This is a genomic window from Hydrogenophaga sp., from assembly GCF_011772445.1.
Taxonomy (GTDB): domain Bacteria; phylum Pseudomonadota; class Gammaproteobacteria; order Burkholderiales; family Burkholderiaceae_C; genus Hydrogenophaga.
In genome coordinates this window covers 256543-297824 of sequence record NZ_WVZN01000017.1, presented here as the reverse complement: position 1 = coordinate 297824, position 41282 = coordinate 256543, and the positions used below count along the sequence as shown (strand labels likewise).

Annotated in this window: 14 protein-coding genes (1 of these 14 running past the window's edge); all 14 read right to left on the bottom strand. The window is 72.9% G+C overall.

Annotated elements, in window-relative coordinates; all coding sequences use genetic code 11:
* Window positions 1-380: hypothetical protein (locus GTO19_RS08075; RefSeq protein WP_291020122.1), on the bottom strand; the 380-nt coding region annotated here is incomplete at its 3' end.
* 174 nt (window positions 381-554) lie between these two features.
* On the bottom strand, window positions 555-1460 hold the full coding sequence (locus tag GTO19_RS08070; protein WP_291020120.1) for an alpha/beta fold hydrolase: 906 nt from the start codon (window positions 1458-1460) through the stop codon (window positions 555-557).
* Window positions 1457-2224, bottom strand: coding sequence for an alpha/beta hydrolase (locus GTO19_RS08065; RefSeq protein ID WP_291020118.1), 768 nt, complete (start codon window positions 2222-2224; stop codon window positions 1457-1459). Before GTO19_RS08065 ends, GTO19_RS08070 begins: the two co-directional genes overlap by 4 nt.
* Entirely contained in the window at window positions 2221-5577 is a 3357-nt protein-coding gene (locus GTO19_RS08060; protein ID WP_291020116.1) for an amino acid adenylation domain-containing protein, read from the bottom strand. Before GTO19_RS08060 ends, GTO19_RS08065 begins: the two co-directional genes overlap by 4 nt.
* Entirely contained in the window at window positions 5574-10142 is a 4569-nt protein-coding gene (locus GTO19_RS08055) for a type I polyketide synthase (RefSeq protein ID WP_291020114.1), read from the bottom strand. The genes GTO19_RS08060 and GTO19_RS08055 overlap by 4 nt, the downstream gene beginning before the upstream one ends.
* 3 nt (window positions 10143-10145) lie before the next feature.
* A complete protein-coding gene (locus GTO19_RS08050; RefSeq protein WP_291020112.1) occupies window positions 10146-13559 on the bottom strand; it encodes an amino acid adenylation domain-containing protein in 3414 nt (1137 codons plus the stop codon).
* The gene (locus GTO19_RS08045; RefSeq protein ID WP_291020109.1) at window positions 13556-20071 is read right to left on the bottom strand and encodes a type I polyketide synthase; all 6516 of its coding nucleotides are present in this window, start codon (window positions 20069-20071) and stop codon (window positions 13556-13558) included. The genes GTO19_RS08050 and GTO19_RS08045 overlap by 4 nt, the downstream gene beginning before the upstream one ends.
* A 19-nt stretch (window positions 20072-20090) precedes the next feature.
* On the bottom strand, window positions 20091-20987 hold the full coding sequence (locus GTO19_RS08040; RefSeq protein ID WP_291020107.1) for a DMT family transporter: 897 nt from the start codon (window positions 20985-20987) through the stop codon (window positions 20091-20093).
* Between the two features lie 8 nt (window positions 20988-20995).
* Complete coding sequence (locus GTO19_RS08035; protein WP_291020105.1) at window positions 20996-21898, bottom strand: DMT family transporter; 903 nt, start codon at window positions 21896-21898, stop codon at window positions 20996-20998.
* Window positions 21895-28569 carry a type I polyketide synthase gene (locus GTO19_RS08030; protein WP_291020102.1) on the bottom strand — a complete coding sequence of 2225 codons (6675 nt, stop codon included), beginning with the start codon at window positions 28567-28569 and terminating at the stop codon, window positions 21895-21897. The genes GTO19_RS08035 and GTO19_RS08030 overlap by 4 nt, the downstream gene beginning before the upstream one ends.
* A complete protein-coding gene (locus tag GTO19_RS08025; protein ID WP_291020099.1) occupies window positions 28566-36281 on the bottom strand; it encodes a type I polyketide synthase in 7716 nt (2571 codons plus the stop codon). The genes GTO19_RS08030 and GTO19_RS08025 overlap by 4 nt, the downstream gene beginning before the upstream one ends.
* Window positions 36278-40690: a beta-ketoacyl synthase N-terminal-like domain-containing protein gene (locus tag GTO19_RS08020; protein WP_291020096.1), complete on the bottom strand. Its 4413-nt coding sequence runs from the start codon at window positions 40688-40690 to the stop codon at window positions 36278-36280. The genes GTO19_RS08025 and GTO19_RS08020 overlap by 4 nt, the downstream gene beginning before the upstream one ends.
* Entirely contained in the window at window positions 40687-41262 is a 576-nt protein-coding gene (locus tag GTO19_RS08015) for an acyl carrier protein (protein WP_291020094.1), read from the bottom strand. The genes GTO19_RS08020 and GTO19_RS08015 overlap by 4 nt, the downstream gene beginning before the upstream one ends.
* On the bottom strand, window positions 41262-41282 hold the end of the coding sequence (locus GTO19_RS08010; protein ID WP_291020091.1) for a type I polyketide synthase. The gene runs 5769 nt beyond the window's last position; 21 of the gene's 5790 nt are visible here — the last part of the coding sequence; its start codon lies beyond the right edge, outside the window; the stop codon is at window positions 41262-41264. The genes GTO19_RS08015 and GTO19_RS08010 overlap by 1 nt, the downstream gene beginning before the upstream one ends.

Here is a 41282-nt window from a genome sequence, read left to right as displayed (position 1 = left end):
GAGTTGACCTCGTTGACGATGACGCGCGCGGGGCCGGTGGCGAGCCAGGGGTTGCCCGCGACGCCACCGCCGAGTTGCGTCTGCGTGGCGGTGCGGCTGTTGTTGAGGATGGCGCCCGGCGTGCCGACGTCGAACTGGCGGTAGGTGTTGCGGCTGACACCGGCGGCGCTGGGTGTGGTGATGTTGACCAGGGGCACGCCGTTGGGGGCGGTCAGCACCGTGGGACGCTGGTTGCCGGGGGCGCTGGGGTCGGCCACGATCTGCGCCCAGGCCTGCGGGCTGGTGAGCGGGCTGCTCACGGCCAGGGCCACGGCCCATTGCACAGAACACGCCAGCCCGCGCGCGGGCTTGAGCACCACACGGTGGCGGTGACGGTTCATCTGCTTCCTCCCTGATGCTGATCACCAACGCCGTGCCACATGCACAGCTCGCGCGATCACATCAGGAGGCGATCTCTACGCCCATACCGCAAGGGCGGTAGTTCATAGCGGGGATCACTGAATCATCATCAGGGCCGCTTTCTGCCGAACCCGTGGTCAAACATCGGCTCAGCTTCAGCGAAACCCGGTGCCGCCCATCCACCGCCTCACCAAGCCCACCAACCGCTGCTGGCTCGCCAGCGTCGTGAACGTGTGGTCGCAGCGATCGAAGTACTCGATCAGCAGCTTCCCCTTGAAGTCCAGCGAGGGAAACGCGTCTTCCAGTTGCCCGCGGTAGTTGTGCTGGCGTTCGCGGTCGGAGGTGAGCACGGCGAGGAATTGCGCGCCGTTGCCCAGGGCGCGGCCGTAGGCGTTTTCGAGGAAGGCGCGCACCTCGGGGTGCTCCAGCGTCACGGCGGGGCGGGCAGAGGCCATGTCGGCGGGCCCGCCGCCTTCGCCCAACACGGGCAGTTCCTGCGCGCGGCGCTTCTTCAGCAGTTGCCACAGCGGGTGCCGGCCCATGGCCACGTTCTTCCAGGTGCGCAGGCTCAGCAAGCGGCCCGAGTAGTGCTTGACGTAGTAGCCCGTGGTGCGCGGGATGGACGGGTCCAGCAGCGCCACGCCCACCACGCGCGGGTCGGTCGAGGCATAGATCACCGAGTGGTCGGCGCCCGAGCACAGGCCCATCAGCACCACGCGCTTGACCTGCCGCGTCGCCTCCAGGGTGTCGATGATTTCGCGGATGTCGGCCAGGGTCGCGTCCAGCGGGGCCAAGCCGTCCTCGCGCGCGGCGCTGTCGCCCAGGCCGGACAGGTCCACGCGCAGCACGGGAAAACCATCGGCCGACAAGGTCCGCGCCAGCGAGACGTGCAGGCGGTTGGGCCCGACGCGGTGGATGATGCCGGCGTTGAGGATGACCACGAAGGGCGCGTCTTCGCGCGGCGCCTGTCCATTGGCCGGTGGCAGCGGCGGCGTGATCACGCCGACCAGGCCCTTGCTCTGGCCCAGCAGCAGTGTCTGTTCGGCGGCGTGATGGCTCATTGCCCCGTCCAGTCCACGATTCGCCGCAGCAGCCTCACCGGCACGGCGCCCGCGCCCGAGTGCCGGTCTTCCAGCCAGGCCGGCTGCACCTCCATGGACTCGACGGCCGAGCCATCGCCGGGCGGCAGCGCAGCACCCAGCGCGCGCCAGGCCTCGCGCGTTTCGCTCACCACGGCCAGCGTGCGCGCGGGCCAAGTTGGCGCGGGGTCCAACAGGTCAATGCCCTCGATGTCCCGCAGCAGCGCCTCACTCATGGGAAAACCCAGCAGTTCCGAGGCCCCGTCGCTCAGGCCGCGCGTGTGCAAGGTCTGCGCGTGCAGGGCGCGCAACTCCGCCAGGTGTTCACGCCCGCTGATCACCGGGTCCCACAGCAGCAGGCCGTCCACCTCGCGCCGGCGCTTCGCGGCGGCGCGCGCGGCCAGCGTGGCGCCCAGTCGCAGGCCCACCAGCGTCACGCGCTGCAGGCCGGCGGTGTCCTTCAATTCGTCGATGGCGGTCTGCACGTCCTCGATCCAGCCGTCGATGCGCGCCTCGCCCATGTCGCCGGCCGAGTCGCCGGTGCCGTGGTAGTCGAAGCGCAGCACGTGCACGCCCGCTTCGCCCAGCCACTTGCCGAGCTGGGCCATGCTGCGGTGCGCGCGCAGGTACTCCGCGCCCCAGGGCGCGCACAGCACGGCGCCGCGCGCGCGCCCACCGGTGGCATGCGCGGGCGTGTAGAGCCCGAACAGGCGGCGCGAACGCTCGCCGAAGTACAGGGGCGTCATGCCTTGAGCACCCCCTTGCCCGCGGCCGCCGAAGCGACCACCTGGCGCAGGTTCTGGAAGAACAAGGTGCGCGCGTCCATGCGCCAGCCCAGCTTCTGCTCCACCGCCAGCACCACGCGCAGCGAGAGCAGCGAGTGCCCGCCGAGTTCGAAGAAGTTGTCCTCCGCGCCCACGCGCTCCACCTTCAGGATGTCGCGCCAGATCTCGGCCATGGTCTGCTCCGCGCCGCCCTCGGGCGGCACATAGTGGCGCGCGGCCTGCACCGCGTTCTTGAAGGGGTCGGGCAGCGCGGCGCGGTCGACCTTGCCGTTGGGCGTGAGCGGGATCGCGTCCACCGCCGCCACCACGGACGGGATCATGTAGTCGGGCAGGTCGCGGCGCAGGTGGCGGCGCACGTCGCTGGCGGTCAGGTCGGCGCCGGGCGCGAAGACGATGTAGGCCACGAGGCGCAGGTCGCCGGGCGCGGCCTCGCGGCCCATCACCACGGTCTGCTGCACGGCCTCGTGCGTGGCCAGGCGGGTTTCGATCTCGCCGAGTTCGATGCGGAAGCCGCGGATCTTGACCTGGTGGTCGAGCCGGCCCAGGTGCTGCAGGCGGCCCTCGGCGTCCCAGCGAGCGAGGTCGCCGGTGCGGTAGAGGCGCGCGCCGGCCTGCGGCGAAAACGGATCGGCCACGAAGCGCTCGGCCGTGAGTTCGGGGCGCTGGTGGTAGCCCAGGGCCACGCCCGCGCCACCGATCCACAGCTCGCCGGGCACGCCAACGGGCAGGGGCTGCTGGTGCGCGTCGAGCACGTAGACCTGGGTGTTGGCGATGGGCCGGCCGATGCTGACCGGCGCCGGCGATGGCGCCACGCGTTCGGCGGTGGACCAGATGGTCGTCTCGGTGGGGCCGTACAGGTTCCAGAGCTGACCCACGCGCGCGAGCAATGCATCGGCCAGTTCACGCGGCAGGCCTTCGCCGCCGCAGAAGGCGCGCAGCGAGGGCGCCCCCTGCCAACCCGATTCGATGAGCAGCCGCCAGGTGGCCGGCGTGGCCTGCAGCACCGTGGCACCACAGGCCTGCAGCGCCTCAGCCAGGTCCAGCCCGTCGCTCGCGGTCTCGCGCGAGAGCAGCTCCACACGCGCGCCCACCAGCAGCGGCAGGTAGAGCTCCAGGCCGGCGATGTCGAAAGAGATGGTGGTGACGGCGGCCACCACGTCGCCGTCCGTGAGGCCGGGTGCCTCGCGCATCGAGCCGAGGAAGTTGCTCAGCCCACCGTGTGACACCACCACGCCCTTGGGGCGGCCGGTGGAGCCCGAGGTGTAGATCACGTAGACCGGGTCGCTTGGCGCGGCGTTTCCATCGAGGTCCTCGCTGTCCAGCGCCTGCCGCACCGCGGCCTCGCGCGCCGGATCGAACACGCGCACACCGGGTGGCGCGTCCACCGCGTCGGCCGCTTCGCCGGTCGTGAGCAGCACCTTGGCGCCGCTGTCCTCCAGCATGTAGGCCAGGCGCTCGGCGGGGAAGCCCGGGTCCAGTGGCACGTAGGCGCCGCCGGCCTTCTGCACCGCGAGCAGGGCCACCAGCATGTCCAGCGAGCGTTCGACGCATACGCCCACGCGCACGCCAGGGGCCACGCCCAGCGCGCGCAGCTGCCGCGCCCACTGGTTGGCGCGGCGATTGAGTTCGCCGTAGCTCAGCGACGCGCCCTCGAAGCCCGCAGCCACGCGGTCCGGCGCGCTCGCCACCTGGCGCTCGAACTGGCGCACGAAGGGGGCGGTGTCGAGCGATCGTGCGGTGTCATTGAAGTCCACCAGGATCTGCCGGCGCTCGTCGGCGGTGAGCAGCGGCAGGCGGCTGATCGGCGCGTCGCCCTGCTCCACCACGGCGCGCAGCAGCGTCTGCAACTGAGAGGCCAGGCGCTGCATGTGCGCGGCGGAGTACAGGTCGCTGCGGTACTCCAGGCTGCACAGGATGCGGCCCTCGTGCTCGCGCGCGAACCAGGTGATCTCGTTGAGCGACCCGCCGCTGTGCACGGCCACGTCGCCTTGCCCGCCAGCGGCACCGCCGGCCTGGTGGTAGACCACGGCGAGCTGGAACAGCGGCGAGTGCTGGAAGCTGCGCACCGGGCGCACACGTTCCACCACGGCCTCGAAGGGCGTCTCGCGGTGCGCGTGCGCGTCCAGCAGGGCGCCGCGCGCTCGAGCCAGCAGTTCGGTGAAATCCGGGTCGTCGGCCATGCGCAGGCGCAGCACCAGCAGGTTCACGAAAGGGCCGATGAGGTCCTCGAACTCGGCGCGCTCGCGCACGCCCATGGGGCTGCCGATGAGCACGTCGCCCTGCCCCGTGTGCGCGCGCAGCAGCGCGGCGCTGGCGGCCAGGAAGGCCATGTAGACGGTGGCGTGGCGCTCGTGCACCCAGCGCTTGAGCGCGGCACTGAAGGCCGCGTCGAACTCGAAGTCCACCGTGGCGCCGCGCGCGGGCGCGTCGCTGGCCGGCAGGTCGGGCGGGAACATCGAGGTCTGCGGCGCGCCCTTGAGCGCCTCGTCCCACCAGTCGAGTTCGGCGCGGATGGCCTCGGGGTGCTGGTGCTCGCGCTGCCAGGCGGCGTAGTCGGCGTACTGCAGGCGCGCGGGGCCGGCGGACGGTTCGGGCGCGGGCGCGGGTGCTTTCAGCTCCTGCGCCAGCTCGCGCAGCAGGATCTGCAGCGACCAGGCGTCCACCGCGATGTGGTGCGCCGCCGCGATGAGCGCGTAGCCTTCGGGCGCGAAGTCCAGCAGCTCGAAGCGCAGCGGGGTCTGGCGCGAGAGGTCGATGGGCGTGTGCACCGCGCGATCACGCGCAGCCTGCACGGCCCCCAGGCGCTCGTTGGCGGGCAGGTGGCGCAGGTCATGAACAGCAACGGGCGGCACGTCCACACGGCGCGCGCCGGGCACATCGCCTTCTTGCACGAAGTGCACGCGCAGGCCCAGGTGGCGGGCGTGCACGCGCTGCACGGCGGCCAACAGTTGATCCCGCGGCACATCGCCACTCACTGGCCACGCCAGCGCCAGCAGGTAGGTGGTGCTCTCGGGCTCCAGTTGCTGCAGGATCCACAGGCGTTCCTGGAACAGCGAGAGTGGCAGCAGGCCGTCGTGTGCCACGGTGGCGCGCGGCGCGGCGTCGATCTTCGGCGCATGCGATGCGTGGGGCGCATGCGCCACCCCGCCGCGCTCGGCCAGCAGCGCCATCAGTTCGGTCTTGTGCCCGGCGATGGCAGTCTTGAGCTCGTCGTCGAGCCGGCCGCGGCTGGCGCTCACGCGCAGCCGGCCTTCGGCCACCTCCAGGTCCACACCCAGCCCCTCCAGCCGGTGCAGCAGTTCACGCGCGTTCAAAACTCGATCTCCTCCCGATCGTCATCGTTGCTTTCAGCGGTGGCCATGCCCTCCTGCACCCGCTGTGCCAGGGCCTGCAGGGTGGACGCGTCAAACATGTCGCGCAACGCCAGTTGCACCCCCATGGATTCGCGGATGCGCGCGAGCACCCGCGTGGCCAGCAGGGAGTGTCCCCCAAGATGGAAGAAATCATCGTGCGAGGCGACGCTGTCCACGCCCAGCAGTTCCACCCAGATGGCGGCCAGGCGGGTCTGCACCTCGCCTTGCGGCAGCTCGTCGGGGTTCACGGCGCGCGCGGCGGCGGGTGCAGCGTCCTTCACGGGCGTGGGCTCGCGCACCGCGGCCTCGGCGCGCGGCGCCTCGGCCGGGGGCTTCAGCGCGGCCGCGCGCGTCAGCGACAAGGCCTTGGGCAGGTCGTAGGGCACGACCACCACGCGGCGCAGTTCGCTGGCGAGCACGCGCTCGAAGGCGTCCAGCCCGTCCTGCGTGCCGATGGCCTTGGCGAGGTAGGCGTCCCAGGCCGCGCGGCGCCAGGCCGGCACCTCCAGCTTGGCGGCCATGCCGACCTCGCGCCAGGCGCCCCAGTCGAACGCCACCACGCGGTGCCAGGCCGGCGGCACCTCGGACGATTCGGCGAAGGCGTCGAGCACGGCATTGGCCGAGGCGTAGTCGGCCACGCCGGGCGCGCCCAGCACGGCGTTGATGGAACTCATCAGCACCACGAGCTCCAGCGGCGTGTCGGCCAGCAGCTCGCGCAGCACGCGCAGGCCTTCCAGCTTGGGCGCCAGCACGGCCTCGATGGCCTCGGGCGTCTTCAGCGCCGAGAGCGAACCCTCGCCCGCCACGCCGGCCGCGTGGATCACCGCGTCGATGCGGCCCCAGCGCGCGCGCGCGGCCTGCACGGCAGCGGCCATGGCGGTCGCGTCGGCGGCGTCGGCCGTGGCCACCTCCACCTCGCCACCCGCCGCTTCGATGGCGCGCAGTGCGGTGATGGTGACCGAGTGGCGATCGTCGGCGCCTTTTGCCGCGAGCCAGGCGTCCCACTCGCCGCGCGGCGGCAGCGCCGTGCGCGCGGTCAACAGCCAGCGCACGCGGCGGCGCTCGGCCAGGCGCTGCGCGATGGCCAGGCCCATGCCGCCCAGCCCACCCGTCATCAGCACCACGGCGCCGTCGCTCAGCGGCAGGGCATCGGCGCGGGCGGCTGGCAAGGCGGTGTGCTCGTGGCGGCGCAGCCAGCGCTGGCCCTGGCGGCGCGCCACCATGTCTTCCTCATCGCGCGCCAGGGCTTCGTCGAACAGTTGTTGCGCGGCCAGCTCGTCCGCCGCGCCGGCCTCGAGGTCGAGCTGGCGCAGACGCAAGCCCGGCACCTCCAGCGGCAGAGCCAGCACGGGGCCCACGGCCAGCGCGCCGCTGGACCGCACCACGGGCTCGCCGAGCACGCTGTGCGCGCCGGCGGTGGCCACGACCATCCGCACCGGCTCGCTGGCCGTGGGCGCCAGCGCGGCGGCCAGGGCCACGGGCGCGTGGTGCAGCCAATGGCTCGCCTGGGCGTTCTTGGCTGGGTCGGTCTGCAGGCCCCACAGGGCGAAGGCGCCCACCACGGGCTGACCCCCCGCGCGGGCCTGGGTCACGGCCGGCCCGGCCTCCCCGGGTTCCCGGAGGCGAACGACCTGCGCACCGGCCGCGCGCACAAGGCGCGCGAGCGCCTCGGCCAGTGCGTCGGCACCGCCCGCGATGAGCCAGGTGCCCGAGAGCGTGGCCGCGCGGTTGAGCGGCGCGCGCGCCCAGGTGGGCGCGAACAGCCAGTCGGCCACGTCGCGGCTGAAGGCCACGGTGTTGGCATCGTTCGCTTCAGCGGCCGGCACGGCGGCGGGGGCGGCCGTCGGCGCGGACGCCTCGATCGTGTGGCGCTGGCGCTCGAACGGGTAGGTGGGCAACGGCACGCGGCGCGCCGGCCGCCCGCTATGCAGGCCCGCCCAGTTCAGCGACACGCCCGACAGCCACAGGCGGCCCGCGGCCTCCAGCACGGCGGGCGCTTCCTGCTTCGCCTCGCGCGCGCCGCCCAGCGACGCCGCCACGCGGCGCGCGCCCTGTGGACCCAGCGCCATGCCAGCCAGCGTGGCGAGGGCACGGCCCGGGCCCACCTCCAGCAGGTGCAGCGTGGCGTCGGCCGCCAGCATGCGCACGCCGGCCTCGAACAGCACCGCGCGGCGCAGGTGCTCGGCGTAGTACGCGGGCGAGGTGGCCTGCTCCGGCGTGATCCACAGGCCCGTGAGGTTGGAGACGTAGGGCACGGTGGGCGCGTTCAGCGTGAGGCCGCTCACCAGCGCGGTGAAGGGCTCCAGCACGCCGTCCATCATCGAGGAATGGAAGGCGTGCGAGGTGTGCAGCGCCTGCGCCTCGGTGCCTTGCGCGGCCAGCGCGGCCAGGCCCGCGTCCAGCGCCTCGCGCGGGCCGGCGATGGCGCACAGACCCGGCGCATTCACGGCCGCGATCTCCAGCGCGGGCGCGTTCGCCGTGAGCCAGGCGCGCAGCGGGCCTTCGGCCATGTGCACCGCGGCCATGCCGCCGGGCGCCATGCCTTGCATCAGCCGGCCGCGCGCGGCCACCAGCGTGAGCGCGTCGGCCAGCGACAGCACACCCGCCAGGTGCGCGGCCACGTACTCGCCGATGCTGTGACCCAGCATGGCCGCCGGGCGCACGCCCCAGCTTTGCCACAGCAGGGCCAGCGCGTATTCCGTGACGAACAGCGCGGGTTGCGCGTAGCGCGTCTCGTTGATGGTCTTGTCGCCCGCGGGGGCGAACAGCAGCTCGCGCAGGTCGCGGCCCAGGGGCTCGCGCAGCAACCCGGCGCAGCGGTCCACGGCGTCGCGGTAGACCGGGTGTTGCGCGTACAGGCCCGCGCCCATGCCGGCGAACTGGCTGCCCTGCCCGCTGAACAGGAAGGCCACGGGGCGGTCACCACCTTCGTGGCGCGCGCTGAACACGGGCCCGCGTTGCGGCGCGTCCAGCGCGGCGATGAGTTCGGCCGCGGAGGACGCCGCCACCACGCGGCGCTGCGCGAAGGCGCGGCGGCCGGTCTGCAGCGTCCAGGCGATGTCGCGCAGGCTGGCCTCGGGGTGGTCCCGCAGGTGCTGTTGCAGACGCTGCGTGGCGGCGTCCAGCGCGGCCTCGGTGCGTGCGGACAGCACGATGAGTTGAGGCCCCGCGTCCACCGCCTCGCGCGCCGGTTCCGGCGCTTCTTCCAGCACCACGTGCGCGTTGGTGCCGCCGATGCCGAAGGAGCTGACGCCCGCGCGGCGCGGCGTGGCGCCGGCTGGCCAGGGCGCGGCCTCGGCGCTGGCGGTGAAGGGCGAGGCCTCCAGGTTCAGTTGCGGGTTGGGCCGCTGGAAGTTCACCAGCGGCGGCAGTTCGCGGTGTTTCAGCACCAGCACGGCCTTGATGAGGCCGGCCACGCCGGCCGCCGCGTCCAGGTGGCCCAGGTTGGCTTTCAGCGAGCCGAGCCGGCAGAAGCCGCGCTCGTCGGTGCCGCCCTCGAACACCTGGCGCAGCGCCATGATCTCGATCGGGTCGCCCAGCGGCGTGGCCGTGCCGTGCGCCTCGATGTAGCCGATGCTGCGCGGCTCCACGCCGGCGAGGATCTGCGCGGTGGCGATCGCCTCGACCTGGCCGTCCACGCTGGGCGCGGTGTAGCCGGCCTTGCCCGCGCCGTCGTTGTTGATGGCCGCGCCGCGGATGACGGCGTGGACGGTGTCCCCGTCGGCCAGCGCATCGCTCAGACGCTTGAGCACCACGATGCCCGCGCCCGCGCCGGGCCGCGTGCCCTTGGCGTCGGCGTCGAAGGGGCGGCAGTGGCCGTCGGGCGAGAGGATCATGCCCTCCTGGTAGAGGTAGCCGCCGCGCTGCGGAAAGCTCAGCGACACGCCGCCGGCCAGGGCCATGTCGCACTCGTGGCGCTCCAGCGCGCGGCAGGCCGCCTGCACCGCCACCAGCGAGGTGGAGCAGGCGGTCTGCAGCGTCATGCTGGGGCCGCGCAGGTCCAGCTTGTAGGACACGCGCGTGCAGAGGAAGTCCTTGTCGTTGCCGAGCATGAGCTGGTAGCCGCCCACCGCCGCCGCCAGCGCCGGGTTGCGCAGGATCTGCGAGAACAGGTAGCTGTTCATGCTCGCGCCCGCGTACACGCCCACCGGCGCCTCGATGGCGCCCGGCGCGTAGCCCGCGTGCTCCAGCGCCTCCCAGGCGCACTCCAGGAAGATGCGCTGCTGCGGGTCGATCACCTGCGCCTCGCGCGGCGACAGGCCGAAGAAGGCGGCGTCGAAGTGCTCCGATTCCTGCAGCACGGTGCCGCGCTTCACGTAGCCGGGCTGCGCGCTCAGCGCCGGGTCCACCCCGGCCTCGCGCAGGTCCTCGTCGCTGAAGTCCTCCAGCGACTCCACGCCCTCGCGGATGTTGCGCCAGAAGGCGTCGAGGTCGCTCGCACCCGGAAAACGCCCCGCCAGGCCGACGATGGCGATGGCGTGCGCGGGGTACTTGTCCCTGAGGTCCTTGTTGTCCGTGTGGTCCATCCGTCAACCCTGAATCTGTTTCGCGGCGCGGGCGCGCGCCCGCTCCAGTGCCGAGTTCGTGCCCGCCGGCGCGCCCAGGCGCTCCGCCTGCGCCGCCACGGTGGTGCGCTGGAACAGCTCGACCAGCGGAATCTCCTGGCCGAACTCGCGCTTGAGCGCGGCCTGCAGGCGCACCAGCAGCAGCGAATGCCCGCCGATGTCGAAGAAGTTGGCGTGCAGGCCCACGCGGTCGAGCTTGAGGATGCCGCGCCACAGCGCGGCCACCTGCCGCTGCACGGGCGACATCAGCGCCTCGGCCACTTCGTCGGCCTCGCTGGGCGCGCTCGCCTCGGGCACGGGCAGGGCCTTGCGGTCCACCTTGCCGTTGGGCGTGAGCGGAAAGGCGTCGAGCACCACGAACTGCCCGGGCACCATGTACTCGGGCAATTGCGCGCGCAGCGTGGCGCGCATGGCCTCGGCCTCGGGCGTGGCGCCGGGGGTGGGCACCACGTAGGCCACCAGGCGCTGGTCGCCGGGCGTGTCCTCGCGCACGTGCACCACGTTGCTCTTGATGCCGGGGTGGCGCGAGAGCACGGTCTCGATCTCGCCGAGCTCGATGCGGAAGCCCCGCACCTTCACCTGGTGGTCGCGCCGGCCCAGGAACTCCAGGCGGCCGTCGGCCAGGAAGCGCACCACGTCGCCCGTGCGGTACACGCGCGTGGGGCCCACGCCGGGCAGGTCCAGCGTCACGAACTTCTCGGCGGTGAGTTCGTCGCGGTTTCGATAGCCGCGCGCCAGGCCGTCACCGCCGATGCACAGCTCGCCGCCCACGCCCACGGGCGCCGGCAGGCCGGAAGGCTCCAGCACGTACACCTGCGTGTTGGCGATGGGCCGGCCGATGGAGATGCCGCGCGCCGTGTCGGTGATGCGCTGCACCGTGGACCAGATGGTCGTCTCGGTGGGGCCGTACATGTTCCAGAGCTCGCCGCCGGTGGCGATGAGCTTGTCGGCCAGCTCGCGCGGCAGGCCTTCGCCGCCGCACAGCATCTTCATGCCGGGCCGCCCGCGCCAGCCGCTGTCCAGCAGCAGGCGCCAGGTGGCGGGGGTGGCCTGCAACAGCGTGGCCTCGTGGCGCTCCAGCAGTTGCGCCAGGCGCAGGCCGTCGAGCGCGGTGGCGCGCGCGGCCAGCACCACCGTGCCACCCACCGTCAGCGGGCCGTGGATCTCCAGGCCCGCGATATCGAAGGACAGCGTGGTCACGGCCACGAAGCGGTCCTGCGCGGTGATGCCCGGCTCGCGCTGCATGGACAGCAGGAAGTTCACCACCGAGCGGTGCTCCAGCATCACGCCCTTGGGGCGGCCGGTGGAGCCGGACGTGTAGATCACGTAGGCCAGGTCGCTGGCGCCCGCGCTGGCCGGCAGGTTCAGCGGCGACTGCGACACCAGCTCGGCCTCGCTGGCGTCCAGGCGCACGCCGTGCACACCATCGGGCAAACCATCGGCCAGCGACGACTGCGTGACCACGATGGCCAGCTCCGCGTCTTCCATCATGTAGTCGATGCGGTCCTTGGGAAAGGCCGGGTCCAGTGGCACATAGGCCGCGCCGGCCTTCAGGATGCCCAGGATCGCGACCACCATGTCCAGGCCGCGCTCCATCCACACGCCCACCAGCGAACCCGCGCCGGCACCGAGCGCGCGCAGGTGGTGGGCGAGGCGGTTGGCGCGCGCGTTGAGCTCGGCGTAGCTCAGCGACTGCTCTTCGAAACGCACGGCCACAGCCTGCGGCGTGCGCGCCACCTGCGCCTCGAACAGGCCGTGCACGGTCTGCTCGCGCGGGTAGTCCGCGGCGGTGGCGTTCCAGTCGATCAGCAGCTGGCGCTCTTCGGCGGGGGTGAGCAGGGGGAGGTCGGCGATGCGGGCGTCGGGCGTGTCGATGAAGCCGCGCAGCAACTGCTCGAAGTGGCCCTGCAGGCGCACGATGGTGGCCTCGTCGAAGAGATCGCTGTTGTATTCGAAGTAGACCCGCAGGCCGAGGTTCGGCACGTCGAAGACGTCCACCGCAAGGTCGAAGCGGGCCGTGTTCAGCGGCAGCTCCATCACCTGGCACTGCAGCTTGTCCAGCGTCAGCCCGGTGAGGCTGAAGTGCTGCAGCACGAACAGCACCTGGAACAGCGGCGAGTGGTCCAGCTCGCGGCGCGCGCCGATCACGTCGACCAGCATGTCGAAGGGCATCTCCTGGTGCGCATAGGACTTGAGCGCGGTCTCGCGCACGCGCGACATGAGCTCGCGCACGGTCGGGTTGCCCTCCAGGTTGGCGCGCAGCACGATGTTGTTGGCGAAGAAGCCGATGACGGGCTCGATCTCGGATCGGTTGCGGTTGGCGATGGCCGAGCCGACGGCAAAGTCGGACTCACCGCTGTAGCGGTGCAGCAGGGCCTGGAAGGCCGACATCAGCACCATGAACAGCGTGGTGCCTTCGCTGCGCCCGAAGGCCTTGAGCCGTTCCGACAGGTCCAGTGGGAGCTGCACCACGCTGCGGCGTCCGCGCGTGGTCTGCACCGGCGGGCGTGGGCGATCGGTGGGCAGTTGCAGCATGGAAGGCAGGCCCGCGAGTTGGCGCTTCCAGAAGGCGATGTGCTCGTCGAGTGCGCCCCGCTCGAAGTTGTCGCGCTCCCACTCCACGTAGTCGATGTACTGGATGGGCAGTGGCGGCAGGCCGTCCGCGCTGCCTGCGGCGTGGCGGTTGTAGAGGGCCTGCAACTCGTGCATGAAGATGCCCATCGACAGGCCGTCCGACACGATGTGGTCAAGCACGAAGACGAAGACATGCGAATCGGCCGCGGTGCGGATGAGCGCCGCGTGCAGCAGCGGCGCACGCGCCAGGTCGAAGGGCTTCGCGGCCACCGCCTGCGCGGCGTCCAGCGCGGCCGCGTCGCGGCGCGCCTCGGGCAGGTGGGTCAAGTCAATGCGCTCGATCACCAGCGGCGCTTGCGCCTCGATGACGCAACGCGGCACGCCGTCGGCCTCGATGAAGCGCGTGCGCAGGCTCTCGTGCCGGGCCACGATGTCGGCCATGGCACGCCCCAGCGCGGCTTCGTCCAGCGGCCCGTCCAGACGCATGACGTTGGCGATGTTGTAGACGTGGCTGTTCGGGTCCATGCGGCGGATGAACCACAGCCGCTGCTGGGTGTGCGAAACCGGCATGTCCTCGCCGCGCGGCACGGCCACCAGGGCGGACTGGCGCGCGCCTTCGCCACCGCCGCGGGCGGGCTGCGCCTGCAGCCAGGCCCTCACTTCTTCCTTGCGGCGCCCGAGTTCTTCGCGCAACTCGGGCGTGACCGCGCCCTTGGGCGCATTCACGCTCAGGCGCTCGCCATCCAGCTTCAACTGGATGTCCAGCGCGGCCAGCCGCTGGATCAGCTCGGCGGTATCGCTCACAGGGTCATTTCCTCTCGGTCGGTATCGGGTGTGCTGGCGCCTTCGGCGGCGCCGTAGAGACCGGACAGGTGCCCGGCCATGGCCTGCACCGTGGGCCATTCGAAGGCCGCGGTGGCGGCCACCGTACGGCCCAGGGCCTGTTGCAGGCGGTTGCGCAGTTCCACCGAGGTCAGCGAGTCCAGTCCCAGCGTCGGGAAGCCCTGGTCCACCGGGATGGATTGTGGTGAGCCGGCCAGGCCCAGCACGGTGGCGAGTTCGCGGCGCACCAGCGCCAGCAGTTGCTGCTCGCGCTCGGCCGGGGGCAGGCTGGCGTAATCGACCCGTGCCGTGGCGCCGACGGCGCTGTCGGACCCTTGCGCCTGGGCGGCTTCGAGCAGTCGGCTCAGCAGCGGGGGGTGAGCGCCCTGCATCTGGCGGCTCAGCAGGGCCCAGTCGATGGGGGCCGCCGAGGCGCGCACCGCGCCTTCGCGCATGAGCAGGTCCAGCGCCTGCATGCCCTCCTTGGGCGAGAGGGCCGCCAGACCCTGGGCCCCCGCACGCGCCGCGGTGTCGCCACGCGCGGCCATGCCCACTTCGCTCCAGGCGCCCCAGTTGACACTGAGCGCCGGCAGGTCGGCCTCGCGCCGGCGCCGCGCCAGCGCGTCGAGGAAGGCGTTGGCGGCCACGTAGTTGCCCTGCCCCGCCGAGCCGAACACGGCCGACAGCGAGGAGTACAGGACGAAGAAGTCGGGTTTGAGACCGGCCCGGGCCATCGCCACGTGCAGGCGCCAGGCACCGTCGGCCTTGGGGCCCATGACCTTGGCGAAGCGCTCGGTGCTCTGCTTGATCAGCACGCCGTCGTCGAGCACACCCGCGCAATGGATCACGCCGCCCAGGGGAGGCAGGCCCTGCAGCGCGGCCAGCGCGCCGGCCACGCCCTCGGCACTCGACACGTCGGCCGCCACGGTGCGCACGCTCACGCCCTGCGCCGCCATCTCGGCGATGGCCTCGCGCGCCGCGGCATCGGGTTCACTGCGCCCGGCCAGCACCAGGTGGTGCGCGCCTTCGGCGGCGAGCCAGCGCGCGGCCACCAGGCCCAGGCCCTTCAGGCCACCGGTCACCAGGTAGCTCGCGTCCTCGCGCACCGCCTGCTCCAGCTTGCGCGGCGCAACGGTGTGGCGAAACACCACGCGGCCGATGTGGCGCGCCTGCGCCATGAAGCGGAAAGCGTCGGGCGCGTCCTCGAAGGCGAAGGTGGTCAGCGGCAGCCAGGGCAGCACGCCGCTCTCGATGTCCTTGAGCACGCGGGTGAAGATCTCGCCCACGATCTGCGGCGTGTCGCGCGCGTTGTCGTTGCAGTCGACGATGTGGTAGCTCAGGCCGCGATTGAGGGCGGCCACGCGCTCGTGCGTCCACAGGCCGCGCTTGCCGATCTCCAGGAACACGCCGCCGTCGGCCAGCGACTCGAAGCTGCGGTCCATCAGCTCGCCCGCGAGCGAGTTGAGCACGATGTCCACGCCCTTGCCACCGGTGATGCGGGCGATCTCGTCGGCAAACGAGGCGCTGCGCGAATCGAGCACGTGGTGCACACCCAGGCGGCGCAGCACCTCGCGCTTTTCGGGGCTGCCGGCGGTGGCGAAGATCTCCGCGCCCGCGCGCCGCGCCAGCGCGATGGCCGCCATGCCCACCCCACCGGCGCCCGAGTGGATGAGCACGCGCTGGCCGGCGCGCATGCCGGCGATCAGGTTGAGCGTCACATCGGCCGTGAGGTAAGCCGTGGGAATGGCCGCACCCTGCTCGAAGCTCACGCCCGCCGGCAGCGGCGCCACGAACTCCCAGCGCGTGGTGGCGTGGCTGGCGAAGGAGCCGTCGGCCATGGCGACCACGCGGTCGCCGATCTGGAACTGCGTGACGCCTTCACCCAGCGCCACCACCTCGCCCGCGCAGTCGCTGCCCAGGTGCTTGATTTCGCCCGGGTACATGCCCAGCGCGCTCAGCACGTCGCGGAAGTTCAGGCCACTGGCGCGCACGCGGATCTCCACCTGTCCCGGGCCGGGCGGACGTCGCTCGGCCGGGCCGAGGTGCAGGTTTTCCAGGGTGCCGCGCTCGGCGATGTGCAGCCGGATCGGCGCATCGTCCACATGCGCGCCGCCGGGGCGCGCGCGGCGCGCCAGGCGCGCGGCGTGGCGCACGCCTTTGCGCAGCGCCACCTGCGGCTCGGCGCTGTCGGCCAGCACCTCGTCGGCCAGCAGGCGCGCCTCGCCGGGCGTGGCCTCGGGGTCGAGGTCGACCAGGGTCACGCGCCACTCGGGGTGCTCGGAGGCCGCCACGCGCGCCAGGCCCGCCACGGGCGCCTGTTCGATGCGCAGGGTTTCGGTGCCGTCCACGCTCTGGCTGCCGCGCGTCACGATCCACAGCCGGGGCTGCTGGCCTTCGAACGCCTCGGCCGCGGCCAGGCCCTGCAGCAGCAGCAAGGCCGCTTCGGTGCCCAGGGCCTGACCGGTGCTGGGCAAGTCGTCCTCGTCCAGGGCGGGCACCCGCAAGGGCCATAGCGAGACGACGCCGCGCAAGGCCGCGCCCTCGCCGCCCGCGCACACCAGGTCCGCATAGGCCTTGGCATCGGCGGGGTCGATGGCGATCACCCCAGGCGCGTCCGCGTCCGCGCCGCCCTTGGGCACCACGCGCACCACCTGCGCGCCATGGCGCGCCAGTGCGTCGGCCAGCCGCTCGCCGCGGCCCTCGCCCTCGTCGAAGACCAGCCAGCGGCCGGCGGCGGCGGCCGCGGGGTCGGCCACGGGCGTTGGCGCCTGCGGTTCCCAGGCCAGTTCGTACAGCCAGCCGGCCACCTGCGCTTCGACGCGCTGGCGGAACATGTCGCGGCTGGCGCGCCGGCAGCGCATGCCTTCGAGAAACGCGACAGGCTGGCCGTCCATCGTCTCCACTTGGATGTCGATGAGCAGCATGTCGCCGCGCACGGCCGGAGGGCGCACTTTCGCGTGGCTGCGCAGGCGGCCCTGGGGCGCGGCATACCAGTGGTAACGCTCGACGCCGATCGGCAGGTACATGCGCCCGTCGTCGGCCCCCGGCAGCGTGTCCAGCGCCACGGCGGAGACGTGGAAGCAGGCGTCCATCAGGGCGGGGTGCATCAGGTGCGCCGACAGGTTCTCCGGCGCCAGCTCGACCTCGCCGATCGATTCGGCCACGCCGCACCAGACGCGGCGCATGCCTCGAAAGCCCTCGCCGAAGTCCGCGCCCAGCTGGCGCATCTTGTCGTAGAACGGGGCGACCTCCCGCTGGCTCGTCAGCGAGGCGGCCACACGCGACAGCGGCTCGTGCGCGGCGGACGCAGCGCTTGCCGCCGAGGCGAGCGCACTCGCGTGCAGCGCCCACTCGCCGTCCTCGCGGGCCGCGTGGCGGCTGAACACGCGCACGCGCAGCGGTGCGCCGGCCCCCGTGCGGTCCACCACCACCTGCATCAGCCGCGACTCGCCCTCGGGCAGGGGCATGGGCTCGCCCACTTCCACGGCATCCAGCGCGGTCACCGTGGCGTCCACCTGGCGCACGGCCGACAACGCGGCCTCCAGGTAGGCAGCCAGCGGCATCACCACCTCGGAGGCGATGCGGTGATCGGCCACCCAGGGCGGGTTCTGACAGTCGACGACGCGCTCGAACTGCGCCACCACGCCGGCCACGCTCAGACGCGTGCCCAGCAGCTCGTGCACCGAGGGACCGGTGGCGCGCCGGGTGGCGGTCTTGAAGGGCACCAGAAATCGCTGGCGCTGGAAGGGATAGGTGGGCAAAGCCAGGCTGTGGCGCACGCCCGGGCCCTGGATGGCGCGCCAGTCGAGCCGCGCGCCGCGCGTGTACAGGCGCGCCACGCTCTCGAAGGCCGTGGCCCAGGCGGGCCTGCCTCGCTTGAGCGAGGGCAGCCAGTCGATCACACGCCCTTCGCCTGCCAGGCATTGCATGCCCAGCCCGATCAGCGTGGGGTGCGGGCCCACCTCCAGGTGCACGTCGCAGTTGGTCGCGCCCAGGGCCTTGGCGCCGGCCTCGAAGGCCACGGGCTCGCGCACGTGGCGCGCCCAGTACTCGGCCATGCGGCCACTCCAGCGCGACCAATCGAGGGGTGCGCCATCGAGGTTGGAGACCCAGGTGATCCGTGGTTCGTGGTGCACCACCTGCTCGGCGATGCGGCGGAATTCCTCCACCATCGGGTCCATCAGCGGCGAGTGGAAGGCGTGCGAGACCGTGAGCGCCTGCGTGCGCATGCCCAGGGCCGCCAGGTCGGCGGCCATGGCGTTCACCTCGGCGCCGGCACCGGCGATGACCACGTTGCCCGGCGCGTTGAAGGCCGCCACCGACACCTTGTCGGCGTGCGCGGCCACGGCCTGTTTCACGCGCTCCACGTCGCCCTGCACCGACACCATGGCACCGCCAGCGGGCAACGCCTGCATCAGGCGCCCGCGCGCCGCGATCAGGCGGGCACCGTCCTCCAGGCTGAACACACCGGCCACCACGGCCGCCGCGAACTCGCCGACGCTGTGGCCGATCACCACCGTGGGTTCGATGCCCCAGGCGCGCCAGGTGGCGGCCATGGCGACTTCGATCGCGAACAACGCCGGCTGAGTGTTGCCGGTCTGGTCGAGCAGGCCGCCACTGTCTTCGAACAGCAAGGCCTGCAGCGGCCGGCCGAGCAGCGGGTCGAGCACGGCCGCGCAGCGCTCGATGGTGGCGCGAAACACCGGTTCCGCGTCGTACAGCTCGCGCCCCATGCCCGCCCACTGCGAGCCCTGGCCCGTGAACAGGAAGGCCACGCGGTGGCGCGCAGCGGCGCTGGCGGCGGCGGGCGCCTCGCCTTTGCCCGCCAGGTCGCGCAGTTGCCGGTCCATGTCCTCACGATCGGCCGCCACCAGCGCGGTGCGCAGCGGCAGGTGCGAGCGACCGATGGCCAGCGTGGCGCAGACGTCGGCCAGTCGCTCATCGGGGTGCGCCTCCAGGTGGTCGGCGTAGCGGGTGGCCAGCGCGGCCAGCGCGGCGTCGTTGCGCGCGGACACGGGCAGACAGAACAGGGCCCGCTCGGGCGCGGGCGCCAGCGGCGCAGGGGGTGGCGCCTCTTCCACCAGCACGTGCGCGTTCATGCCGCTGAAGCCGAAGGCGCTGACGCCGGCGATGCGTCGACCACTCGACGGCAGCGTCCATTCGTGCAGGGCCGTGCTCACGCGCACGGGCAGGCTGGCCCAGGGAATGGACGGGGTGAGCTGCTTCACGTGCAGGCTGGCCGGCAACTGGCGGTGCTGCAGCGCCAGGGTCAGCTTCATCAGGCTGGCCACGCCCGAGGCCGCTTCCAGGTGCCCGATGTTGGATTTCACGGACCCCAGTTGCAGCGGCTCGTCTGCGCGGCGGCCTTCGCCATAGGCCGCTGCCAGGGCCTCGACCTCGATCGGGTCACCCAGCGAGGTGCCGGTGCCGTGGGCTTCGACGTAGCTCACGTCGGCGGGCTTGAGGCGCGCTGCCGCCAGGGCCTGGCCCACCACTTCCTGCTGCGCCAGCCCGTTGGGCACGGTCAGGCCGCTGGAACGGCCGTCCTGATTGATGGCCGAGCCAGGGATCACGCCCAGGATGCGACGGCCATTGGCCACGGCGTCCGACAGGCGCTCCAGCACCACCAGGCCGCAGCCTTCGCCGCGCACGAAGCCGTTGGCGCTGGCGTCGAAGGTCTTGCAGCGGCCGTCGGGCGACAACATGCCCCACTTGGAGATCAGCACGAAGGGGTCGGGCGACATGATGGCGTTCACGCCGCCGGCCACCACCAGGTTGCTCTCGCCGTCGCGCAGGCTCTGGCAGGCGGTGTGGATGGCCACCAGCGAAGACGAGCAGGCGGTATCGATCGCCATGCAGGGCCCGCGGAAACCGAAGGTGAAGGACACGCGGCCGGCCGCCGCGTTCAGCGCGGTGCCGGTGGCCAGGTAGATGTCGCTGCGCGCCGGGTCGGCCACGTCGATGCGGTCGGCGTAGTCCATCGAGGTGATGCCCACGAACACGCCGGTGAGGCTGCCGTCGAGCTGGTCGGCCGGGATGCCGGCGTGCTCCATCGCCTCCCAGGTGGTCTCCAGCAGGAGGCGCTGCTGCGGGTCCACCCCGGCCGCCTCGCGCGGCGACATGCCGAAGAAGCTGGGCTCGAACTGGTCGATCTGGTCGAGGAAGGCCCCGGCCTTGGTGCGTGCCTTGCCCAGCTTGTTCGGGTCGGGGTCGTAGTAATCGTCCACGTTCCAGCGATCGGCCGGCACCTCGCCGACGGCGTCGCGCCCTTCGGTCAGCAGTTGCCAGAAGGCATCGGTGTCGTAGACGCCGCCGGGCAGGCGACAGGCCATGCCCACGATGGCGATCGGCTCGTGGCGCGCGCGCTCGACCGCGTCCAGGCGCGACTGCAGGCGCTCGATCGCCGCCAGCGCGTTCTGCAGCACGTTGCGGCGCTCGGCGGCCGGGGCGGCCTGCGGCGTGGCGGCGGGGGCGTCTGTCCGATCAGAAGACATGTCTCTACTCCAGAAAAATTCAATGGGGCGCGGCGGCGCTCAGTGCGTCCTGCGGTTGCAGGCGCGACTCCCGCACCCAGACGAACAGCGCTGCGCCGACGATCAACAACAGGCCCAGGCCCACGTGCAGCGGCAGCTTGCCCGCACCCAGCACACCGAGGGCGATCAACAGGAACAGCGTGAGTGCCACCTGCATGTAGATGACGGGCGCGCTCAGGCTCACGGGTGCGGCGGCGGTGGCGCGGTCCAGGGCATACAGCGTGAGGCAACCCAGCACGCCCACCGCCACCATCACCACCAGGTCGGTGGGCGCGGGCCATTTCCACAGGCCGGGCATGGCGGGGCTGAGCGCCAGGAACACACCCAGCGCGGTATAGAACAGGTTGGCCCGCGTGAGCTCGCCTCGCAGCGAGCGCGTCATCACCACGTAGGCACTGAAGCTCAAGGCCATGCCCAGCGGATAGGCCAGCAGGCGCAGCGACGGCAGCGCGTGCGGCGGGTGCACCAGCAGCGTGCCCAGGCCAGCGACCAGCGTGGCCAGCCAGACCGCCGCCGGGGCGCGGTCGCGCAGGAACAGCCAGCCCAGCGCCACCACGAGCAGCGGGCTGATCCAGAACACGCTCATCACCGCTTCACCCGTCAGGCCGGCCTGCATGCCCATGACCCAGGACGCCGGCATGCCCAGCATGAGCAGCGAGCGCGCCAGGTGGAAGACCGGGCGGCGCGTGCGCACCAGCGCGGCGGGGTCGCGCCAGCCGAAGATCAGCAGCATGAGCACCAGGTGCACGACATAGCGGGTCCACACCACCTGATAGGGCGAATAGCGCTGCAGCACCTGCCAGGCCATGATCTCGATCGCGGCCCACAGGCCCACGAAGACGAGCATCAGGAGGATGGCGCGGCGGTTGTCGGACATGGCGTGCCTCACAGGCTCCCGAAACCGGTGTCGGTGGCGAGCCCGGCTTCGCGCCGGAACGGGCGCTGGCGGCGCCACACGTAGAGCACCACCACCACGGTGAACAACACCCCCGCGAGCGTGCGCAGGCTCGGGTCGTGCAACTCCAGCGCCCAGGCGAAGCCCAGCGCGAAGGGAATCTGCAGGTACACCAGCGGCGCGGTGCGCGACACCGGCGCGGCGGCGGTCAGGCGCTCCAGCGCAAACAGGCCGCCCAGGCCCAGCAGCGCCACCGCGCCCACGAGTCCCACGTCCAGCGGCGTGGGCGTGACCCAGCCCGAGGGCACCAGCGGCGCCAGCGCCAGGCACACGCCCAGGCCGGTGTAGAACAGGTTGGTGCGCGTGCGCTCGCGGCGCAGCGCGCGCGTCATCACCACGTAGAGGCTGAAACACATGGCCATGCCGAGCGGGAAGACAAGCAGCAGCGGCTGCGGCAGCGCGTGCGGCCCGGTCAGCGCGAACACGCCCGCGCAGGCCAGCAGCGCCGCGAGCCACACCGTGGGCGAGGCCCGCTCGCCCAGGAACAGCCGCGCCAGCGCCAGGATCATGAGCGGAGCGATCCAGAACACCGACATCAGCACCGCGGGCGACAGGCCGCGGTGCAGGCCCATGATCCAGCACGCGGGCATGCCCACCATCATGGCCGCTCGCGCCAACTGGAACAGCGGGCGCTGCGTGCGCCACAGCAGCGCGGGCTCGCGCCGGCCGAACAGCAGGTAGAGCAGCACGATGTGCCACACGAAGCGCATCCACACGATCTGGTCGAGGCCATAACGGCCCATGAGCAGGCCCGTGAGCGCCTCCTCGGCGGCCCACAAGGCCACGAAGGCGGTGGTCAGCATCAGGCCGTGGCGGTCGGGCGTCCAATTCATTTCATTTGCTCCAGGCGCGCCATCAGGCGCGCTTCGAGTTCCTCGTCGCTGAGGTCGTCGAGTTCACCGTCGGGCACCTCGAGAGGTGCCGCCGGGGTGGCGGGGGTGGGCGTGGCGGGGGTGGGCGTGGCGACCGGGGCGCTGGCCACCGGTTTCACCACGAGCTGCGTTTCCAGGAAGCGCGCGAGCGCGCCCACGTTGGGGTAGTTGAAGGTCAGCGTGGACGGCATGGGCTTGCCCGCGCCCCGCTCCAGCCGGCGCTTGAGCTCCACCGCCATCAACGAGTCCATGCCGAGGTCGAACAGGCCGGTGGCGACGGGCACCGCAGCGGGGCCATCCAGCGAGAGCACGCTGGCGACCTCGCCCTGCACGAACTCGATCAGCAGGTCGTGCCGCATGGCCTGGGGCAAGGCGGCCAGGCGCTCGGCCAGCGTGGGGCCGGTCTGGGCGCGCGGGCCCTTGTCGGCGGCCGGCGGCGCGGACACGACGGGCGCCACGCCCATGTGGCGCAGGAAGGGGCGGGGACGGCGCGCCTCGTGCAGGGGCTTGAGGGCGGCCCAGTCGATGGCGGCCACCACCGCTTGCGCGTGCGCGCCACCGAGCAGGCGGCCCAGCGCGTCGAGCGCGTCCGCGGCCGGCATGGGCAGCAGGCCGGCCTCGGCGTAACCGCGCTGGTGCTCGGCCGAGGCCAGGCGCATCAGCTCCCAGGTGCCCCAGTTCACCGACAGCCAGCGGCGCGCGGGCGGCAGTTGCCGCGCAAGCGTGTCGAGGAAAGCGTTGGCCGCCGCGTAGTGCGCCAGCCCCGAGGCACCGAGCAGCGCGGTGGTGGACGAGAAGAGCACCACGAAGTCCAGCGGCAGGCCGCGCGTGAGACGCTCCAGCAGCGCGGTGCCGGCCAGCTTGGGCGCGAGCATGGCGGCCACCTGGGCCTCGCCGAGCCGCGCCAGCGGCGCTTCGCTGAGCGCGGCGGCGGCATGCACCACGCCGCGCAGCGGCGGGGCTTCGCGGGCGAGTTGGGCGAGCGCGGCGCTCAGCGAGGCCTCGTCCGCCACGTCGGCCTGCAGCACGTGCACCCTTGCGCCGAGGGCCTCGATCTCGCGCAGGCCGGTGGCGCCGGTGTCGGGGCGGCGCCCCATCAGGGCGATGTGGCGCGCGCCGTTCTCGGCCATCCAGCGCGCCACGCGCAGGCCCAGGCCACCGAAGCCGCCGGTGATGAGGTAGCTCGCGTCGGGCTCGAACGTGGCGGGTGCCTGCGCGGGCGCGGCGAGGCGGCGCAGGCGCGCGACGCGGCGACGGCCGTCGCGCCAGGCGGCCTGGTCCTCGCCGTCGTCGGCGTCCAGCGCGGCGAGCAGGGTGCCGGCGAGATCACCGCCCGCGGGCAGGTCGATGAGGCCGCCCCAGTGCGCCGGGTGCTCCAGCGCGAAGCCCCTGCCCCAGCCCCACAGCGGCGCCTGCCAGGCCGCGCCAGGTGCCACGACGCCACCAGCGTCGCCGTGCACGCCTTGCGTGACGAGCCAGACACGGCCATCGCGTTTCGTGGCATCGACCAGCCAGCGGCGCGGCAGCTCTCCCGCGAGTCGAACCGAGTCGGCGGGCGCCGCCGCGTCGGCCAGGGGCCGTGTGGCCAGCGGCAGAGCGCCGAGGTAGACGAGGTCACCTGACGCGTCGGCTTTCACGAGCGCTTCGTCCGTGTCGATGCAGGTGACGTGATCGCCACGTGCACGGAGACGCTCGGCCAGCGCGGCGCCCAGGCCGTGGGGCTCGCCCACCAGCGTCCAGTGTCGGCCGCCCAGCGGAGCGCGCGCGACGATCAGCGCCTGCTGATCCGCCGCGCGTGACAGGCCCTGGGCTTCGGGCACGGCGCTCGCGTTTTCGAAGCCGAGTTCGGCCAGCGCCGACAGCCAGCGCTCGCGAGGCATCAGGGGGTAGCCGGGGCGCAGATCGGCGTCGGTGAAGCGCCACCAGCCTTCGGTCAGGCCGAACGTCAGATCGACCCAAGGCTCCGGCGCCACGCCTTCCAGCAGCAGCAGCAGCGCGCCTGGGGCCATCAGACCCTTCACGTGCCGCAGGGTGGCGCGCAGGTCGGCCGTCGCGTGCAGCACGTTGGCGGCGATCACGATGTCGTAGGCGCGCGGCGCGAAGCCCTGCTCCGCTGGCTCGCGCTCGATGTCGAGCAGGGCGTGCCGCACAAAGGGGAAACGCGCGAACTGCTCGGCCGCGCGCTCCAGGAACAGCGGCGAGAGGTCGGTGAAGGTGTACTCCGTGCGCTCGGCTGGCAGCAGGGGAAGCGCGTAGCTGGTGGTGCCGCCGGTGCCGGCACCGATCTCCAGCACGCGCAGGCGCGCGCCCGCAGGCAATTGCGCAACGGCTGCGCTCAGCGCCTCGCCGAGCGCGCGGTTGTAGGTCTGCGCGTAGGGCGAGTCGACGTAGAGCTGGCGCGCTTCGTCGAAGGAGCCGCCGGGGAACAGCAGTTGCAGCGGATCCTGCTCGCCACGCAGCACCTTCGCCAGCGCGGGGCCGCAGCGGGCCAGGGTGCTCAGCTCGCCGGTGACACCGGTGAAGGTGTCCAGCCCGTCGGCGTGGCGCACCGCCGTGTCTTCGTACGGCAGCGGTGCCACCACGGTGTGGCCGTCGGCGCTGTCGCGCAGCAGGCCGTCTTCGCTCAGCATCTGCAGCAGGCGGGCGAACAGGCGGCGGTGGCGCGGCTGCACGCCCAGGCGATCGGCCTCCTCGGCGCTGGAGAAGGCACGGGCGGGGGTGTCGTCGAAGCCGAGTTCGCGCAGCGCGTTCGCCACATGCGCCAGGCTCAGGCGATCGAGTTCGGGCAGCAGGCGCTCGTAGACGGAGAGACCGTGGCGCTCGGCGAGCGCAGAGAAGCCTTGTCGCAACGCGGGCGCCAGCGCCGCGGGATCGGGCATCGCGGCGGCGGCCGGCACCGGCGCCGGCGCGTCCTCCCAGCCAACTTCGTAGAGCAGGTCCGATTCAGCGCCGCCGAGCGCCTGGCGCAGGGCCTCGCGCGAGGCCTTGCGCAGTCGCACACCGCGCAACTGGCCCAGCACGCCACCCTCCAGCGAACGCAGGCTCACGTCGGCCTGCCATTCGGCGGGCTGCTCATCGCGCGGGTTCAGCACGCGCACGTGGCACCAGAAGCTGTCGGGCAGCGGGCCGGCCAGCGCGATGCGGTCCACGCTGGAGAAGAGGTACACGTGCTTGTCGCCGTCGCTTGCCGGCAGCGACAGCCCCACGGCCTGCAGGGCACCGTCGATGAGCACCGGGTGCGCCCAAGCCAGCGGCATGCCGCGCGCGGCCTCGGGCAATTGCAGGCGCGCAAGCGCTTCGCCGTCGCGGCGGTGCGCCTCGCGCAGGCTGCGCAGGGCCGGGCCGAGCTCGATGCCCAGGCCCTGGAGCTGTTCGTAGAAGCCTTCGCCAGACGTGGCCGCGCCGAGCGCGTCGCGCGTGGCGGTGAAGTTGGTGGTGTCGGCACCCACGATGGCCTGTTCGGCCGTGATCGGCAGCAAGCGCCCGCTGGCGTGCAGGCGCCAGTCGCTGCCGCCCACCGCGCGGCTGTGAACGGAGAAAGCCACCACCCCGCCCTGCGGCGCGGCCAGGTGCGTCTGCAGCACGGTGCCCGCGTCCGGCACCACCAGCGGCTCGTGGACCTCGAAGGACTCGACGGCGCGCTGGCCTTCACCCAGCGCCTGGCGCGCGGCCGCTTGCGCGAGTTCCAGGTACAGCGGGCCGGGCACCAGACAGGCGCCTTGAACCACGTGCTCGGCCAGCCAGGTGGGGCTCGATGGGGTGAGCGCGAGTTCGAAGGTGGGCAGGGCCGTGGACAGGCGCGTACCGGGCCAGGCCGTGCCAGCCACCGCGGCGGCCACACGTGCGCCGGGCGCTTGCGGTTCGATCCAGAACGGGCGGCGTTCGAAGGGATAGGTGGGCAGCGCGAGGCGCTGGCGCGGCAGGCCGCGGTCCACGCCGGACCAGTCGATCGGCGCGCCGTGCGCGTACAGCGCGCCCAGGCTGTGCATGAGCTCGCGCCAGTCGTCCCTGCCGCGCCGCAGCGAGCCGAGCAGCACCGTGCCCGCCTCGGGCAAGCCGCTTTGCGCGTAGGCCGTCAGCACCGGGTGCGGACCGATTTCCAGGAACACGCGGTGGCCCTGCTGGTGCAGCGACTGCAGGCCGTCGGCGAAGCGCACGGGCTCGCGCAGGTGGCGGCGCCAGTAGCGCGCGTCGGGCGCGCCCCCGGGCAGCGGTGCGCCGCCGGTGAGGTTCCAGGCCACGGGAATGCGCGGGGCGCGCATGCTCACGCGGCCGGCGCAGGCCTCCATGGCGTCGAGCGCGGGCTCCATCAGCGGCGAGTGCGCGGCGAGCGACACCAGAACCTTCTTGCCTTGCACGTCGCGCGTGGCGAGTTCGGCCAGCAAGGCATCGAGCGCCTGCGCCTCGCCGGCCACAACCACGCTGTCGGGTGCGTTATAGGCGGCAATGGACAGCTTGCCGCTCCAGGGAGCCAGGGCGCGCTGCACCTCCTCGGCCGGCGCGTACACGGCGGCCATCGCGCCTCCGGCTGGCAGGGCCTGCATCAGACGGCCGCGCTCGGCGATGAGGCGGATGCCCTCTTCCAGCGTGAACACACCGGCCACGCAGGCCGCCGCGTACTCGCCCACGGAATGACCGATGACGGCGGCCGGCTCCACGCCCCAGGCGCGCCAGAGTTGCGCCAGGCCGACCTGCACGGCAAACATGGCGGGCTGGGTCCAGCCCATCTCGTGGATCGGGGCGCCTTCGCTCGGGCCCGCCTGCAAGACGGTCTTCAACGTGCGCCCCTGCGCGTCGGCGCCCAGGATGGCGTCGCAGCGGTCGATGACGTCGCGGAACACCGGCGAGGTCTCGATGAGCTTCGCCGCCATGCCGGGGTACTGCGCGCCGGCACCGGTGAAGAGGAACACCACCTCGGCCGGCTGGCCGGGCGTGGCGGTGGCGCGCGACAGGCCCTCGGGCTGGCCGCCCTGTGCGAAGGCCTCGAGCGCGACACGCGCCTCGGCCGCGTCGGCTGCCGCGACGGCCAGGCGTTCGGCGAAATGCGAGCGGCCCACGCCGGCGGTGTGGGCCACGTCGGCGAGCGATACACCCGGCGTCGCGAGCTCGCGCGCGAAGGCGCCGGCCAGTTCACGCAATGCCGCGTCGGAACGCGCCGACAGCGGCAGGCACTGCACCGGGCGCTCGGTCGCCTGCGCCGCGCTGGCCTGGGCCACAGGCGCTTCCTCGATCACCAGGTGCGCGTTGGTGCCACTGAAGCCGAAGGAGCTGACGCCCGCGCGGCGCACGCGTTCGCCGCGCCCCCAGGCTTGGCCGTCGGCCGTGACGCGCACGGGGTACTGCGCCCAGGCGATGTGCGGGCTGGGGGTCTTGAAGTGCAGGTGGCGCGGGATGCGCCCGTGCATCAGCGACAGCACCACCTTCATGACGCCGGCCACACCCGCTGCCGATTCCAGGTGGCCGAGGTTGGTCTTGACCGAGCCGATGAGCAATGGCGCATGGGCCGCGCGGCCCGGGCCCAATGCGCCCGCGAGCGCGCGCACCTCGATCGGGTCGCCCAGCGTGGTGCCGGTGCCGTGGGCCTCGACGTAGTCGATGTCGGCCGGCGCCAGGCCGGCGTCGGCCAGCGCGGCGCGGATCACCGCTTCCTGCGCGGGGCCGTTGGGCACCGTGAGTCCGCCGCTGCGGCCGTCCTGGTTGGCGGCGCTGCCGCGGATGACCGCGAGCACGCGGTCGCCGTCGGCCTGTGCGTCGCTCAGGCGCTTGAGCACCAGCACCCCGCAGCCTTCGCCGCGCGCGAAGCCGTCGGCCGCGGCGTCGAAGGTCTTGCAGCGACCGTCGGGCGCGAGCATGTGGGCCTTGGTGAGCGCGACCGTGGTCTCGGGCGAGCACATGAGGTTGACGCCGCCGGCCAGCGCGGTGCGCGACTCGCCGCTGCGCAAGCTGAGGCAGGCCACATGCAACGCGACCAGCGACGACGAGCAGGCGGTGTCGATGGACATCGCGGGGCCCTGCAGGCCCATGAAGTACGCGACACGGCCCGAGGCCACGCTGTGCGCGTTGCCGGAGGCGATGTAGGCGTCGATGTTCTCCGTGCCGCGTTCGAGCACGCGGTGGAAATGGTCGCTGTTGCACAGGCCGAAGAACACACCGGTGGGCGAGCCGGCCAGGCGCTCGGGCGACAGGCCGGCGTGCTCCAGCGCTTCCCAGCTCACCTCCATCAGCAGGCGCTGCTGCGGGTCCATGGTGAGGGCTTCGCGCGGGGAGATGCCGAAAAAGGCGGGGTCGAAGCCGGCGACGTCGTCGAGGAAGCCGCCGTTGCGCACGGACATGCGGGCGGGGGCGTCGGGGTCGGCGTCGAACCAGGCGTCCTTGTCCCAGCGGTCGGCGGGGATGTCGCGGATGGCGTCACGGCCTTCTTCCAGCAATTGCCAAAAGGCTTCGGGGCTGTTGGCGCCGCCGGGGAAGCGGCATCCCATGCCGACGATGGCGATGGGCTCGTTCCTGAACCGACCGCGCGCGTTCGTTCCGTCGGCGGCTTGGAGGGCCTCGACTTTTTCGTGCAACTCCAGCGCCAGCAGCGCCAGGCGCTTGGGCGAGAGTTGGCTGATGCGGTCCAGGAAATCGCTCATGGTTTCGGTTGCATGCGCTGCGCGAGCAGTCGGTCGACTTCTTCGTCGGACAGGTCTTCGATCGCATCCACCACGCTGGTGGACGCCGTGTCGGGCACGGCCTCGGCGGTGGGCGTGTCGGTGGGCGCAGGCGCCAGCACCTCGTTCATCAGGTGGTCGGTCAGCGCGTCGATCGTCGGGTAATCGAACAGCAGCGTGGCCGACAGCGTGACGTCCAGGGCGGCGCCCAGCTTGTTGCGCAGCTCCACGGCCAGCAGCGAGTCCAGGCCCAGCTCGCCCAGCGGCGTGCGCGGATCGACGGCGCGAGCCGGATCGACCCCGAGCGCGCGCAGCGCGCGCTCGCGCACGAAGGCCGCGATCAGCGCGCGGCGGCGGCCGGGCGGCGCTTCTTCCAGTTGCTGCTTCAGGTCCACCGTGGCGGCGCTGCGTTCGGCCTTCGCGGACGACACGGCGCCCTCGGACGCGCCCGTGGCCACGCCAGCCAGGAACGGCGGCGGCGCCTCGGCGCCAATGGCCGAGAGGTAACGCGCCCAGTCGATCGGCAGCACCGCCGCCTGCACAGCCTGGCGCTCCAGCAGGCGCGCCATCGCCAGCAGGCCCTGATCGGGCGTGAGCGCCGCGATGCCCTGCCCTGCCAGCCGATCGGCCACACGGCGGTCGGCAGCGGCGCCCACCTCGGACCAAGCGCCCCAGTTGATGCTCAACCCCGGCAGGCCCTGCGCGCGGCGCGCGTGCGCCAGCACGTCCAGCAGCGCGTTGGCGGCCGAGTGGTTGGCCTGGCCGCGCGAGCCCAGCACGGCCGCAACGGACGAGAACAGCACGAACAGGTCCAGCGGGTCGCTGCGCGTGAGGCGGTCCAGCAGCCAGCCGCCTTGCACCTTGGGCGCGAACACCCGCGCGAAGCGCGAGGCGTCCTGCTGCAACAAGCCCGCGTCGTCGAGCACGCCCGCGCCATGCACCACACCACGCAAAGGCGGGCCGTCGGCGCGCAGGCGCGCGAGCAGGCCACGCAGCGCGGGTTCGTCGGACACGTCCAGCGCCTCGGCGAGCACCTCGGCGCCGAGCGCGCGGATCTCGTCAAGCAGCGGCGCCACCTCGGGCGTCGTGCCCCGGCGGCTGAGCAACACCAGGCGCCCCGCGCCCTGCTGCGCAAACCAGCGCGCCACCACAGGGCCCAGGCCGGCCAGGCCGCCCGTGATGAGGTAGGTGCCGTCGCGGCGGATCGGCGGAATCGCAGCCGTTTCGTGCCGAACCACCACCTTGCCCGCGTGGCGCGCCTGCGCCATGAAGCGGAAGGCGCGCTCGGCTTCGTCCAGCGCAAAGGCGTGGCGCGGCAGAGGCGCCAGACGGCCTTCGCGCAGGTCCTTCGTCAGGCTGTCGAGCAGGCCGCCAATGAGGGCAGGTTCTCGTTCGCCGGTCTCGCCCCAGTCCACCACGTGGTAGCGCAGGCCACGCTGCAGGCCCCGTACCCACTCGGGCGTCTTGATGTCGCGCTTGCCGATCTCGACGAAGCAGCCGCCGTCGGCGATGGCCTTGAAACTGGCCTCGATGGCCTCGCCGGAGAGCGAGTTGAGCACCACGTCCACGCCCTGGCCTTGCGTGAGCGCCAGCACCTCGTCGGCGAAGCCGGCGTGGCGCGAGTCCATCACGTGGGCCACGCCCATGGAGCGCAGCAGCTCGCGCTTCCACTCGGCGCCGGCCGTGGCGAAGACTTCTGCGCCCGCGCGCTGTGCCAGGCGCACGGCCGCCATGCCCACGCCACCGGCCGCCGCGTGGATGAGCACGCGCTGGCCCGCGCGCAGGCCGGCCAGGTGGTCCAGGCAGAAAGCGGCGGTGAGAAAGGCGATGGGAAAGGCCGCGCCCTCCTCCGCGCTCATGGCCTCGGGGCGGCGCTGAACGAAGGCGGCGCGTGCGATGACGTGCGAGGCGAAGCTGCCACCGGCCACGCCAAGCACCTCGTCGCCCACCCGCAGTTGCGTGACGCCGGGGCCCAGCGCGCTGACACGGCCGGCGAACTCGCCGCCGAGAGGACCGGGGTCGCCGGGGTACATGCCCAGCACGTTGAGCACGTCCTTGAAGTTCAGGCCCGTGGCCTGCACGGCCACTTCCACCTCGCCCGGGCCGGGCAGGCGGCGTGTCATCGGCTGCAGGGCCAACTGGTCGAGCGAGCCGCGCGTGGCGGGCACCAGTCGGTAGCTGGCGGGGCGCGGCGCGGCCGTCGACGGGGCGCGGCGAACGCGCGCGAGTTGGGCCACGTGGCGTTCGCCGCCGCGCCAGGCCACGAGCGTGGGCGATGGCACGGGGCGAGCCTCGGCGCCGGCCTGCAGTTCGGCGAGCAAGGACTCGAGCTCACCGCCCTCCTCCAGGTCCACGCCGGTGCAGCGCAGTTCGGGGTATTCGAGCGAGGCGGCCTTGAGCAGCCCCCATACCGGCGCCTGCGCGGGGTTGAGCGTGGCGTCGAGCGCGTCGGCGGCCTGCGCGCCGCGCGTGGCGACCCACAGCGGCGGCGGCGAGCCCGCGCCCATCAGGGCTTGTGCAAGGTGCAGCGCACTCACCGCGCCCAGCGTCCGGGCGCGGGCCAGGCCGTCGTTCGACAGGCCGTCCCAGGGCGCGGCGTCGAGCGACCAGGCATGCAACACGCCGCGCAGCGCGCGTCCGCTGGCGCGCCAATCGGCAAGCAGGCGCTGGTGGTCGGCGGGCGACGCCGGGTCAAGCGTGATCGCGTCCGCGCCACTGGCGTACGCGGCACCGGGCCGCACCAGTTGGCAGTCCTCTCCGCGTTCGCGCAGGCGCGCGGCCAGTGCGTCGGCCACGCCGTGGCGGTCGGCCATCAGCAACCAGGTGCCTTGAACGTTCTCGGTGCGACGCGCCAGCAGCAGCGTCTGCAGCGCGAGCGTGCCGGTGTGCGACTCGCCCACCGGCAGCGCGGCGCTGTCGGCGAAGCCGCACTCGGCCAGCAGGGAGAGCCAGCGCGCGCGCGGCAGCGTGGCGTAGTCGGTGCGCAGATCGGTGTCGTCGAAGGCCCACCAGCCTTCGGTCAGGCCCACGGTCAGGTCGAACCAGCGCTGCGGCTGGGTCACCTCGATCATGGCCAACAGGCCGGCAGGCGCGAGCAGGCCGCGCACCCGGCCCAGGGTGCGGCGCAGGTCCGCGGTGGCGTGCACCACGTTGGCGGCGATCACGAGGTCGAAGGACTGCGGTGCGACGCCTTGCGCGGCGGGGTCCTTCTCGAGGTCCAGCACCTGGAAGCGCATGAAGCCGTGCTGGCCGAAGCGTTCCTGCGCGCGCGCCACGAACAGCGGGCCGATGTCGGTGAAGGTGTATTCCACTCCCTGGGCTGGCAACAGCGGCGCGATGCGTGCCGTGGTGCCGCCTGTGCCACCGCCGATCTCCAGGATGCGCAGCGGGCGGCCGGGGTTCGCGGCCTGGTGCGCGAGCAAGGCGCGCATGACCTCGCCCAACAGGCCGTTGAAGACCTGGGCGGTGGGCGCGTCGCGGTACATGCGCTCGGCGTTGGCGAGCGAGCCGCCGGGAAAGAGCAGCTCCATGGGCTCGCGCTCGCCGCGCAGGGCCTCGGCCATGGACGCGGCCACGCGGCCCGTCATCTCCAGTTCGGCCGCGGCGTCGGGGTGCGCGGCGTGCAGGCGGGCGAGTTCGGTCTCGGGTTCGACCATGGGCCAGGCGGCGCGCGCGGTCCATTGATCGCCGTCGCGAGCGAGCAGGCCCTCTTCCGCCAGGATCGCCAGCAGGCGCGCGAACAGGCGCCCGTGGCGCGGCTGCACGCGCAAGCGCGCGGCCAGGGCCTCGGCCTGCACACGCTCACCGGGCGCGGGCGCCCAGCCCAGGCGCCCCAGGGTCCGCACCACGTATTGCGCGCACAGGGCTTCGAGTTGCGGGATGAAGGCGTCATAGCCATCGAGCCGCGCGGACTGGCGCAGGCTGCCGAGCGCGCGCATGGCTTGCTCGGCCAGGGCCGGCGTGGATACGGCGTTCGTGGCCTCGGGCAGGGGCAGCGGCGCAGGGCGCCAGGTGGTCTCGTAGAGCGCGTCGTCAAGCCAGCGCTCGCCCAGGCGCTGCAGCGCGTCGCGCGACACGCGTTTGAGTTGCACGTCGGCCAGCTCGGCCACCAGGGCGCCATCGGCGCGCCACACGGTCACGCTCGCGCGGGCCGACTCACCTCCGCTCGCGCTGACCGTCACATGGCTCCAGCACCGCGCGCCGGGCGCCTGGTGCAGGCTGAAGCGCGCCATGGCGATGGGCAGGAACAGGGCCTCGTCGTCTTCGGGCAGGGCGGCGGCCAGCACTTGCAGGCAACCGTCGAGCAGCACGGGGTGGATGCGGTGGGTACCGGCCTGCGCGGCCAGTTCGTCGCCCAGCGCGACCTCACCGAGCGCCTGCGCGGCACCGCGCCAGAGCCGGCGGATGGAGCGGAAATCGGGCCCGAAGTCCAGGCCGCGGCGCTCGAAGCCTGCGTAGAAATCGGCGGTGGCCAGGGCCTGCGGGCAGGCGGCCTGGGCGGTGGCCAACGGGGCGCCGCTGGCCACCGTGGCCGTGCGTCGCAGCGTGGCCGACACGTGCGCGGTCCAGGGCTGGTCCTCGCCCGCGTCCTCGGCCAGGCTGCTGAGGGATGCGCGGACCGAGCCATCGGCCTGCGGCGCGCCCCCCACCAGTTGCAGCGTGCGCGCGGCACCGCCGTCATCCAACAGCATGGCCTCCTGCACGGTGATGTCCTCGACGCTCACGGCCTCATGGCCCAGCAGGGCCTGGCCGGCGGCGAGCAGGGTGTCGAGGTAGGCCGTGGCCGGCACCACCGCGTGGCCCTGCACCTGGTGCTGGCGCATCCAGGCGGGTTCGTCGGCGCTGATGCGCGACTCGAAGACGGTTTCACTCCCCGCGCCGCGCAGGCGCGCGCCGAGCAGCGGGTGGCCGGTGTCGCGCGCGCGGGCCGGACGCGCGGGGGCTTGGGGCCTCGCCACGAACCAGCTGCGTTCGCGCTGGAAGGGGTAGCTCGGCAGCGTGATCAGGCGGCCCTTCATGTTGCCGCGCCAATCGATCTCGGCGCCCGCGAGGTAGAGCGCGGACACCGCCTGCAGCGCCTGCTCTTCGTCGGCGCGGCCTTTGCGCAATGAGGCCACGAGCGCAGGCCCCTGATCGCCCCAGACCTTGCCGGCCATGGTGGTGAGCGTGGGGTGCGGCCCGATCTCGATGCACACGTCGGGGCGCAGCGCGGCCAGCGAACGCAGGCCGTCGCCGAAACGCACGGCCTCGCGCGCGTGGCGGCGCCAGTAACCCGGCGTGGTGAGGTCTTCACCGGCCACCTCGCCGTTCAGGTTGGACACCAGACGAAGGCGCGCAGGAGCGAAGCGCACGCCAGCGGCCTCGCGCTCGAAAGCGTCGAGCATGGGATCGAGCAGCGGCGAGTGGAAGGCGTGCGAGACGGTGAGCGATTGCGTGCGGATGCCTTGCGCCTTCAAGTCGTTGGCGATGGCGTCGAGCGAATCCCTGGCACCCGACACCACGGTCTGGTCGGCGCCGTTCACTGCCGCCAGCGAGACGCGGCCCGCGTGCGGCGCGATGGCCTGCTTCGCGCGCGCCTCGTCGGCGAACACGGCCAGCATGCCGCCCCCGGCCGGCAGGGCCTGCATCAGGCGGCCACGCGCGGCGATGAGTCTGAGGCCTTCTTCCAGCGTGAACACGCCGGCCACGCAGGCCGCCGCGAGCTCACCGACGGAATGGCCGATGGCGGCCTGCGGCACCACGCCCCAGGCGCGCCACCACTCGGCCAACGCGACTTCCAGCGCGAACAGCGCGGGCTGTGTATAGCCGGTGTCGTCGAGCGGCGTGGCCGCGCCTTCGGCGGGGAACAGCACCTCCAGCAACGGGCGATCCAGGTGCGGCGCGAGCAACGCGGCGCAGCGGTCGAGCGCGGCGCGGAACACGGGCTCGGTCTCGTACAGGCGCCGGCCCATGCCCGCGTACTGCGCGCCTTGGCCGGTGAAGAGGAAAGCCACGCGGGGCGGGTCGCGGCGCGTGACACGCGCGGTGCTCACGCCCTCCACAGCCTCGCCGCGCGACAGAGCCAGCAGGCGCTCGCGCAGCGTTGTCACGCTGTCGGCCAGCACGGTGGCGCGCTGCGCGAAGTGCGCGCGGCCGGTGTTGGCGGTGAAGCAGATGTCGGCGAGTTCGCCATCGCCGCGGCCTTGCAGGGCCGTGGCGTAGCGGGCGGCCAATTGCGCCAGCGCGGTTTCGTCGCGCGCCGACAGGGCCAGCAGGTGCGTGCGCTTCACGGATGCGGCCTCGGCCGGCGCCTCGGCGGGCGCTTCTTCCACCACCACGTGCGCGTTGGTGCCGCTGAAACCGAAGGAGCTGACGCCCGCGAGGCGCCGACCCTGGATGGGCTCCCAGGGCGTGAGCGCCGTGGGCACGCGCAGCGAGAAATCGCCCCAGGGGATGTGCGGGCTGGGCGTGCTGAAGTGCAGGTGGGCGGGCAGTTGCTTGTGCTGCAGCGCCAGCACCAGCTTGATGAGCCCGGTGACGCCGGCCGCCGCTTCGAGGTGGCCGATGTTGGTCTTGACCGAGCCCAGCCACAGCGGCTTCTCGCGGCTCGAGCCGAAGACGTGGCCCAGGGCCTGCACCTCCAGCGGATCGCCGAGTTGCGTGCCGGTGCCGTGGGCTTCGATGTAGCCGACCTCGTCGGGCGACACGCCCGCGCGCGCCAGGGCCTCGCGGATCACGGCCTCCTGCGCGGGGCCGTTGGGCGCGGTGAGTCCGCTGCTGGGGCCGTCCTGGTTGACGGCGCTGCCGCGAATCACGGCGAGCACGCGGTCGCCGTCGGCCTGCGCGTCGCTCAGGCGCTTGAGCACCACCATGCCGCAGCCCTCGCCGCGCACGAAGCCGTCGGCACTGGCGTCGAAGGTCTTGCAGCGGCCGTCGGGCGCGAGCATGCGCGCGTGCGACAGCGCGATGTACAGGTCGGGCGAGAGGATGAGGTTGACGCCACCGGCCAGGGCCATGCGGCAGTCGCCCGCGCGCAGGGCCTGGCAGGCCAGGTGCACGGCCACCAGAGAGGACGAGCAGGCGGTGTCGAGCGTGAGGCTGGGGCCCTGCAGGCCCAGCAGGTAGGACAGGCGGCCGGACACGATGCTGTGCGCCATGCCCGAGGTGAAGTGCGCGTCGAGCAGCGAGCGGTCACCGCTCATGAGCTGCAGGTAGGCGTAGTCGCTGGCGGTCACGCCCACGTAGACGCCGGTGCGCGAGCCTTTCAGGCGGTCGGGCGCCTGGCCTGCGTGTTCCAGGGCTTCCCAGGCCACCTCCAGCAGCAGGCGCTGCTGCGGGTCCATGCCCTGGGCCTCGCGTGGAGCGATGCCGAAGAAGCCGGCGTCGAAACCATCGACCGGGCCGAGGAAGCCGCCCGCGCGCGTGGCGATGCGGCCGGGCGTTTCGGGGTCGGGGTCGTAGAGCGACTCGGTGTCCCAGCGGTCGGCGGGCAGCGGGCCGATGGCGTCCACGCCGTCGCGCATCAATTGCCAGAAGCTCTCGCTGTCGTTCGCGCCGCCGGGCACGCGGCAACCCAGGCCGACGATGGCGATGGGCTCGCGGACCGCGGCCTCCAGCGCGGCCACGCGCGCTTGCGCCGCCTCCAGCGCGAGGAAGGCGCGCTTGAGGGGAGACAGGGCGGGCTCGCCGCTGGCGGGCAGGTTCTGTTCGCTCATGGCTTGTCCAGGCGCGCGAGCAGCAGCGCTTCGATCTCTTCGTCGCTCATGGCCGCGACGGCGGCCTCGCCCAATGCGGCCGGCGCGGCGCTCGTGGCGATCGGTGCGACCACGGGGCCGGCGGCCTCGGCCGGCGCCACGCGGCCCAGCAGGTGCGTGGCCAGTGCATCGATCGTGGGGTGGTCGAACATCAGCGTGGCGGGCAGGGGTTTGTCCAGGCCCAGGCCGGTGCCGAGCTGGTTGCGCAGTTGCACGGCCATGAGGGAGTCGAATCCGAGGTCCATCAGCCGATCGTGCCTGCCCGGCGGGGTGTTCACGTCCAGGCGCAGCACACGGACGACCCGATCGCGCACGAATTCACGCAGGACGTCCACGCGCTCGGCGGGCAGGGCCTCGCGCACGCGGCGCAGCAGGGCCTCGGCCTGTTCGCGCGCGGGGGTTTTTCCCGCGGTGGCCGCGGCGCTGGGGTCCGAGGCATCGGCCACCGTGTCGGTGCCGGCGGCGCCCGAGGCCTCGCCGGCCACCCGCGCCACGATCACGTGCTGGCCGAGTTCCGATGCCGCCGAGCCGGCGCGCGGCCAGGCATCGGCCGCTTCGAAACCGGCCTCGCGCAAGGCTTGCAGCCACGCCGGCGGCGCGAGCAACGGGTTGTCGGTGCGCAGGTCGTCGGCGAAGTGCTGCCAGCCCTCGATGAGGCCGGTGGTCATGTCGAACCAGGCCATGTGCACGGTGGACTCCACCAGCACCAGCGCGCCGCCGGGCGCGAGCAGCTCGCGCAGACGCTGCAGGGTCAGGCGCAGGTTCTTGCTGGCGTGCACGGCGTTGGCGGAGACGATCACGTCGAAGGTGCCCGGTGCCGCGCCCTGCTCGGCCGGGTCACGGTCCATGTCGAGCAGGCCGAAACGCATGAAGGGCCAGGCCGCGAAGTGCTCGCGCGCGCGGTCGAGGAAGACGTCGGACACGTCGGTGAACAGGTAGCGCGTGGCCTGGACCGGCAGCACCGGCAGCAGCGAACTGGTGGTGCCGCCCGTGCCCGCGCCAAGTTCCAGCACGCGCAGTGGCCGTGCGGGCGTGGCGCCGCGCGCGAGTTCGGCCACGGCCGAGGCCGCCAGGCCGTTGACGTAGCGCATGGTGGCCGAGCGCTCGTACAGGCCTTCGGCGAGGTCGAAGGAGCCGCCGGGGAACAGGGTCTCCAGCGGGCTTTCCGTGCCGCGCAGCACGGCACTCACGAGTCGGCCGCAGTGGCGCACGTAGGCCAGCAGCGGCTGGTTGTCGGTGAACAGCGCCTCGGCGCGCGCCCAGAGGGGGGCCATGTCGGGCGCGGGCAGCGGTGCCGGCGAGGCGAAGGCCTCGCCGTCCTGCTGCAAGGCACCGCGCTGCGTGAGGCGTTCGAGCCAGCGCTGCACGAGGTGGCCGTAGGTGGGCGCGATGCCGCCCGCGCTCAGCACCTGGGCCAGGGTGCGGCGTTCACCGGCCGCGTGGAACAGACCCACGTCGCGCAAGGTGAGCGCAGCGTGCGCCACGGTGAGTTCTTCCAGGCAGGCCCACTTGGCGGGGTACGAGGGTGCGTTCAGGTCCAGCGGGCCGCGCTCGGCCTGGCGGTCCATGGCGGCTTGCAGATCGGCCCAGCGCTGCGCGGCGTTGGCGGGCGCGGCCGGGGCCTGGCCCACCACGTCCATCCAGTGGCGGCGCTCGCGGAACGGATAGGTCGGCCAGGCCTGGCGCTGGCGTTTCACGCCCGCGTCCAGCCCGGCCCAATCGATCTCGGCACCGGCGAGGTAGAGGCTGCGCAGGCCCTCCAGCAGGTCGGTCCAGTCGGCTCGCTCGCGGTGCAGCGAGGGCAGCCATTCCACCGACGCCGCGTCGGGCACCGCGGCGGTGTTTTCCGCGCCCATGCCCAGCAGCACGGGGTGCGGGCCGATCTCGATGAAGTGCGTGAAGCCCTGTTCCAGCAGAAGGCGCAGCGACTGCGCGAAGCGCACGGGCTGGCGCATGTGCTCGGGCCAGTAGCCGGGGCGGCCCAGTTCCTCGGCGCCCGCGAACCGCCCGGTGAGGTTGGACAACAGCGCGATCTGCGGCGCCGCGTGCACCACGCCCTGCAGGGCGCGCGCGAACGCGGGCAGCACGGGTTCGATGCAGGGCGAGTGCGCGGCGTGCGGCACGCGCAGCCACTTGATGCGCACGCCCCGCGCTTCCAGAGGCGCGAGCGCGGCCTCGAGCTCGCTGCGCAGGCCGCTGAGCACCAGGTGCTCGGGGCCGTTGTAGGCCGCGATGGCGAGCGAGGGACCGCCGCGCGCCAGCGCTTCCTTCACCACCGATTCGGGCGCGAACACCGCCGCCATGCCGCCGTTGCCCGGCAGCGCGTGCGTGAGGCGGCCGCGTTCGGCCACCAGGCGCAGCGCGTCGTCGAGGCTGAGCACGCCGGCCACACAGGCCGCCGCGTACTCGCCCAGGCTGTGGCCCATCACGGCCTCGGGCTCGACACCCCAGGAACGCCAGAGCGCGGCCAGCGCGTATTCGATGGAGAAGGTCAGCGGCTGCGCCCACAGCGTGCGGTTCACCGGCGAGTCGTCGGCGGGCGCGCTGAACATCACCTCCAGCAGGCCGCGCTCGAGGTGCGGGGCCACGCGCGTGGCCGCTTCGGCGCAGGCATCGAGCGCCTGCCGGAACACGGGCGAGCTGTCGTACAGCGCGCGGCCCATGCCGGCGTGCTGCGCGCCCTGGCCGGTGAACAGGAAGGCGACTTTCGGACGGCGCGCGCCTTCCACCACCGAGGCCTGCGCCTCGGCGAGCGAGCGGCGCAGTTCGTCGGCGCTGGCGCCCAGGGCCACGAGGCGGTGGCTGAAGTGGGCGCGGCCGGCGTTGGCGGTGAAGCACAGGTCGGCCAACGGGGCGTGCGACTGCGCGAGCGCTTCATCGGCGCGCTGCGCAAGCGCTTGCAGCGCGGCGCCGTCGCGCGCGGAGAGCGCGAGCAGGTGCAGCGGGCGCTCGGAGGACGCGGCCTCGGCGGCGACCGGCGCGCCTTCCAGCACCACGTGCGCGTTGGTGCCGCTGAAGCCGAAGGAGCTGACACCCGCGAGACGGCGACCGTCCACGCACGGCCAGGGCGTGGTGCGCGTGGGAACGGTCACGGGCAGCGCGGCCCAGTCGATGTGCGGATTGCCATGCGAGAAATGCAGGTGCGGCGGGATCTCGCCACGCTGCAGGGCCAGCACGGTCTTGATGACGCCGGCCAGGCCGGCGGCGGCTTCGAGGTGGCCGATGTTGGTCTTGACGGAGCCGATGGGCAGCGGGTTGGCGGCATCGCGCCCCTCGCCGAGCACCGCGCCCAGGGCCTGCACCTCGATCGGGTCGCCCAGCGGCGTGCCGGTGCCGTGCGCCTCCACGTAGCCGATGGCCGCACCGCTCACACGCGCGGCGGCCAGCGCGGCGCGGATCACCGCTTCCTGCGCGGGGCCGTTGGGTGCGGTCAGGCCGCCGCTGCGGCCGTCCTGGTTGATGGCGCTGCCGCGGATGAGCGCGAGCACGCGGTCGCCGTCGGCGCGCGCGTCGCTCAGCCGCTTGAGCACCAGCACGGCACAGCCTTCGCCGCGCACGTAGCCGTCGGCAGCAGCGTCGAAGGTCTTGCAGCGGCCGTCGGCGGCCATCATGCGCGCGCGCGAGAAGTTGATGTTCATCTCGGGCGTGAGGATCAGGTTCACCGCGCCCGCCAAAGCCATGTCGCACTCGCCCAGGCGCAGGCCCTGGCAGGCCTGGTGCAGCGCCACCAGCGACGCGGAACAGGCCGTGTCCACCACCACCGCCGGGCCTTGCAGACCCAGCACATAGGACAGGCGCCCCGCGACCACGCTGTAGGCGTTGCCGGTGGCGAAGTAGGCGTCGATCTGATCGCGGTGCGCGAACAGCGCGCGGCCGTAGTCGTTGTTGCTGACGCCAAGGTAGACGCCGGTGTTGGAACCAGCCAGACCCGAGCCTGCGTGGCCGGCGTCTTCCAGCGCTTCCCAGGCCACCTCCAGCATCAGGCGCTGCTGCGGGTCCATGCTGGCGGCCTCGCGCGGCGAGATGCCGAAGAACTCGGCGTCGAAGCGGTCCACGCCGTCGATGAAGCCACCGTGGCGCGTGGTCATCTTGCCGGGCGCGTCGGGGTCGTCGCTGAGCAGACTGTCCAGGTCCCAGCGGTCGGCCGGGATGGTGCGGATCGCGTCGGTGCCCGACCACAGCAACTCGGCGAAGCTCTGGGCATCGCGCACACCGCCGGGCAGGCGCAGACCCATACCGACGATGGCGATGGGCTCGTGCAATACCGATTGTTCCGCCTGCGCGCGCGCGAGCTGGGCCTTGAGATCGCGGATCTCCAGCAGGGCGCGCTTGACAGGGGTAAGCGCCTCAGTGGCGCGGGGCTCGGTCATGAAGTCTCCGGGGTGCCGCCGTCGAGTTCCCTCAACAGCAGGGCTTCGGCCTCCTCATCGCTGAGTTCGGCCATGTCGTCGATCGCGGGCGCCGGGGCGGGCGCGGCGGGCACGGCCGCGCGCTCCTCCAGACCCAGCGCGCGCAGCAGGTGCGCGGCGAGTGCGTCCAGCGTGGGGTAGTCGAACAGCAGCGTGGCGGGCAGCGGCTGCGCGAAGGCCTTGGCCAGCGCGTTGCGCAGTTCCACGGCCATGAGGGAATCGAGGCCGGTGTCTTTCAGTGCGGCGCGCGGGTCAAGGTGGGTGTCGGCGTCCAGCCCCAGCACCTGCAGGGTGCGTTCGCCGAGGTAGGCCACCAGGGCCGCGCGGCGCTGCCCCGAGGGCAGGCCTTGCAGGCGCTGGCGCACGCCGGGAGCGGCCGACGCGGCCGGCCCGGAGGCGGCGGGCGCGCTCGCCGCGGCGGCGTCGCCGGCCACGGCGCGGAACAGGGCACTCTCGGCCACGCCGGCGCGTTGCGACAGGAAGCGCGGCCAGTCGATGGCCAGCACCAGCGCGTGCGCCGCGTCCTCGCGCATCACGCGCTCCATCGCGGCGA

What these genes read in the sequence shown, in the direction of transcription:
- GTO19_RS08025 (WP_291020099.1), bottom strand. Translation starts at nt 36,281, where the DNA reads ATGAGCGAACAGAACCTGCCCGCCAGCGGCGAGCCCGCCCTGTCTCCC.
- GTO19_RS08065 (WP_291020118.1), bottom strand. Translation starts at nt 2,224, where the DNA reads ATGACGCCCCTGTACTTCGGCGAGCGTTCGCGCCGCCTGTTCGGGCTC.
- GTO19_RS08035 (WP_291020105.1), bottom strand. Translation starts at nt 21,898, where the DNA reads ATGAATTGGACGCCCGACCGCCACGGCCTGATGCTGACCACCGCCTTC.
- GTO19_RS08030 (WP_291020102.1), bottom strand. Translation starts at nt 28,569, where the DNA reads ATGAGCGATTTCCTGGACCGCATCAGCCAACTCTCGCCCAAGCGCCTG.
- GTO19_RS08040 (WP_291020107.1), bottom strand. Translation starts at nt 20,987, where the DNA reads ATGTCCGACAACCGCCGCGCCATCCTCCTGATGCTCGTCTTCGTGGGC.
- GTO19_RS08055 (WP_291020114.1), bottom strand. Translation starts at nt 10,142, where the DNA reads ATGGACCACACGGACAACAAGGACCTCAGGGACAAGTACCCCGCGCAC.
- GTO19_RS08015 (WP_291020094.1), bottom strand. Translation starts at nt 41,262, where the DNA reads ATGCGCGAGGACGCGGCGCACGCGCTGGTGCTGGCCATCGACTGGCCG.
- GTO19_RS08070 (WP_291020120.1), bottom strand. Translation starts at nt 1,460, where the DNA reads ATGAGCCATCACGCCGCCGAACAGACACTGCTGCTGGGCCAGAGCAAG.
- GTO19_RS08045 (WP_291020109.1), bottom strand. Translation starts at nt 20,071, where the DNA reads ATGTCTTCTGATCGGACAGACGCCCCCGCCGCCACGCCGCAGGCCGCC.
- GTO19_RS08020 (WP_291020096.1), bottom strand. Translation starts at nt 40,690, where the DNA reads ATGACCGAGCCCCGCGCCACTGAGGCGCTTACCCCTGTCAAGCGCGCC.